The 57671-nt window shown below is 64.1% G+C and carries 39 protein-coding genes (1 of these 39 running past the window's edge); 21 read left to right on the forward strand and 18 right to left on the reverse strand.

Translation table 11 applies throughout. The annotated features are described in order from the left end of the window. Positions 1 to 122: 122 nt before the first annotated feature. The gene (locus tag GNK13_RS11155) at positions 123 to 752 is read right to left on the reverse strand and encodes a class I SAM-dependent methyltransferase (protein WP_164102604.1); all 630 of its coding nucleotides are present in this window, start codon (positions 750 to 752) and stop codon (positions 123 to 125) included. Beyond that, positions 749 to 1318, reverse strand: coding sequence for an HD domain-containing protein (locus GNK13_RS11160; protein ID WP_164102605.1), 570 nt, complete (start codon positions 1316 to 1318; stop codon positions 749 to 751). The genes GNK13_RS11155 and GNK13_RS11160 overlap by 4 nt, the downstream gene beginning before the upstream one ends. 114 nt (positions 1319 to 1432) lie before the next feature. Here GNK13_RS11160 and GNK13_RS11165 point away from each other — a divergent pair, with 114 nt between their 5' ends. After that, positions 1433 to 2218, forward strand: a complete 786-nt coding sequence (locus GNK13_RS11165; protein WP_164102606.1) for an SDR family oxidoreductase — start codon at positions 1433 to 1435, stop codon at positions 2216 to 2218. On the opposite strand, the gene GNK13_RS11170 is transcribed toward GNK13_RS11165, so the two are convergent. From GNK13_RS11170 to GNK13_RS11190, 5 genes are all read right to left on the reverse strand, one after another. Beyond that, positions 2215 to 3636, reverse strand: coding sequence for an aldehyde dehydrogenase family protein (locus GNK13_RS11170; protein WP_164102607.1), 1422 nt, complete (start codon positions 3634 to 3636; stop codon positions 2215 to 2217). The genes GNK13_RS11165 and GNK13_RS11170 overlap by 4 nt on opposite strands. 66 nt (positions 3637 to 3702) lie before the next feature. Continuing rightward, on the reverse strand, positions 3703 to 4824 hold the full coding sequence (locus tag GNK13_RS11175; RefSeq protein WP_164102608.1) for a hypothetical protein: 1122 nt from the start codon (positions 4822 to 4824) through the stop codon (positions 3703 to 3705). 194 nt (positions 4825 to 5018) lie between these two features. Further along, a complete protein-coding gene (locus tag GNK13_RS11180; RefSeq protein WP_164102603.1) occupies positions 5019 to 6188 on the reverse strand; it encodes a carboxypeptidase-like regulatory domain-containing protein in 1170 nt (389 codons plus the stop codon). Positions 6189 to 6318: 130 nt separating this feature from the next. Further along, the gene (locus GNK13_RS11185) at positions 6319 to 7815 is read right to left on the reverse strand and encodes a hypothetical protein (protein WP_164102609.1); all 1497 of its coding nucleotides are present in this window, start codon (positions 7813 to 7815) and stop codon (positions 6319 to 6321) included. A gap of 179 nt (positions 7816 to 7994) precedes the next feature. After that, positions 7995 to 9767: an ATP-binding protein gene (locus tag GNK13_RS11190; RefSeq protein WP_164102610.1), complete on the reverse strand. Its 1773-nt coding sequence runs from the start codon at positions 9765 to 9767 to the stop codon at positions 7995 to 7997. Between the two features lie 281 nt (positions 9768 to 10048). Between GNK13_RS11190 and GNK13_RS11195 the strand changes: the two genes are divergently transcribed. From GNK13_RS11195 to GNK13_RS11215, 5 genes are all read left to right on the forward strand, one after another. Further along, positions 10049 to 12181 carry a M20/M25/M40 family metallo-hydrolase gene (locus GNK13_RS11195; protein WP_164102611.1) on the forward strand — a complete coding sequence of 711 codons (2133 nt, stop codon included), beginning with the start codon at positions 10049 to 10051 and terminating at the stop codon, positions 12179 to 12181. Between the two features lie 162 nt (positions 12182 to 12343). Next, positions 12344 to 12964 (forward strand): OmpH family outer membrane protein, encoded by a 621-nt coding sequence (locus tag GNK13_RS11200; protein ID WP_235935057.1) that lies wholly within the window; start codon positions 12344 to 12346, stop codon positions 12962 to 12964. Between the two features lie 115 nt (positions 12965 to 13079). Next, positions 13080 to 13961 carry a UDP-3-O-acyl-N-acetylglucosamine deacetylase gene (locus GNK13_RS11205; protein WP_235935058.1) on the forward strand — a complete coding sequence of 294 codons (882 nt, stop codon included), beginning with the start codon at positions 13080 to 13082 and terminating at the stop codon, positions 13959 to 13961. 103 nt (positions 13962 to 14064) lie between these two features. Next, complete coding sequence (gene lpxA / locus GNK13_RS11210) at positions 14065 to 14874, forward strand: acyl-ACP--UDP-N-acetylglucosamine O-acyltransferase (RefSeq protein WP_164102614.1); 810 nt, start codon at positions 14065 to 14067, stop codon at positions 14872 to 14874. After that, positions 14871 to 15965 (forward strand): Gfo/Idh/MocA family oxidoreductase, encoded by a 1095-nt coding sequence (locus GNK13_RS11215; protein ID WP_164102615.1) that lies wholly within the window; start codon positions 14871 to 14873, stop codon positions 15963 to 15965. Before lpxA ends, GNK13_RS11215 begins: the two co-directional genes overlap by 4 nt. 263 nt (positions 15966 to 16228) lie before the next feature. Here GNK13_RS11215 and GNK13_RS11220 read toward each other — a convergent pair whose 3' ends face one another. Then, the gene (locus GNK13_RS11220; protein WP_164102616.1) at positions 16229 to 17608 is read right to left on the reverse strand and encodes a hypothetical protein; all 1380 of its coding nucleotides are present in this window, start codon (positions 17606 to 17608) and stop codon (positions 16229 to 16231) included. An 88-nt stretch (positions 17609 to 17696) separates the two neighbouring features. Then, the gene (locus GNK13_RS11225; protein WP_164102617.1) at positions 17697 to 18674 is read right to left on the reverse strand and encodes a uracil-DNA glycosylase; all 978 of its coding nucleotides are present in this window, start codon (positions 18672 to 18674) and stop codon (positions 17697 to 17699) included. 217 nt (positions 18675 to 18891) lie between these two features. On the opposite strand from GNK13_RS11225, the gene der reads away from it, so the two are divergent. Then, positions 18892 to 20259, forward strand: a complete 1368-nt coding sequence (gene der, locus GNK13_RS11230) for a ribosome biogenesis GTPase Der (protein ID WP_164102618.1) — start codon at positions 18892 to 18894, stop codon at positions 20257 to 20259. 244 nt (positions 20260 to 20503) lie between these two features. On the opposite strand, the gene GNK13_RS11235 is transcribed toward der, so the two are convergent. Together GNK13_RS11235 and GNK13_RS11240 are read right to left on the reverse strand one after the other, a co-directional pair. Beyond that, entirely contained in the window at positions 20504 to 21709 is a 1206-nt protein-coding gene (locus GNK13_RS11235) for a glycosyltransferase (protein ID WP_164102619.1), read from the reverse strand. A 106-nt stretch (positions 21710 to 21815) separates the two neighbouring features. Then, complete coding sequence (locus GNK13_RS11240; protein ID WP_390622507.1) at positions 21816 to 23141, reverse strand: amidohydrolase family protein; 1326 nt, start codon at positions 23139 to 23141, stop codon at positions 21816 to 21818. A 217-nt stretch (positions 23142 to 23358) separates the two neighbouring features. Here GNK13_RS11240 and GNK13_RS11245 point away from each other — a divergent pair, with 217 nt between their 5' ends. Further along, positions 23359 to 25569, forward strand: coding sequence for a protein kinase domain-containing protein (locus tag GNK13_RS11245; RefSeq protein WP_164102620.1), 2211 nt, complete (start codon positions 23359 to 23361; stop codon positions 25567 to 25569). 126 nt (positions 25570 to 25695) lie between these two features. On the opposite strand, the gene pheT is transcribed toward GNK13_RS11245, so the two are convergent. The 5 genes from pheT to GNK13_RS11270 form a co-directional block, all read right to left on the reverse strand. Beyond that, complete coding sequence (pheT, locus tag GNK13_RS11250; RefSeq protein ID WP_164102621.1) at positions 25696 to 27774, reverse strand: phenylalanine--tRNA ligase subunit beta; 2079 nt, start codon at positions 27772 to 27774, stop codon at positions 25696 to 25698. A gap of 71 nt (positions 27775 to 27845) precedes the next feature. Continuing rightward, complete coding sequence (pheS, locus tag GNK13_RS11255) at positions 27846 to 28883, reverse strand: phenylalanine--tRNA ligase subunit alpha (protein WP_164102622.1); 1038 nt, start codon at positions 28881 to 28883, stop codon at positions 27846 to 27848. A 67-nt stretch (positions 28884 to 28950) separates the two neighbouring features. Continuing rightward, positions 28951 to 30768, reverse strand: a complete 1818-nt coding sequence (gene typA, locus GNK13_RS11260; RefSeq protein WP_164102623.1) for a translational GTPase TypA — start codon at positions 30766 to 30768, stop codon at positions 28951 to 28953. 247 nt (positions 30769 to 31015) lie between these two features. Beyond that, entirely contained in the window at positions 31016 to 32401 is a 1386-nt protein-coding gene (locus tag GNK13_RS11265; protein ID WP_164102624.1) for an APC family permease, read from the reverse strand. Beyond that, complete coding sequence (locus GNK13_RS11270) at positions 32398 to 33150, reverse strand: PIG-L family deacetylase (RefSeq protein WP_164102625.1); 753 nt, start codon at positions 33148 to 33150, stop codon at positions 32398 to 32400. The genes GNK13_RS11265 and GNK13_RS11270 overlap by 4 nt, the downstream gene beginning before the upstream one ends. Positions 33151 to 33430: 280 nt before the next feature. Between GNK13_RS11270 and GNK13_RS11275 the strand changes: the two genes are divergently transcribed. The 7 genes from GNK13_RS11275 (at position 33431) to GNK13_RS11305 (ending at position 43141) form a co-directional block, all read left to right on the forward strand. Then, the gene (locus GNK13_RS11275; protein WP_164102626.1) at positions 33431 to 34111 is read left to right on the forward strand and encodes a zinc metallopeptidase; all 681 of its coding nucleotides are present in this window, start codon (positions 33431 to 33433) and stop codon (positions 34109 to 34111) included. Positions 34112 to 34200: 89 nt separating this feature from the next. Continuing rightward, positions 34201 to 34791 carry a VTT domain-containing protein gene (locus tag GNK13_RS11280; protein ID WP_164102627.1) on the forward strand — a complete coding sequence of 197 codons (591 nt, stop codon included), beginning with the start codon at positions 34201 to 34203 and terminating at the stop codon, positions 34789 to 34791. Between the two features lie 314 nt (positions 34792 to 35105). Then, entirely contained in the window at positions 35106 to 37136 is a 2031-nt protein-coding gene (locus GNK13_RS11285) for a YjhG/YagF family D-xylonate dehydratase (RefSeq protein WP_164102628.1), read from the forward strand. Between the two features lie 402 nt (positions 37137 to 37538). Further along, entirely contained in the window at positions 37539 to 38285 is a 747-nt protein-coding gene (locus GNK13_RS11290; protein WP_164102629.1) for an MIP/aquaporin family protein, read from the forward strand. A gap of 225 nt (positions 38286 to 38510) precedes the next feature. After that, on the forward strand, positions 38511 to 40226 hold the full coding sequence (locus GNK13_RS11295; protein ID WP_164102630.1) for a glycerol-3-phosphate dehydrogenase/oxidase: 1716 nt from the start codon (positions 38511 to 38513) through the stop codon (positions 40224 to 40226). Next, positions 40223 to 41719, forward strand: coding sequence for a glycerol kinase GlpK (gene glpK, locus GNK13_RS11300; RefSeq protein ID WP_164102631.1), 1497 nt, complete (start codon positions 40223 to 40225; stop codon positions 41717 to 41719). The genes GNK13_RS11295 and glpK overlap by 4 nt, the downstream gene beginning before the upstream one ends. 132 nt (positions 41720 to 41851) lie before the next feature. Further along, positions 41852 to 43141 (forward strand): S1C family serine protease, encoded by a 1290-nt coding sequence (locus tag GNK13_RS11305; RefSeq protein ID WP_164102632.1) that lies wholly within the window; start codon positions 41852 to 41854, stop codon positions 43139 to 43141. 204 nt (positions 43142 to 43345) lie between these two features. Here GNK13_RS11305 and uvrA read toward each other — a convergent pair whose 3' ends face one another. Then, the gene (uvrA, locus tag GNK13_RS11310) at positions 43346 to 46222 is read right to left on the reverse strand and encodes an excinuclease ABC subunit UvrA (protein ID WP_235935060.1); all 2877 of its coding nucleotides are present in this window, start codon (positions 46220 to 46222) and stop codon (positions 43346 to 43348) included. Between the two features lie 142 nt (positions 46223 to 46364). On the opposite strand from uvrA, the gene dgt reads away from it, so the two are divergent. The 6 genes from dgt (at position 46365) to GNK13_RS11340 (ending at position 56493) form a co-directional block, all read left to right on the forward strand. Then, positions 46365 to 47537: a dGTP triphosphohydrolase gene (gene dgt / locus GNK13_RS11315; protein ID WP_164102643.1), complete on the forward strand. Its 1173-nt coding sequence runs from the start codon at positions 46365 to 46367 to the stop codon at positions 47535 to 47537. Positions 47538 to 47689: 152 nt separating this feature from the next. Continuing rightward, complete coding sequence (locus tag GNK13_RS11320; protein WP_164102633.1) at positions 47690 to 48694, forward strand: PIN/TRAM domain-containing protein; 1005 nt, start codon at positions 47690 to 47692, stop codon at positions 48692 to 48694. Positions 48695 to 49124: 430 nt separating this feature from the next. Further along, positions 49125 to 49850, forward strand: a complete 726-nt coding sequence (locus tag GNK13_RS11325; RefSeq protein ID WP_164102644.1) for an ABC transporter ATP-binding protein — start codon at positions 49125 to 49127, stop codon at positions 49848 to 49850. A gap of 176 nt (positions 49851 to 50026) precedes the next feature. After that, the gene (locus tag GNK13_RS11330) at positions 50027 to 52903 is read left to right on the forward strand and encodes a Gldg family protein (RefSeq protein WP_164102634.1); all 2877 of its coding nucleotides are present in this window, start codon (positions 50027 to 50029) and stop codon (positions 52901 to 52903) included. A 91-nt stretch (positions 52904 to 52994) separates the two neighbouring features. Further along, the gene (locus tag GNK13_RS11335; protein WP_164102635.1) at positions 52995 to 55127 is read left to right on the forward strand and encodes a DUF4340 domain-containing protein; all 2133 of its coding nucleotides are present in this window, start codon (positions 52995 to 52997) and stop codon (positions 55125 to 55127) included. Between the two features lie 319 nt (positions 55128 to 55446). Further along, positions 55447 to 56493, forward strand: coding sequence for a glutathione synthetase (locus GNK13_RS11340; RefSeq protein ID WP_164102636.1), 1047 nt, complete (start codon positions 55447 to 55449; stop codon positions 56491 to 56493). 45 nt (positions 56494 to 56538) lie between these two features. On the opposite strand, the gene GNK13_RS11345 is transcribed toward GNK13_RS11340, so the two are convergent. Then, a protein-coding gene (locus GNK13_RS11345; protein WP_164102637.1) for a flavohemoglobin expression-modulating QEGLA motif protein crosses the window boundary here: on the reverse strand, positions 56539 to 57671 show its 3' portion. It continues 790 nt past the right edge of the window; 1133 of the gene's 1923 nt are visible here — the last part of the coding sequence; its start codon lies off the right edge, out of view — the gene reads right to left on this strand; the stop codon is at positions 56539 to 56541.

A 57671-nucleotide genomic window follows, 5' to 3' on the forward strand; every position in this document is an offset into this window, starting at 1 on the left:
CAAAGAGAATCGCGAAAATGTTTGGGGGTGAAGGTCAAGCGATTGCCGCGATTCCCTTCGGGGGAGAGGGGGCTAAAAACTGCACGACCTCCGGAGTGAGAGTGCCGGATCGGTGCTCCCGTTCAGCGTCGGTAGAGGCGGGTTTGGTTCGATTCGTCATAAGTCAGCAGCAGCGCCCCGTCGGCTGCGTACTGCTCGAACAGCTTCAGCGTCAGCGCTTCGTCGTTCGGCCACGGGTAGACGAAAACCAAGTCGAAATCGGCCAGCTCGAGTCCCAACTCGTCGTAAGCGTCATCGGCTGAAGTTTCCAGCGACAGCGAGCCCGCTTCGTCGTGAAACGCCTGGTCGATCAACGCTTCGGCCCCGGGTGGAACGAAACTTCCGTGAATGAATTCGACCTCCAAATCGTGGTCCTCGGCCAGCGCTTCGGCCGCTTCACAGAGCCCGCGGTCGATCTCGATGCCATAGGCCTCGAAGCCGAGCTGTGTGGCCAGCGAGGCGATGACGCCGAACCCGCTGCCCCATTCGCAGAATCGATCACCGCAGCTCAATCGCTGCTCGGAGATTGCTCGTAGCGCGTGATAAATTGCGACATAGTCGCTCGGCACAAATCCGCGGTAACCGGGCGCCGCGCCGCCGCCCGAGGCGCGTCCCCGCATGAAGTCGGCGATCCGGGCGTCGGCCTCGGTGAGGAACCGCGCTACCTCGCGAGGGAGCGGTTGGCGGCGGTGGTCCAGCGTGATCTCGATCATGCCCCATCCCCACGGGATGCGTCGGTCGCGAGTCGCTGGCGGACCTCTTGGACCGTTTGGTCAAACTGCTGCTCGAGCGCGACATTGATGCCTCGGCAGCCTGCGACGACCTGCTCTCCCCAATCGACGTACTGCCGTTTCCGCTCGAGCGACCAGCCCGCCGGCGACGTGCTGCTGAGATCGCGGAGGTTGGAGATCTTATCCGCGATCTTCAACTGCTTGGCACCGGCGGAAAGCTGCGGCGCGTGCTCGACCTGCAGCCTCTTGCGCTGCTGTTTGGGGAGCGATTTGTCATCGGTCACCTCGGCGACCAGATCCCGGACCCGCTCACCGAACCGCTCGGCGATCTCTTCGAGCGAAACCTCGGTGTCCTCGACTGTGTCGTGCAACAAGGCTGCGATAAGCAACTCCAGATCCTGCACTCCGCCGACCTCGGTGAGCAGCTGAGCCACGGCGAGCGGGTGATTGATGTAGGGAGACTGATCGGCGTCCTTGCGACGCTGGCCGCTGTGGGCCTGAGCAGCGAAACTCGCGGCACGGAAGAGCAGGGCGAAGTCGTGTGGCATGGCGGTGGCTCCTGCGGGTGGCGGCGCGATGATTGCTAGTAGACGCGTCGGTGTCAGCGAGCGGACGCTGAGTTGTCGCTTGCGAATCGAGTTCCCTGCGGAGGCGAAACGGCGATGGGTTTACTGGAAGGAAAAGTCGTTTGGGTCACCGGCGCCAGCAGCGGGATCGGCCGCGCGGCGGCCAAAGCGATGGCGACCGAAGGAGCGGCGGTCGTCTGTTCGGCACGTCGTCTCGAAGAGCTCGAGTCGCTGGTCGAGGAGATCCGTACCGCGGGCGGACGGGCGGCGGTCGCCGAAGCGGACATCACCGACAGCGAGCAGCTGAAAGCGGCCGTAGAGGTGGCTCGCCGCGAGTTCGGTCGGCTCGATTCGGTGTTCGCCAATGCGGGGATCAACGGAACCTGGGCAGCCCTCGAGGAGCTCGACGAAGAGGAGTTTCGCAAAACGATCGAAGTCAATTTGACCGGCACGTTTCTGACCTGCAAAGCGGCCCTCGAAAGCCTCAAGGAATCGCACGGCAGCATCCTGATGAACTGCTCGGTCAATGGCACCCGGATCTTTTCCAACCGCGGAGCCACGGCCTACTCGTCGAGCAAAGCCGGCCAGTTGGCAATGATGCAGATGATGGCCGTCGAGCTGGGGGAACATCGCATCCGCGTCAATGCAATCTGCCCCGGGGCGATCGCCACCGAAATCAACGAGAAGACCGAGAAGGAAGCAATCGACGAGGCGGGTCCCGAGGTGCGTTTTCCCGAAGGCCATATCCCGCTGACCGGTGGCAAACCGGCGACCGCCAAGCAGGTCGCCGAGTTAGTCGTCTTTCTCACCAGCGACCGAGCCAGCCACATCAGCGGCACGCCAGTCTGGATCGATGGAGCCCAATCGCTGCTGCAGGGCTAAAATTCGGCCGACTGGAAAGCGCGGCTGTGGTAGAGGAACTCGACGATGCTTCCCTCGTGCGGCTGCAGCCAGTTCAATCGGTTGGTCGGAATCGGGCCGAGGTTGAGGCTGTCGATCTCAGTGCAGTCAACCGCCGCCTCGGCGAACGCATCGTCGCGCGTGAGCACCGTGGCGATCAGGGTCGAACCGATCCGTTTGAGCATCTCTGCCTGCGGGCACTCGACGACGCTGACGAACGGGAACATATATTCCTTCATCGCGACCGCTCGCTCGGCCGAGTCGGCGTGCACGACCATCGGCCGCAGGTACGCACAGCGTTCCTTCTCGACCAGCCGTGGGCCGTAGTCCGCCGTCATGTCGGTGACCCCCGCTTCCCGCAGATCCTGCTCGACCATCGACCAAGTTCCGGTGGCCATCGCAGGAACGGTGAACGCCGCCAGCTGGGACTGTTCGTCGAGCGGCGAGCGGACCTCGACCGGGCCGAGCCGTTCGGCCAGCGCCTGGGCAATTTCGCGGGTGTGCCGGCTGGCCCAAATGCTCGAGCAGTTCACGCAGGAGCGACCCGAATTGCTCAGCACGCTCTCGACCATCATGTCCAGGTGTTGCTCCCAGTCATCGACCACGTCGTCGCCGATCAGGATCTTCGACCACCCCGGCCCGTGGACCTGGACTTTGGGATTGCCGGCGTACTGCTGCACGGTCTGGACGCTGCCGAAGACCATGCTCCGCGGGCTGCTGGCGAGAATCGCATTGCCTGCGTCGTGGCCGCCGGGATAGAGCCCAAACGCTTCACCGGGGAGTCCCGCCGCCATGAAAGCCGCGATCATCCGGTAGGGAGTCCACGGTTCCTGCGAGCCCGGCTTGAGCGCCAGCCCGACTTGCAACGGCACCGCTGGCAGCCAGAGCGTGTGGACGCCGGGCGAATTATTCGGCAGGACCGCCCCGAGGATCGGCGTCCGCGATTGATAGCTGACCGGTGCCCCGCGGCCCTCGTCGCCATACCCCCGGCTGAGGATGCTCGGATCGAGCCCGCGGGTCAGGGCCGCCAGGATCTCGTCGATGTGCGAGAGGACGAAGCTGTTCTTGGCCATGTTCGCCCGGCACATATGTTCGGGCAGCCCCGTGCTGGCCGACTGCTGGTGGACGAATTGGTCGACCGACTGCGTCCCGTCGCCCATCGGCAGATCGCCGCTAGCGAACAGCTCGGCCGCTTGTTTGCACCGCGCGATGAGGTCGTCGATGCTGAACTGGCGAAGCGCCGCCCGGGCCTTGTCGGCGCGGCGCAGATCGCGCTGCACGATTCCTCCGCCGACCTGGCTGACCTCGGCGATCGGTTCACCGGTGTCGAAGTGAACCACCTCTTTCTTTTCGAGCGATTCGTACGGTTTGCCCCAGCGAAGCGCATGTAGATTCAGCATAGAAGTCGTTGTCGACAGAGGAAACGTAGAAGACGGGAGCCCAGTGGCGGCTGATGGACCGCGGCTTTAGTAGACGCCGACGGTCGTACCGCCCTCGAGGCTGCGATAGGGACGGACGCCGCTGACCCCGTCCCAGGGGTAGCGAGCGAAGGGGGCTTCGCGTTCGCCTTCGTCCCGCTCGAGAAAGCCGGGGACGAAGAATTCGCGGGTCAACGTATACAATTTGACTCGCCCGGTCTCTCCGTAGCCGACCAGCTGCGTGTGATCGTCCATGTCGACGACTTCGGTGACCGCCCGCGGCTGCGGCGCATAGTAGCTGATCTTGTAGCCATCGGCCGCCGTGATCGGCTTGCTGCAGGCGAGCCCCATCAGCGTGTTGCCATACGTCGGCGTCATGTACACGCCCCCTTCCTCCGGCGGCCCGCCGAGCAGCTCCTCCACGGCGTACCGCGTCCACTGCGGAGTGAACTCGGTGCCGCCGGAGAAAATCCCGGTGATCCCGATCTCCGCGATGCTCGTCCCCCGCTCCTCGAGCGCCTCGCCGAGGGCTTCGAGCAACTTCGGCGTGGTAAACATGCACTTGATGTCGTGGCCCGAGGTGAGCACCGTGATCGCCTGATCGATGCAGTGCTTCTTGTACTCCTCCAGATGCTCCATCCAGCCTTTCTTGATCAACTTGATCACCCAGCGGGGATCCAAGTCGATGCAGAAGCAGATCCCCCCGCGGTGCTGACAGAGGTGCTCGACCGCCAGCCGCAACCGCCGCGGTCCGCTCGGCCCGAGCATCAACCAGTTGGATCCTTTGGGAAAGTACTGGTCGGGCAGGGTATCGGAGAAGCGTTCGTAGTCGATCCAGTGGTCTTCCATCACGACGCGGGTTTTGGGAACGCCGGTCGTGCCACCCGTTTCAAACACGTACGCCGGTTTGTCGGCCAAGCCTTGGGGAATCCAGCGGCGGACCGGGCCGCCCCGCAACCAGTCGTCTTCGAACAGCGGAAACTTCTTCAAATCGTCGAACGACTTGATCTCGGTCAACGGATCGAAATTCAACTCCGCCTTTTTCTGCAACCAAAACGGACTCCCCGTCGCCTCGCCGAAGTGCCAATGCACCATTTCGACAGTCTGAGCGTCCAGTTGTGCGCGAGCGGTATCGATCGCGGATTGCAGATCCTCCGTTTCGGTGCTCATCAGCCGTTGCTTCGCCAATTGATCGAGGTGCCTGGAAGGTTCATGAACGGAAGCTGAAAAATACCGCAGCAGCAAACGCCAAGCAAGCATCGAGAGGCGGCCGGCGGAAAGCGCAAAAAAACAGCCCGCCTCGAAAATCCGAGGCAGGCTGCCGAATGTTCATCGTTTGGAGCGGATCTAGAAATCCAGCAAGCTCAAGGACTCGCCACCGGGATGGCCAAGTCATCGTCGTCGCTGGCGGCTATCGCGGCCGCGGCAATCGCTCCGCCGATCGCGGCAAAGGCACCAAAGCCACCGCCACCACCAAGACCTCCGCCGCCGGCACCACCGCCGCCGAAGCCACCACCGGGACCGAATCCGCCGCCAGCGAACCCACCCGGAGCAAAGCCCGCATCCATCAAGGGAGGAGCCAATCCTCCGTCTTCAGCCAATCCACCATCCGGCCCCGCCACACCAAACGACTCTTCACCGAGCAGGTTGGTCGACGGAGGTGCAAGCTGCAGCTCAAACGGGAATCCGCCAGCCTGCATTACGGCGCTGGCAGCCCGGAAGGGGTTCTTCGAAGCGGCGAGCGGCTCATCCACGGGGGCTTCGGGCGGAGCAATCAATTCGAAACCGGTTGCGGCAAAGCCCGCCGATCCCGACGCGATAAGGTCGTACACACCGGGCGACAAGTTCGGCACCGCGAACGATCCGTCGACGGCCGTGACCGCTTGCCCCACCACTTCGTCACTGCGAATCACCAGCACGTTCACATTCGCCGCCGGAACCATTCCGCCGGCGAGCCAGCCGGACCGGAAAAGCCGACCGGCCAAACCGCCCTCGGGGCTCTGAACGACTTGGTAGCCATCGGGAACAATCGGCGTACCCTCCGGGAGGGGAAGCTCGCCTTCCCGCGGAACCGCATCCGCATCGATCCGCGCCGGCTGGTAGCGTGCGATCGTACTCAGCGCTCGCTCGGGGCGAAGCGATGAGGCGGTGATACTGGTCGTGCTCGGCAGCTCACGCCCCCCTTGCCCGGGAGCCACAACCGTCAACGAGCGGGCCGAGTACGAACCGGCCGAGCGATAGCTGAGACGATAAACGCCAGGATAGACGTTGCGGACGACAAACAATCCTTCGGCGTTCAGCTCGGCAGGCAGCGGCTGACCCGTAACGTCGAACAGAGCCACTCGTCCAGCATCGACCAGCGAGGGATCGGCCGGTGCGAAGACCTTGATGTAAACGTTACCGTTAGCGTCAGGCTGGACCCATTGGCTGGCGACATGCGAGTCGGGGCTGGGAGCCGCGACGGCTTCATCCGCGGTGGCCAGTGTCGGTGAGAACACCAACGCCCCTAGAATGGCTGCAAGGAAGGCTCTCATGGATCGAGGTCTCGGCAAAATAGGAAACTTGTGAGGTTAATCTCGGTGCTACGGCTACGAGTTTAGGCGGTGTCCAGGGAGCTGACAAGGAATTTGCTCCCCTTTGATCGCAAAAATCGACATAACTTCACTAACCTCCCGCGCGATCAGTTACTCCGGGGGGAGTCCGCTCGTACAGCCCGCTGATGTTGCTCGGCACCCGCCGTCCATCAGCAGCCGGGAGCGGCGGGAAGTCGGCTCCGCGGGCGGCGCCGCCAAGCGGAACGGTCAGGCTGTCGTTCATGCGAGCCAGGAAGTTCAGCAGCTTGTAGGCCGGGATGATCGTGATCCCCAGCTGCCGCGCCTCGTCGATCGTCTTACCCATCTCGGCCAGCCCCTGCTGAATCTGCTGGTTCTGCTCCGGATCGCCTCCCTCCGACACTTCGGGGCGTTCTCCGACGACCAAGAAGCGAATCCCACCGTCGAGCTCGCCCGTCGCGGCCTGGCCTTCGACCGGATTGACGACCGCAGCAACCTCGGCACCGGCCGACTCGATCATGCCGCGGACCAGCGAAGTGTCGTCGCGTCCATCCCCGTTGATATCGATCAGCCCCGCGAGAGCAATCCGCACCTCGCGACCCGGCGACCAGAAGGGAGAGTAGATAACGTCGCCCGGAATGATCGGCTCGGTGACTTTGGGATCCGAAACGATGCGGGCTTCGGCCAAGTGATCGCGGCGGATCGCGACGACTTCGATGGTCGCCTTGGGGGGCGCTTCGGTGACTTTGGTTTGCTCGGAATCAAACACGCCGAACGTAACGCCCGGACGGAGCGCGTCGGCCGAACCCAAGTTGATCAGCACCAGCCGGTCGCCGGGCCGCGTGTAGGTGACTTCGCCCTGGACGACTTCAAACTCGGAGTTTTGCAGGGTGTTGATCCGCTGCCGTTGCTCGTCGACGGTCGCCAGCAACTCTTGGTTCTTCGCCTGGAGCTGGGCAATCTTCTTAGAGCTCTCGTCGCTCTGCGAGCGGAAGGTCGTCGCTTGATTGCTGACCAAGTCCTGCAACTTGGCGTTGGCGACCTTCATTTCCTGGCGGTTTTTCTCGAATTCCTCGATCTTGTTTTGCAGCTCGGTTTGGGCCTGAGCCTGCTGTTCCTGCGCCAGGGCCTGGGCGTCGCGAGCATTTTTGACATCGGCCTGAGCCCGAGCCAAATCTTCCTGCCGCATCTGGCTCATGTTGTTGTACTGCTCGACCCGCTCGCGAATCACGCCCACCAGGTATTCGGGCAGGGCCAGCAAATTCTTGCGGGACTGATCGACGTCGGGAGCAAAGTACGACATCGCCGTCGCGTAATCGGCAGCGATCTTCTGCAGGTCGGCGTCATCGGCGGCACTTTGCGCCAACTGCTCAAATTCCGCCTCGGTGACTTCGCCCACGCCGATCATGGCCTTCAAGTAGGCGAGCTGATCGGTCTGCTTCTGGACCGTCGCATTGACCGTCTGCAGCCGAGTTTTGGCATCCGCCGCCTCGGTCGCCGAGGTATCGCCCCACCGCCACAACAGGAAGTTGAGCACGAGCGAGAGGACGAGGAAGATCACACAGGTGATCAGGCTGCCGCGGATCACCGAATCGTCACGAGCTGGCATATCAGAAAGAACCCCAGAGATGGTTCACGTGCGGGGGGCGATGACAAGTCAACTCCACATCCTATCTCCTGCAACCGGCAATTCCAGTCATTGGAGGCAGTTCGGACGCGAAAGCTGCCCAAGCTGTACGTTTGCAACGGCTTAATGGTTTCCGCCGCCCTCTCAGCCGATCGTTTCGCTCAGCCGATCGTTTCCCCGGCGTCGAACCGAGTCTGATGCGCGTCGGCCGGGGGGAGCGTGATGCGGAAGGTGCAGCCCGGCCCCCCTTCAGTCATCAGATCGATCCGGCCGCCATGTTCGTGGACGATCTTCTGGCTGACCGGCAGCCCCAATCCCGTGCCTCGAGCTCCTTTCTTCGACTCGAACAGCGAAAACACCTTCTCGCGGTCTTCCGGATCGATCCCCGGGCCGTTGTCGCTAACCTCGATCCACCACCCATCGGTGGCAGCAAACCCGGTGCGGACGGCGACTCGTGCCTCCTCGACCCCCGCCACGGCGTCGATCGCGTTGGTCACCAAATTCAGCACCGCGCGGTGCATCGCCTCGGTGTCGAACTCGGCATCCGGCAAGGCTTTACCGGGAGAGAACTCGAGCCGACAGCCCTGCTCCTCCGCCCGCACCTGCATCAGCTCGACCACGTCGGCGACGGTCGCGTTCAGATCGCTGGTCGTCCGTTCTGGCTGCCGATCCTTGCTGTAGGAAAGCATGTCGAGGACGAGATTCGAGATCCGTTCTTGGTTTTTCTCGACGATCTGCCAGCCGCGGCGGATCGCATCGGGGTCCTCGCGTTCGAGCCCCGCGCCGATCAGGTAGCCTCCTCCTCGCATCCCCTGCAGGATGTTTTTCATGTGGTGCGAGAGGATCGCGATCGTCTGGCCGATCGCCGCCAGCCGTTCGCTTTGCAGAAGCGACGAATAATAAAAGGTATCCTCGATCGCCAGCGCCGCTTGGTGGCCGATCGCCGTCATCAGCCGCAGATGTTCGTCGGTGAACCGCCCCACCTGCTGCCGCGCGATCACCCCGCCTGGGGAAGTGAAGGTGTCGACGTAGATCGCTCCGACGCAGCCGTACCGGCCGAGCAGCGGAACGCACAGCGCCTCGCGAATCCCCATTTGCACGATCGAGTGGGCCGCGTCCCAGCGAGCGTCGTCGCGGGCGTCGGTGGTCCGAACCCCTTCCTTCCGCTCCATCACAAAGTCGAGGATCGTGCGGCTGATCGACATCCGGTCGGGGGGTTGGTTGTCGCGATCGCACCGCGCCGCCGGTCGCAGGGAATCGGTCTCGGTGTCGCGAAGCATGATGCAGCCCCGGTCCGCCTCGACCCAGTCGAAGATCAGCCGGAGTATGCGGTCGAGCAACTCGGGGATGTCCATCGTGCGGCCGACCGCGATCGCCGTCTGGTACATGACGTCGAGCGAACGGTTTTCCAAATCGCGGCGAATCCCTTCGTCGGTTTCCACCAGCGGGACTTCCGCCGCGTCGCGGCCGTCGGCCGCACGCTCACCGCTGCCGGCGGCCGCACCGCTCGCCGCGCGGAGGCTGCTCGGAACCCGAAGGCTGCTCGGCGACTGGGGCCACGACGAGACGATTCGCGAAGCCTCGGGGACCTGGCTCTGCATCACAATGTCGACGCTGTGGGCAGCCTGCATCGAACCGGGCGAGCCGCTGCCGGTGAAAATCATCAGCGTCTGGCCGATCTGCACCCGATCGCCGCTCCTCAGCTCGCACCGCTCGATCTTCTCCCCATTGACCATCGTCCCGTTGCTGCTGTCGAGATCGACCAGCTCCAAGCGACCATCACTCCGCGGTCGCAGCTCGGCGTGCGAGCGGGAGACCTCGCTGTCGATCAACTGAATCGCGCTGGCCGGATCGCGGCCGATCCGCGTCGGTTTGGGCTCGAGGGCAAAGTATCTCCCTTGGTCACGGCCGCGAATCACAAACAAGGATGGCATGGGCGGAAACGGATTCGATTCAGGGCGGGAGAGAGCACGAAGCTGAAATCCAGGAGCCAAAGCCCCACAGCAAGATCATCGTGAGCAGGCCGGAGCCACCGCCCACGCGCCGCCCATCATACCGCCGGAGAACCGACGCCGGGGCACAGCGTAAGAAAGGAGACCAGCCAGCTCGCGTTGACCGCCCGCGCCCCCGGCGGCGACAATCGACGCCTCCGATAAACGCCGCTCCCCAAAGACCGGCCACGCCTCCTCCCACTTCTCTTTCCCCTCCATTCTCCATGCCCGCTTTCGATAGCTCGTCCCTCAGCCGCACTCCAACGATCCCCCTGATTCCACAGAGGCCACTCCGGCGGATTGCGACGGCGACGCTCGTTGCCGCCAGCCTGCTGTGGGTCGGGAACGCACCGCGCGTGGGGCTGACGGCTGAGGCAACTCCCGAGACGGCAGCCGGCAGCAGCGCCACGCCGACGCCCGTATCCTCTGCTTCGCGGGAGCGGATTGCGGACGATCTGCGGTATCTGTCCGACGACCGCTTGGCGGGCCGCGACACCGGCTCGGAGGGGATCGACTTGGCAGCGGAGTACATTGCCGAACGATTCCGCAGCCTCGGCCTGAACACGACACTCTTCAACGAGACTCCCTTCCAGCAGTTCACGGCGCTTCGCGAGAGCGTCGCGGGACCGGCCGAAGAGAACCAGCTGACGCTTCGCCGCGGCGACGAGGAGCCACGGACGCTGGAGTTCGAGCGGGCGATCCGGCCCTTAGCCCTCGGCGGCAGCGGACGTGCCGCCGGTCCCCTGGTCTTCGCCGGTTATGGGATCACGGCACCGGAAGCGGGCTACGACGACTATGCGGGAATCGACGCGGCGGGAAAGCTCGTCGTCGTGATTCGCGGTGAGCCTCGGGCCGGGCGCGACGACAACCCGCTCGGCGGCCCCGAGACGAGCCGCCACGCCTACTTTGCAACGAAAGCCCAGAACGCGATCGATCACGGAGCCGTGGGGCTACTGATCGTCAATCGCCCCGACGCGGTCGCCGAGGAAGCGGAGCTCGCTAACGCACAACTGCAGCGCCAGCTCGAAAAACTTGCGGAAGTCGATGCCGCTTTGAAGGAGCTCCCCGAGCAAGCAAAGAACTCGCGAGCCCGGCTGGAAGCCTCGCGAAAGGTCATCCGCGATCAGCTCGAAGCGCTGCGGCGAACGGTCGAATCGGCTCCCGAGGGGCTGCTGGGCGTCTCCCAAGCGGGCCGCCACTCAGACCCAGATCGGATTCCAGTCGCGTCGCTCGGTCGCCGCACCTTCGCCGAATGGTTCGTCGAGGAGGCCCCCGAGGGAATTGCCGAGACGCTTGAAGCCTGGGAAGCGGAAGTTGCCGAAACGATGCAGCCGCGGAGTTTCGCCTTCGAGCGGCTCACCGCAACGCTCCACACGTCGGTCGAGAGCCGCAACGTGATGGCGAAGAATGTCATCGCCGAGCTTCCGGGCCGTGGTCCGTTGGCTGCCGAAACGGTCGTCATCGGAGCCCACTACGACCACGTCGGCATGGGAGGCATGGGCTCGTTGGCGCCCGGAACGGTCGCCGTGCACAACGGCGCGGACGACAACGGCAGCGGGACGGCGATCTTGCTGGAGACCGCGCGGCGGTTGGCCGAGGATCGGCCGGAAGCTTCGCGGCGGATCGTGTTCATCGCTTTTACCGCCGAAGAAAAGGGGCTGCTCGGCAGCAAGCACTACGTCCGCAATCCCCGTTTTCCGCTCGAGGAGACGGTGGCCATGATCAATCTCGATATGGTCGGTCGCCTCGACGAGGAAGCGGGCCTCACGGTCTTCGGCACCGGGACGGCGAAAGAATTCGACTCGCTCGTCGACCGGCTCAACGCCGAAGCCGGCTTGCCGATCCGCAAAGACCCGAGCGGACTAGGGCCGAGCGACCATGCCAGCTTCTACGAAAAACAGATCCCGGTGCTGTTCTTCTTCACCGGCCTGCACCCGGATTACCACCGTCCCAGCGACGATTTCGAAAAAATCAATTTAGATGGCATGGTCCGCATAACCGATATGGTTACACAGACAGCCCGTCACCTCGCCACGGTGGCGGAACGTCCCAGCTACCAAGAGGCAGGTCCGGGAGGCGGAATCCACCAAGCCGGACACCGGGCTTACCTGGGAGTCCAGCTTGCGGCAACCGGCGGATCGGTCGAGCTGTCGGAGGTCCTCGCAGGGGGGCCGGCCGACGAAGCGGGGCTGCGAACCGGAGACCGCATCGTCCACATCGACGGCTTGGCGATCCAGTCGCTCGGGGCCGTCCAACGGGCGGTTGCGAGCCAGAAACCGGGCGACGTGATGGAGATCGTAGTCCGCCGCGGCGGGCAACAAATTCGCGTTATCGCGACCTTGGGGAAACGCCCCTAAGACGGGCGAGAAATCAGTATTTACTCTCCTGGCGGGGGACGGCAAAATGGCCGCAACCCGTCAGACCGATCCCCTGGAGCATGAGGATCGGTACCGCGGCCGACGGATCGGCTTGCCGCGGTGACTCCAACGACACGCACCCGTCACGCAAGGAGAGCGAAAGTGCGAACTACCCGCAGCACGGCCATTGTCTTCGGTCTGTTGGCCGCTTCGGTTCTGACCCCCAACGCCGCCCCGGCCCAGGAAGGCTCGGCTGCCCCGCACAAGATCGCGGTCGTCGACGTGGCGCGGATTCTTAAAGATCACCCCGGCATCAAAGCCCAGGTTCAGAAGGTCGAGACCGATCTGAAGAACTACGACCAGCAGCTGACGGCTCAGCGGGAAGAGCTCAAGCAAGCGGTCGAGCTGCTCAAGACGTTCAACGTCGACTCCCCGGAGTATCGTCAGCAGGAAGAAAAGATCGCCCAGTCCGAGTCGCAACTGCGGTTGGAGATGAACCGCAAGCGGAAAGAGCTGGTCGACGCCGAAGCTCGCATCTACTTCGACAACTACCGCCTGATCTCCGAGACCGTTCGCCAGATCGCCGAGTACAACCACATCGACTTGGTGCTCCGGTACAACGGCGAAGAAATGGAACTGGAGAAGCAGGAGTCGGTGATCCGCGGCGTGATGAAGAACATCGTCTACCGCAGCGATCGGTTGGACATGACCGACGCGGTGATCAACGTGCTGAACCAGAAGCTCGGCGTTGCCAACGCTCCGGCAGCGCAGACCCGCCGGTAAGCCCCCCAGCGCCGCGGATTCAAGGGGTCGCGTCGAGTCGCAGGAAGCCGCTCGACGCGTTCCGCAACGGATGGAAAGTATCGGTGAAGCAGGTCGCTCCAAGGAGGGTGCGCCAGTGTTAGGTCGCCAACGCAACGAGCATACGATTGCCGAACGAGTCCGCGTGACCGGACGGGGCTACTGGAGTGGCCGCGGCGTGAACGTGCACTTCATCCCGGCCAGCGTCGGCACCGGAATCCGCTTCGTCCGCAGCGATCTCGCCGGACGCCCCGAGATCCCCGTCGACCTCTCCACTCGAACCGATCAATCGCTGCGGACCAACTTGGCCGTGGGCGAAGCGAAGGTCGAGATGATCGAACACGCGATGGCCGCGCTGTACGCGCTGGAGATCGACAACTGCGTCGTCGCGATCGACGGCGAGGAGCTGCCGGGCCTCGATGGTTCGAGCGCCGCTTACGTCGACGCGCTTCGCACCGCGGGGCTGGTCATGCAGGCCGCTCCACGCCGGCAATTAATCGTCGACCGCACGATCCGGATCGGGACCGCCGCGAGCTGGATCGAGGCGTCGCCGTCTCCCGACGGTCGGATGCACGTCGAATACCGGCTCGACTACGGACCCGAGTCGCCGATTCGCCCCCAGACGTTCGCCGCCCCGGTCTCCCCCGAATCCTTTGCCCGCGAGTTCGCTCCGGCCCGCACGTTCGTCACGGCTGAGCAAGCCGAGAGCCTACGGCGGTCCGGGGTGGCTTCGCACGTCACCAACCGCGACCTGCTGGTGTTCGACCACCGCGGGCCGGTCGGCAACCTGCTCCGCTACCCCAACGAGTGCGCTCGCCACAAGGCGCTCGACCTCGTCGGCGACTTGGCCCTGGTCGGTGCCGAGCTCGTCGGCCGCATCGTCTCCCACCGCGGTGGACACCAGCTCAACGGCTCGATGGCCGAACAACTTTGCAAGATCGCAGACCTCGTTCCCCTGGGTTGCCGGAGAGCGGCATGAGTCGCTTCGGCACGTCCCAGTTTTTTTCCGGCTCCCCCCAACTTTCCGGCTCACGCCTGCCCGCTGGCCGCGCCCGCAGTCATTACGAGAAGGACCTACGCTGATGAGCGTCAACATCGCCCCGACCGCCGTCGTTGATCCGCGGGCGAATATCGAAGCGGACGTTCAGATCGGCCACTTTTGTGTGATCGGCCCCGACGTCACGATCCAGCGCGGAACGCGGCTCGAGAACAATGTCTCGATCATGGGACACGTCTCGATCGGCGAGGACAATCACTTCTTCCCGAACTGCGTGATCGGCGGTCACCCGCAGGACCTGAGCTACCAGGGAACCGACACCCGCGTCGAGATTGGGCATGGGAGCACCTTCCGCGAAGGGGTCACGGTCAACCGGGCGAGCGAGAAGGAAGACGGCATCACCCGGATCGGCAACCAGTGCTACTTAATGGCCTACAGCCACGTCGCCCACGACTGCAAGATCGGGGACCGCGTGATCATGGCCAACAATGTGATGCTCGGCGGGCACGTCCACGTCCACAACGATGCGACGATCAGCGGCGGCGTCGGCGTCCATCACTATGGTTCGATCGGCAGCTTCGCCTTCGTGGGAGCGGTCTCGCGCGTTTTGCATGACGTCCCTCCATTCATGATCAGCGAAGGCGTTCCGGCCAAGCCGCGGTGCGTCAACGTGGTCGCGCTCAAACGCAATAGCTTTCCGGCCGACGACATTCGGCTGATCTCCGACGCCTTCAAGTTGCTCTACCGCTCCAAGGTAGGCGTGGCCCCGGCGCGGGAACTCCTGCTCTCCCGGGGGCCGATGCGACCGGTCCTCAAGACTCTCTTTGACTTCCTCGATCACCAGGGTGGTGGCCGCCACGGACGCGGTCGCGACCGAAGGAAAAAAGCGGCGTGAACAAGGTGCGTTTCGCAGTCGTCGGTGCCGGACACCTCGGCAAGATCCATGCTCGGTTGCTCCAGTCGGTCGAGGGCGCCGAAGTGGTCGCGATCACCGACCCGAGCGACGCGGCGCGGGCCGCAGCGGCCGAGCAACTCGGGCTGCCGACCTACGCCGATCACTCGCAAGTCCTCGACCGGGTGGATGCCGCGATCGTCGCTTCGCCGACCGATCTGCACGCGAGAATCGCGGCGGACTTCTTGCAGGCCGGTAAACACGTCTTGGTCGAGAAACCGATCACGACCACGCTCCGCGACGCGGAAATGCTCGTCGATCTGGCCCGCCGCAAGCGATTGACGCTGCAGGTCGGACACGTCGAACGCTTCAATCCCGCCTGGACCGCGGCCAGCGAAGCTCTCCAGCGTCCCAAGTACATCGAAGCGACTCGGGCCAGCTCCTTTCCCGGCCGCTGTCTCGACGTCGGCGTCGTGATGGACCTGATGATCCACGACCTCGATCTGGTTCTCTCGCTGACCTCCGCCGAGGTGGTCGACGTTCAGGCCAGCGGCATGGCGATCGTCTCGGATCACGAAGACATCGCTGAAGCCCGAGTCACGTTCGGATGCGGCCTCGTCGCCCAGTTCAAAGCTTCGCGGATCAGCCCCACGGCGACTCGCCAAATGCAAATCTTCGGCGAGCGTGGTTTTGTCGAGCTCGATTTCTCGGGTCCCACAGCCAGCTGGGTCCGTCCCTCGCAAGCGATTCTCGACCGCACCTTCGACCTCGACTCGCTCGGCGATCCCCGCGGAGCTCGCGAGGCGCTGTTCGCCGAGCACCTGGTCCTCGAGTCGCCAGCGCTTGAACCGCGGAATGCGATCCTCGACGAACTGCATGACTTCATGATCAGCATCCAGTCGGGACAGACGCCCACGGTCAGTGGTGCCGATGGTGCGCGAGCCGTCGCGGTGGCCAATCAGATCCTCTCAGCCATCGCTGCCCACCAGTGGCACGGAGCGGCCGACGCGAGCGTCCGCGGACCGCACGCCCGCCCCTGCGAAGCGATCGAAGTCGCCAGCGAGCGGATCCACCGCACCCGCCGCGCGGCGTAGGACGCGCCAGCCTGAGATTCGTTCGCGAGCACTACGGCTCGCGGAGAAATTGTTTAACGGCAAGCCGCAGGCGACTGTGTTTTAAAAAGCAGTCGCCTGCGGCTTGCCGTTAAACGACTGTGTCACGAACCTGCGGTGCACTTTCGCCATCAGCCGCCACGCTTCTTGCGTCCGGTTTTATACATCAGCCACCAGACGCTGGCCCCGGTTCTCGAAAACGCCGGCCGGAAGCTAGAAGCGTGGCGGCTGATCTGACCGGCTCCCTAATATCCGATTCCGGCTCGGATGATGAAGGTGCTGTGGGGGTCAAAGTTGTCTTGCGGGTTCCGCTCGTATTTGACCTCGCGGGCAAACACCCAACCCGCCTCGAGAAAGCCGGTGCGACGACCGGCGCGGATCAAATCACTGCGGCCCCACTCGAGCCCCAGCAATAGGCGGATGTCGTTGATGTCGACCGAGTCCTCTTCCCCGTCGGCACGCTTGATCGACCACGCCCCGCCGCCGAACTCGCCAGCCACATAGCCCCACGTGTCTTTGGTCCCCACGGTGCTCAGGTAGCGAGAAATCTTAGGGTTCGGAAAGAACAGATCCCAGCGGGAGTAGGGCGTTGGCTGCCAGAGCAGCCCGCCAGCGGGAATGATTTTGATGTCGTTGCGGTCGACGTACATCGCCCCCGCTTTGAGCGTCGCTCGCGGGGTGACGCGGAATTTGCCGAGCAGCTGCCCGCGAATCCGAAAACTATCGCTGTTGAATGTGTCGAAGTCGGTGAACACGCCCGTTCGCAGCCCCGCCTCGAGCCCCAGGATTTGGTTCGGATCCGACTGCCAGCCGAAATCGACGAAGGCGTCGTAGGCTTGCCCGGGTAGATCGGCCGCGATGCCCGACGGCCCATCCCAGAGATGCAGCGAGAACGAAGGGAGTACGTACAGCGGCTGGCCGCTGTACAGAAAATTGGGAAAGGCAAAGGCGAGCGAGGCGTCGGTGGTGTTGATCCCCAGATCGCGGGCCTCATCGCCGCCGCCGAGCCAAGCATGCTGCAGCCGCGGCCCCTGGAAAAACTTGAGCGGCGCGAACTCGCCCGCGGAGTACGGCGCTCCATACGCCCCCGCTCCCATGCCGCCACCCATCAATCCGCCGGGGAACAGCACCGGCGGACCTTCACTGGGATAAATCGAAGGCGGATAGACCGGTGGATTGACCATCGGCGCCGTCGGCGGCGGGGCAAACGCGGTCGGTGGCGGAGCTCCGCCGTAACCCGTGGGGCCTCCGGGCAGGGCACCGAAAATCGAACCGGCGGTCGCTCCGCCCGGCACGGTCGCGACCGGCGGGATTGCCGGCTGCTGGGGCAGGGCGGGCTGATAAACGCCCGGCGTCCCCCCGCTGTGATACGGATCGTAGGTGGGGTTGCCGAGTGAGACCGACGGTGGCGTGGGGCTGGAGATGCTCGACCGCGAAGGAACCGGCGCCAGCTGCGTCATTGGCTGGCTGAGCGTCGACGGCGCACCGGGCTGCAGAGCGGGAGCCGAATTGACCGGCATCGGGCCGCTCGGCGAAGTGCCGTACTGCCCGGCCGCAAGCTGGGGGGCGACCGCCAAAGCGGTGACGCAGGCAGCTCGCAGCGCAATCTGTTTACTTCGGCACACCGAGACGATTCTCCCCAGCAAAACTCGAACGAATAAACGGGTTCGTACGAACCGGCCCGCTCGCCCGTCAAGATCAGCGGCGGGGGGACTACCGTTTCCGAGGAGCCTTGGGGTCGATCCCCATGTCGCGGAGCATCAGCTGCAGATCCTCCCAGGCGGCCCGCTTCGCTTCAGGGTTTCGCAGCAGATAGGCCGGGTGGTAGGTGACCAGGACTTTGCTGCTGCGATAGCGATGGAAGACGCCTCGCAGCCGCCCGACCGAAGCCGTGGTGTGCAGGAGCGCCCGGGCCGAGATCAGTCCCAGGCAGACGATGTACTCGGGCTGCAGAATCTCGAATTGCTGCTCAAAGTAGCCGCGGCAGTGCTCCACTTCGTCGAGCTGCGGATTGCGGTTCCCCGGCGGCCGGCACTTGATCGTGTTGAGGATGTAGACCTCTTCCCGCTGGAACGTGCAGGCTTCGATCATCTTGGTCAGCAGCTCTCCGGCGCGGCCGACGAACGGTCGCCCGCTGCGGTCTTCGTCCGCCCCCGGTGCCTCGCCGAAAAAGCAGACTCGCGGAGCCGGATTGCCTTCGCCGAACACGGTCTGCCGCCGCGACTGGACCAGCGCCGGACAGCGGGTGCAGAAGCTCACTTCGCTCGACAGCGCCGCGAGCTCCGCCTGGGCGTTGACCACTGGCAGGCGAGGCCGCGCGTAATTCTCCGGCCCATCGAGGACCGCCGCCGCCGGAGCCAGCCGTCCGCGGGGGGCCGCGGCGGTCGGCTCGCGGACATTCACCGGCCGAGCCACTTGGGGGGCGGCCGGTGAGGGACGCGTGGAGGGTGCTGCGTCGGGCCGTGCTGCGTCGGGCCGTGCTGCGTCGACCGTCGATGTGGGGGCCGGCGGTGTGGGGGCCGTTTCGAGCAGCAGGGGCAGCCCTGCGTTGGCGACCGCGGCGGCTGAGGGAAGATGGGTCAAGCCGATCCGCCCCAAGTGGGCCAGTAACCCCGCGGTGGCCGCCTGCAGTTCAGCAGCGTCCTCAAACCCAAACTCCGAGGGATCGACCGTTTCGGGAGCAGAACTCATAAGCCTCAGGGAATCGAAATCGGGACCGGAACGCCGCCAGCAATGAGCGGGCGGGACGTGAGGCAACCGCGCTCAAAATTTCTCGCCGCGGTTTAATATACCGGGTGAGCGAACCCTGTCGTCGGGGCCGCCTCGGGCATACACTTAAAAACACGCGTTTCTCGCGTGCTCCCCCGTTTTCCCTTCTCTGACCGTTTGCTTCCCGCATCCACCCATCATGGCCGTCCCTCAAGTCGTCGTCGTCGGACGTCCCAACGTCGGTAAAAGCAGTCTCTTCAATTGGCTGGCTCGCCGCCGCCTGGCGATCGTCGACGATTATGCGGGCGTCACCCGCGACCGTCTCACGACCTTGATCGAGCATGACGAGCGGTACTTCGAGCTGGTCGATACCGGAGGGATGGGGGTCGAGGATGCCGATAATCTGACGGCCGACATCCGCTCGCAGATCGACGCGGCGATCGATTCGGCCGACGTGATCCTGTTCGTCGTCGACATCCGCTCCGGCCTGGTTCCGCTCGACGAGGAAGCGGCCGAGCGACTCCGCGGGATCGACCGTCCGGTGATTCTGGTCGTCAACAAAGCCGACCATGAAAAGCTCGATAGCGAAGCGGACGAGTTCTACAAGCTCGGACGCGGCCACATGATCTGCGTCAGCACCAAGCAGAACCGGGGCCGCGAGGAGCTGCTGGAGCTGATCAAGGAGCGGCTGCCCGAGGAATCGGGAGCCGAGGCGGAAGAAGAACCGCGGATGAAAGTGGCGATCGTCGGTCGCCGCAACGTGGGCAAGAGCACGTTCATCAATACGCTGGTCAAAGCCGAGCGGATGATCGTCAGCGAAGTCGCCGGGACGACCCGCGACAGCGTCGACGTGCACTTCGAACTCGATGGCCAGCGATTTACGGCGATCGACACGCCGGGGCTGCGGCGGCGGCGAAGCGTCCGCACCGATTTGGAGTTCTACAGCACGCACCGCGCCCAGCGGTCGGTCCGCCGGGCCGACGTCGTGCTGATGTTCTTCGACGCCGCGGAAAAAACGAGCAAGGTCGACAAGCAACTGATCCAGTACATCACCGACAACCACAAGCCGGTGATTTTCGTGATCAACAAGTGGGACAAGCTGCAGGGTCAGATTCCGACCGAACGGTGGGTCCATTACCTGCACGCCCAGTTCCCGACGCTGCAGTACGCCCCGATCGCCTTCATCACCGGCCAGACAGGAAAGAACGTCAAGGCGCTGCTAAACCACGCGCAAATGCTGTTCAAGCAGTCGCGAACCCGCGTCGGCACCGGCCAGCTGAACCGCCTGATCCACGCGGCCCTCGAACGCAACCCGCCGCCGATGTACCAGAATCGCCGCCCCAAGATCTACTACGGGACGCAGGTCGGTACCGAGCCGCCGATGATCGTGCTGATGTGCAACGAGCCCGAGGGGTTCGCTAACAATTACCGCCGCTACCTGCTCGGCGTGCTCCGCGACCATCTGCCGTTCGGCGAAGTGCCGATCAAGCTGTACCTGCAGAAACGGCCCCACAACGAAGGGGACGAACCGAATCGTCCACCCAAGCAAGCCCGCGCGGAAACCTAACGCACCGCCAAGCACCCTCCCCCCGGGCATTCGTCTCTACACAAGTCCAAGGGCTAGAAAAGGCACAGCCAATACCCTCCCCCCGGGAGGGTCGCGAGGAACGAGCGGGGAGGGTTTCTGCAACGGTGAGTTTCATTTCGGGCTATCGTCAGGGATTGCTCTCCCTCCCCTCGCTGACGCTCGACCCTCCCGGGGGGAGGGTATTGTCGAGGTATTCTGACCAAGCCCGGCAAGCCTAACGTACTTACACCACCCGCCGGTAGACGCCGGCGGTGTGGTGGGCCATCGCCCGATCGGAGAACTGCTCGGCGTGTCTTCGCACAGCCGACTCGCTCAGCGCCTGCCAGTCGTACTCGCCCTCGACGAGCAACCGCAGCTGTTCGGCCAGGCTTTGCGGCGAGTTCGGTTCGGCCAGCAAGCCGTCGCGGCCATGGCGGATCGCTTCGGGAGTCCCTTCGACCCGCGTCGCTACGACCGGCAGTCCCGCGGCCATCGCTTCGAGCACGACCATCGGCATCCCTTCGCCGTAGAGGCTCGGCAGAACCATCGCGTCGAGCTCGGCGAGGGCGGCAGGCACGTCGCTGGCAAAGCCGCTCAGCTCGACCGCGTCCTCCAGGCCCAGCTCGCTGATCAACCGGCGAATCGACGCTTCGTATTCAGCCGTCTCAAACGGGCCGATGCAGCGCAGGCGAACGTCGAGCTCCCGCTTCCGCAGCTCGACCAGAGCCCGCAGGGCTACCTCCAATCCTTTCCGCGGCCGCATCAGAGCCACCATGCCCAGCACCCAGCGGCCGCCGGGAGTGGGGATCTGCTGCCGCGGCGGACGGATTGCCGGAACACCATTGGCAACGACACTGACGCGATCGGCCGCCCAGCCCTCGGCAATCATCTGCTTGCGGAGACTGTTCGAGACGGTGATGAGATGGGCGGCAGAGCGCAGCGACCACCGCTCAACCCAGTAGTTCAGCTGGTTTTGCAGCCAGCGGGATGAATCGTTCGCCGTGGGGCTGTGGACGTGGTAGATCCAGGGAACGTCCAGCCGCTTGGCGATTCGCGCGGCGACCATCGCGGACCGCGGTGTGTGGGCGTGCAGCAGCTGATAGCGTCGGGAGCCGACCGCAGCGAGGATCCGCCCCGCCACGCCGAGATCGTAGCGGCTCCGCATCGGCACGGCGAACACCTCGCTCTCGTCCCGCGGGCATTGCTCGAGAAACCGGCCCGGCGTCAAACAAGCAAAGTCCGCCCGAAATCCCTCGCTCGGCAAACACCGCCCCAGATGCACCTGCACCCGCTCGGCTCCGGCAAAATGCTGGCCGTTGATGATGTGCAGGACCGAGACCGTCCCCTGCCGCACCGCTCCTTCACGCCCCCCCGGTACCGCTTCGGCAAAGTAGCTGTCCGCTGGAGACGGCGACGACGAAGCCAGGGAGGTGGGGATCGTTTGCGACATGAATAAGAACCGGGCAGGGGAGGATTGCGGCAGCGGGGTAGCAGCAACACTGCTCCCGCACTCCTTCCAACCCTAGCTCACTCGGATCGACGCTTCGGCAAATCCGCTACTCCTTCGCCTCCCGCCACGCGGCCAACCGCTCGGCCACCCCGGGAATCAATTTCGCGGCGTTCTCGTGATAGATCTTCCGCAGCACGTCGTCGGGCAGATGCACGCCGTAAATCCGCCAAAAACCCTGCGGCGGGAACTCGTTCTCGGCGTACGGAAAGTACTCGTCGCGAGTTTCAAAGAACCGCCAGTACAACCGGACGCGGGTTTCCGGCCACGGCCCATCGGTCCCGAACAGCACGCGGTCGGCATTGCGAATCAAAAAATCGCGAGCCGTGTAGGGCTGACGCCCGAGCTCCGATATGCGCGACGCCGGCTCGACCCACAGATTCGGATAATCGTCGAGCCACTTTTGGACGAGCCGCAGGTCTTCGGCCGAATTGGCCATGTGAGCTCCGATGAACTGCGTCTTCGGATGCCGAGCGATGACGCGGTTGCGGGCTTCGAGCAACTCCATCCGGGACGGAAAATCGCCGCCGTGGAAGTGCCAATCGGGATGCCGGCTGAGCTCTTCCCAGCGTTCGTTCTCCGGGCCGAGCGGCTCGAAGAAAGCGCTCGGGTCGGCCGTGTGGATCAACACCGGCAGCCCAGTTCGCCCGCACGCTTCCCAAATCGGATCCCAACGGGGGTCGTCGATGCGAAGCAATTTCCCTTCGGCGTCGCGGTACTCGAGCCCAAATCGCTTGAAGATTTTCAGCCCGCTGACGCCTCGCTCCGCCGCTTCGACCAGCCGCTCGGCGCTCCGCTCGGCCCACCCCGGGCGGTTACAGGCCCAAGTCGCCGGCTTGTCCGGATCGCCATCCCCCATCCAGTCGAGATTGGCGAACACGATGAACCGGTTGCGGTAGTCCTCCCAGAGGAAATCGAGGTGCTCCTCCAACTGCGAACCGAGCTGTCCATCGAGGCTGGCGCAGACCGCGATCCGGTTGCGATCCATCAGCGCCACGAAATCTTCCAGCGCCTGCTCGTTGTGCCGCTGGCGATAGAACATGTGCGTGTGCACATCGACGACCGGAAAGCGAGCGATCGCGACCTGGGTCTCGGCCACCCGCAGTTGCGGCTGCGGGCGGAAATTCCGCAGCAACAGTTCGCGTCCCGCGCGCCCATCGAGCGGTTCAGCGGGCGGTTCAGCCTCTTTCGCCGCTACTGGTTCACCGGTCGCTGCAGCGATATCGTCGGCGGCCGGAGGCGCTGCGGCTCGGGCGGCCGAGCAGTCCGCGAGGACTCCCCAGCTGCTGCCAAGCAGGAGCAGCAGCGAGAGGAACAGCCGCAGCGGCGGCTTGGACGCGGCGACAGAAAGCGGGCGGGCCGTTAGAATATGCACAGCGAAATACACCTAGCCTATAGGTAATCGAGTCATCAGAGCCCTAAAAGCTAGGCTCTGTCAGAAAACCCAGTGATTTCAGTCTTGTGAGCCGTAGGCGCTAGCCTCGGGCCTCGCAGCCCCGGAATTTTCGCTGCAGCACCCGCGGCTAGCGCCGTCGGCTCAGGGTTTTCTGACAGAGCCTATCTTTGGGCCTACGCGTTGACCTTGGGACCGAATGTCGGGCGATTATACCCAGCAACAGACGCTCGGAGAGCAACTCGAAGCCGAGCGGCTGAGCCTGCAGGCCACGGCCCCACCAGCCGAGCTGCCCGGCTACCGCATGGAGCGTTTTTTGGGGGCCGGGGCGTTTGGCCAAGTCTGGGTCGGTCGCGACCTGAACACCGGGCGGCGGGTTGCCATCAAGTTCTACCTGCACCGCGGCGGCGTCAATTGGTCGCTGCTGGCCCGCGAAGTCAAGCACTTGGTCCAGCTCTCGGCTGACCGCCACATCGTGCAGGTCTTGGAAGTTGGCTGGGAAGCCGATCCGCCATTCTACGTGATGGAATATCTCGAGTCGGGGTCGCTCGAGGATTTGTTGGCGACCCGAGGCCGGCTCCCGATCGGGCAAGCGATTGAGCTGTTCTATGGGATCTGCATCGGGCTGAACCACTCGCACGGCAAAGGGGTGCTGCACTGCGACCTGAAGCCAGCGAACATTCTGCTCGACGAGGACTATCGGCCGCGGCTGGCCGACTTTGGCCAGAGCCGGATGTCGCACGAGCAGACCCCGGCACTCGGGACGCTGTTCTACATGGCTCCCGAGCAAGCCGATTTGGAAGCGACTCCCGATGCCCGCTGGGACGTGTACGGCTTGGGGGCGATCCTATACCGGATCCTGACCGGCAACGCGCCGCACCGCACGGGTGAGCTGCTGCAGCGGATCGACACCGCGGGGAGCCTGCCGCGCCGCTTGGACCAGTACCGCGAGGCGATCCTCCGCGACGGGCCTCCGCGCGACCACCATCGGCGACGCGGCGTCGATCGCGCGCTGGCTCAGATCATCGACGGCTGTTTGGCGGTCGATCCCGAGAAGCGTTTTGCCAACGTTCAGCAAGTCATCGAGGCGCTCGACCACCGAGCGGCGGCGCGGCAGCGTCGTCCGCTGCTGTTGCTGGGGATCGTCGGCCCGCTGCTGCTGTTGCTGATGACCGGGATCTTGATGACCCGGACCGTGCTCGAGACCCGGACCTCGGTCGCTTCGGCGCTCCGCGAGAGAGCGAACGAGTCGAACCGTTTGGCGGCCATGTTCGCCTCCCGCACGCTGGAGCTGGAACTCCGCAAATATTTTGAAGTCGTCCAGCGGGAGGCGAGTCGTCCAGAGTTCGAAACGCTCCTCCGCGAGCTGCTCCAAGATCCGGAGTTCAGCGAGCTGCGGGAGCGGATCGCCAGCGGCCAAGACGCCGAGCAAGCCCGCCAGACGCTGCTCGACTCGCCAGCCCGCAAGCCGCTGCAGGAGTATCTCGACAGCCGGCTCGCGCTTTATGACGGCGCCGATTCCTACGGCAATAGTATCGACTTGGCGACGATGTTCCTGACCGACGACCTCGGCACGATGCTCGCCATCTCCTACGAATCGCCGGTCCGCCGCGAAGAGGACAGCGCGGGGCGGAACTTTGCTTTCCGTCCCTATTTCCATGGCGGCCACGAAGGGCTTCCGCCGGACACCGACCCGCACTCGGTCGAGCCGCTCCGCCGGACCTACCTCAGCCAACCCTTCTTCAGCACCGCCACCCAGCTCTGGAAGGTCGCCGTCAGCACCCCGATCTACCTCGATCCCGATCCGGCTCCCGGCCAGCCTCCCGACGGCGTGTTCGTCGCGACGACCAACCTCGGCGGCTTCGATTTGATGCGGACCCGCGGCCCAGCCCAGCTGAATCAGATCGCCACGCTCGTCGACGCCCGCCCCGGAGCCCTGCGGGGAACGATCCTCCAACACCCGCTGATCAACGACGCCCCGCAAGCGGCTGAGGCTTCGATGGACCAGCGATACCAGTTGGCCCCCGAAGTGCTCGACGGACTGCTCTCGGGCGAGCGAGTGGATTACACCGATCCGCTCGTCGCGGCGCCGGGAGGAGAAGCTTATCGCGGCGCCTGGATCGCAGCGGTCCAGCCGGTCTCGCTGCCGCATGTCGATCCCACCGACCCGCAAGAATCGACCGACCTGCTGGTGCTGGTCCAATACCGCTGGAGCGAGATCATCGCCCCGGTCGGGGCGTTGGTGAACACGCTGCTCTGGTATGGGGTCGCCGCAGTGAGCGGGATCCTGCTGGTGATCTTCGTGCTCTGGCTCGTGGTCCGCCGCGTCGGCGACCAAAGCCGTCCGGCAGGTCCCGCGGAGGGCGAACACGCCCCACCGACCGACACCAAAACCCTCGCGGTGAAATAGAATCGCCTTTCGCTCATCAGCCGCCACGCGCTAGCGTCCGCTTTCTGCGGAATTCGTGAGAACCGGACGCTAGCGCGTGGCGGCTGATGGATAAACAGGGGATTCGCGGCTGATGATTACCCGGGCTCACGCCAACAACTTCGCTCCGTGATCCTGCTCGCACTGCTGGAGGATCGCTTGCACCATGGCGTCGGCTTCTTCGCCAGTCAACGTGCCGTCTTGCCGCTGCAGCTCGACGCTGAACAGGATCCGCTTGGTCTGCGGGCCGTCCTTTTCCGGAGCCCGATAGGTCTCGCGGTAGTCGACCCCGGCGAGCTCGATGCCGACCGCCGTGCGAGTGCTCGACTCCAACTGGTCCCACCGCACCGCTTCGCCGACGATCAGGTTCAAATCACGAGAGATCGACGGGTAGGGGCTGACCGTGCGGAACTGGGGAACGAGCGCCGCGCCGGCGAACAAGGCGGGCAAGGAGAGTTCCGCGACACAGGTCGCCGCAGGCAATTTCAAGCGGCGAGTGAGCTCCGAGTCGAGCATCCCCAAGCAGCCGATCGCGTGCTCACCGACCCGCAGCCGCACCGCCAAGTTCGGATCGAGCCCCGCGATCGGTTCCTCCGTCACCGCGAGCGGCTCGCGAATGCCGAGCCGCGCGGCCAACGTCGCGATGATCCCTTTGACGGCGTAGAAGTCCTTGCCGCTGACCAGTCCCACGCAGTACTGCTCCACCGCCGGAGTGGCAGCACTCTCGCCAGGCAGATAAACGTGGGCCACTTCGAACAGCTCCGCATGCAGGCTCGCCGCCGACCAATTTTCGGCTCGACTCTGCAGCAAGCTCGGCAACAGCGAACGCCGTAGTCGATCCGCTCCTTTGAGCAGCGGCGTCTGAGTCCGCAGAGCCGGGCGATCGGTCCAAGGCGTCAGTTGGGCGTCGAGTGCCTCGGTCACGATGCTCGGCGTCATCGCTTCGCTGATCCCCGCGGCCGTGAGCACCTGGCGGACGCGGTCCATCGCGTGGTCGAACTCGCGACGAGCACTGGGAGCCACCGCGATCGGCGAGTCCTCGGGGATCTTGTCGTAGCCGTGGATCCGCGCTACCTCTTCGATCAAATCCGCTTCCCGCGTCAGGTCGTGCCGCCACGACGGTGGCACCACCGTCATCGCCGGACTCGCTTCCTCGCCCGCTTCTTCCACGCGGCAGCCGAGCGCCGTCAGGATCCGCAGGACCTCGTCGCGAGGAACCGAGATCCCCAGAATCCGCTCGATCTGCGAGAGCCGCAGCGTGACCGGTGCCGTCGCGGGAATCTCCGGCGCGGTATCGACCACTCCGCTGCAGAGCTCGCCGCCAGCGATTTCGAGAATCAGTTCGCACACTCGGCGGCTAGCCCAATCGACTCCCAGCGGATCGACGCGGCGTTCGAAGCGGAACGACGAGGGGCTGTGCAGCTTCAGCCTGCGGGCGGTGCGGCGGACCGAGAGAGGTGTGAAAATCGCCGCTTCGATCAGCAGGTCGGTCGTCGACTCGCTGACTTCCGAGCCGGCTCCTCCCATCACGCCCGCCACGGCCAGCGCCCGCTCGGTGTCGGCGATCACGCACATCGAAGGATCGAGCTCGTAGGTCTTATGGTCGATCGCTTCGATCCGCTCCCCCTTGGCCGCTGGGCGAACGATGATCTTGGCGGCTCCCTCGTTCGCACCGGCAACCGCGGACAAATCGAAAGCGTGCAGCGGCTGACCGCACTCGAACATTACGTAGTTGGTGATGTCGACGATGTTGTTGACCGGCGTAATCCCGACGGCGGTCAGCGCATCGGCCAACCACGCCGGGCTCGGGGCGACGCGAACGCCGCGAACCACGCGAGCCGTATAGCGGGGACAGGCTTCAACGAACTGGTTCTCGACCGCCACGAGCTGCTCCACCGGCGGCGCACTTTCGGCTGGCCGCGGATCGGGAACTCGCAGCTCTCGGTCGAACAGCACGCTGATCTCGCGAGCCACGCCGATGTGCCCCAGGCAATCGCCGCGGTTGCTGGTCACCTCCAGATCGATGACGACTTCCGAACCGCGGGTGAAGGTCTCTTCATGGTTCAGCCCCGAGAGGCTCAGCGCGTCGGCCAGTTCGTCCGGCCCGAGCTTCTGTGGGTTGCCCGGATTCGATGGGGTATCGGCGAGATCGATGTAGCGCGAGAGCCAAGTCCAGGAGACAAGCATGGTCGGAGGTCAGGCGAGAGGTGAGCGGAGCTGGAGGATGAGCGGCGGAAGAGGCGGAGCGGGCGGAGGTCCTAGAACTGGGCGAGGAACCGCATGTCGCCGCTGTACAGGTCGCGGATATCGGTGATCCCGTGGCGACGCATGCAGAGCCGCTCGACTCCCAAACCGAACGCAAACCCAGTCACTTGCTCGGGATCGTAACCGACCGACTCGAGCACTGCCGGGTCGACCATCCCCGCTCCACCGAATTCGATCCACGCGTCGTTCCACCAGAAGTCGACTTCGACGCTCGGCTCGGTGAAGGGGAAGAACGAAGGGCGAAAGCGGATTCGCACGTCTTCGCCGAGGTAGTTGTTGGCGAACACCCGCAACACGGTTTTGAGGTTCGCCATCGTGATCCCGCGGTCGACCAGCAACCCTTCCATCTGATGGAACATCGGGTAATGCGTCGCGTCGGGAGCATCGGGGCGATAGACGCGGCCGAGCGAGATCACGCGCACCGGCGGCTGGCGAGCTTCCATCACGCGAATCTGCACGGTGCTCGTCTGGCTGCGAAGGAGCAAGCCTCCCTCCTCGCCCGCAGACTGCGCGGCGGCAGTGGCCAGATAGAAATTGTCCAGCGGGTCGCGCGCCGGATGGTCCTCGGGAATATTCAAGGCGACAAAGTTGTGCCACGGATCTTCAACTTCGGGTCCCTCGGCCGCCTCAAACCCCATCCGTCCCATGATCTCCTTGAGATGCTCGATCGTCTGGGTGATCGGGTGGATGTGGCCGAGCTCGAGCGGCGTCCCGGGAAGGGTCGGATCGGGCACCGGACCAGTGGCCACCGCCTCGCCCGACTTGAGGGCCGCGGCGGCGGCGTCAAAGCCTGCCTGCAGCAGCTGCTTGACTTCGTTCAGCCGTTTGCCGGCAGCCGGTTTGTCCGCCTTGTCGATCCCGCCCAAGTGTTTCTGGACGTCCCGCAGCGCTCCACTCTTGGCTCCGAGAAACTCCACGCGAGCCGCCTCCAACGTCTCAGCGTCGCGGACCTCCGCGAACGCTGCGGCACCTCGCTCGGCGAGCCCGTCGAGGGCTGCGAGAAAATCGTTCAGACTGGTCGTGGCTGGCATCGCAGGGGTCAGCAGCGGAAGGAAACACCGGGAGATTCGAGAGCCGGATCGTAACCGATCGAGGCCCTCAGACGAACGCGGGCTTGCGGCCTTGGCGGCGACGGTCCGCCTCTTTGAGCAATGCCTTCCGCAGACGGATGCTCGTCGGGGTGATCTCCACCAGCTCGTCGTCCTCGATGAACTCGAGGGCCGCTTCGAGCGAGAGGTCCTTCGGCGGCTTGAGGATCACGTTTTCGTCGCTCCCCGAAGCCCGCATGTTGGTCAGCTTCTTCTCCCGGCAGGGATTCACGACCATGTCGTTGTCCCGCGCGTTCTCGCCAACGATCTGGCCTTCGTAGATCTCCGAGCCTGGCGGGACCATCAACTCGCCGCGATCCTGCAGACTGTACAGGGCGAATGGCACGGCACGGCCGGAGGCCATCGAGACCATCACGCCGTTGGCCCGTTTGGGAACTTCCCCTTCGACCGGGCGGTAGCCGGAGAAGCGGTTGTGAATGATCGCGGTTCCCTTGGTCGCGTTCAGCAGCCGAGTCCGCAGTCCGATCAAGCCGCGAGCCGGAATGCTGAAGCGGAGCAGACTGTAATCGCTTCGCTGCTGCATCTCTTCGAGCTGTCCGCGGCGAAGTCCGACCAGCTCCATCACCGGCCCCATATTGTCGGTCGGGACTTCGACGGTGAGGACTTCGTAGGGCTCTTGCCGACGGCCGTCGATCTCTTTGAAGATCACTCGCGGTTTGCCGATGTTCAGCTCAAAACCTTCCCGCCGCATCGTCTCGATCAGCACGGCCAAGTGCAACACGCCGCGACCGCGAACCGCGTAAGCTTCGGTCCCTTCGATCGTTTCGACCCGCAGGGCCACGTTCCGCTCGAGCTCCTTCATCAACCGAGCTTTGAGCTGACGCGTCGTGACGTACTTGCCTTCGCGACCGACGAACGGCGAGGTGTTGACGCCGAACACCATTTCCAGCGTCGGCTCGTCGACCTTCAGCCGCGGCAGCGGCCGTGGCTTGCCGACTTCGCAGATCGTGTCGCCGATTTCGACGTTCTCGAGCCCCACCAGCGCGACGACTTCGCCGGCTGCCGCCTCCTGGGTCTCGGTCCTTCCCATATTGTCGAACACGAACAGCCCGCCGATCTTGGCCGTCGAAACGCCCTTGGCCTGGTGCAGCTCGACCGCCTGACCGCTGGAAATCTTACCCGCCAGAATTCGCCCCACGGCGATCCGTCCGACGTACTCCGACCAATCGAGCGTGGTGACCAGCATCTGCAGCGGCTCGTCGGGATCGACCTCCGGGCCGGGCAAACGATCGACCATCATGTCCAGCAGCGGCCGCATATCGGTTCCGCGGACTTTCGGATCGGTCGTCGCAAAGCCTTCCTTGGCCGAGGTATAGACGTACGCGGCGTCGTCGAGCAACTCTTCGCCACCGAGATCGGCGAGCAGCTCCAGAGCTTCATCGAGCGCCTCGTGCGGCCGCCCGTCGGGTCGATCGACTTTGTTGACGATCACGATCGGACGGACCCCCGCCTCGAGCGCCTTTTCCAGCACGAACCGCGTTTGCGGCATCGGTCCCTCGGCCGCGTCGACCAGCACCAGACAGCCGTCGGCCATCCGCACCACCCGCTCGACCTCGCCACCGAAGTCGGCGTGGCCCGGGGTGTCGATCAAATTGATTTTTACACCGCGGTAGGGAATCGCGATGTTCTTGGCGAGAATCGTGATCCCCCGTTCCTTCTCCAAATCATTGGAGTCGAGGATCCGTTCCCCCTGCAGTTGCGAGTCGCGGTACTGGCCGCTCTGGCGTAACAAGCAGTCGACGAGCGTGGTTTTGCCGTGGTCGACGTGGGCAATGATGACAACGTTTCGGATATCAGCGCGACGCATTGAAAAAGCCGCTCGTCAACTGCGGCTGCCTTGAAGATCGAGTATTTGAAGGGGTTGCCCCTGATTGTTGGGTGTCGAGCCAAATTAAAAAAGGGGCACCGCCGCGCATTTCACCCGCGCAATCGTTTAACGGCAAGCCGCAGGCGACTGTGTTCTCCCCCGCACCACTCCCGGATGCCAGGGTGCGGCGCAGCAGACGTTAAAAAGCAGTCGCCTTCGGCTTGCCGTTAAACGATCAATGCCCTGGTCACGTCTCCCCCTGGCGCGAGAAGAGCGGATACAGCACGAACCCCAGCGGCAGCACGAGCACCGCCAGCACCAGTCCACGTGGATCACTCTGCAAGCGGTAGCTGAAGGCCAATGCGGCGATCCCGAGCGAGGCAACCACGAATACGACCGGAGTGAGCGGCCACGCGATCACTGGCCGCGATCCCGGCCGTCCCGAAAATCGCGGCAACAGCAAACACAACACGCTGCCGGCCGAACTGAGCAACAACAGAAAGGCCAGGTAGTCGAGCAATTGCTGGAGATTCGTCGCCAGTGCCAGCCCAATCGCCAGCACGCACTGCAGCACGATCGCCCCTCGCGGCACCGCGTCCGGAGGGGCGGCCAAAAAGCGGGGCAGCATCCCGTCGCGAGCCATCTGGGCATACATGTGCGGACCGGCCAGGACCATCGCCGAGACCGAGGTCGCCAGCGACAGCAAAATCACGCCCGTCACGAATCGCCGCAGCCCCACTCCTCCGAGACTCTCGGCAGCAATCTTGAAGACGTCTTTCTGGCCCGCCAGCGCGTCGATTGACGTGCTCCAGAGGATCACCCCGTTGAGCGCCAAGTAAAGAATCGTGACCCCGATGGTCGCGAGCCACATCGCACGAGCAACGGTGGCCCCGCCGCTGGACGTCCCCGCGACATAGACCGCCGCGTTGTACCCGGCGTAGCTGAACGAGAACCACATCACGCTCGTCGCTAGCGCCGCCAGAGAAATCGGTACCGCGACGACCGACGCCGACGCCCCGGGTCCGCCAACCACTTCCACCGCCCCCTTTCCCACCGGCTCGCTTCCCGCCGCTCCGAACTCTCGCACCCCCTCAACCCCGAGGCTGAACAGCCCAATCCCGACGAACACGACCAGCAGCACGAGCTTGACCAGCACCAACAGGTTCTGGGTTCTCGCTCCGGCCGACAGACGAGCGAAATGCAGAGCTCCGAACACGACGATCAGCACGCAAGGGACGACCCGCGGCGGCAGCTCGCCGATCCAGCTTCCGGCGGGCAGATAGGCTTCGAAAGTCACCGCGGCGTAGGCAATCGCGCCACTGAAACCGGCGGTCAGCGAAATCCAGCCCGCTAAAAAGCCCGCCAACGGATGGACGCCGCGGGCGAGAAACAAATACTCGCCTCCCGACTCGCTGAGCTGCCGAGCCAGCCCGCCGTAACAAGCGGCGCCGAGCAGTGCGACCGCTCCGGCGAGTCCCCACGCGAGCAAGACCGAGCTGCGACTGCCGAGGTCCGCCAGGGCAAACCCGCTGCTGGTGTAGACCCCCGCGCCGATCATGTTGGCGATCACCAAACTGACGAGCGAGGTCAGCCCGAACCGCGGCGCCCGGTTCGGTGGCGTGGAGGAGCTCACGTTTGCACTTCGCCGTGGGGCAAAACGGTCGCCACGAGGTCGGTCACCGCGACAGGCCGCGAAGCGACGAACACTTCGCCAGCCGAAACTCCCGCCGCTTGCCCCGAAACGACGGCCGCCGCCCGCACGCGGTCGTAGACGTAAGCCTTGTGAGCAAACTGGGTTTCGTAACAGCGGATCGAATCGATCTTCGCCTCGAGCGTGGCGGCGATGTCAACGGTCAGATGATTCGGAAATCCACCGAGCGTGTCGGGCTCAAACGCCAGCCGGAAATACAGCTGCCGCGAGACCGCGTGTACCGGCAGCCCCTCGAAATGCTCGTCCCACTTGGTCAAGCGGCTGTAAAACACCGCCGCGTCGGTGATCTGCATCGCCTGCCAATGATCGGGAGACGCCATCGGCGTTTTGTCGCCGAACCCGATCACCAGCCGCGGGCGATAGCGGCGGAATTCCTTGGCCAGAGCGACGCGGGTCTCGAAGCAATCGAACAACCGGCGGTTGGGCAAATCGAGCGTCCGCCGCACCGCCACGCCAAGCACTTCGGCAGCCCGCTGCGCCTCTTTCAAACGCACTTCCGGGCCCTGCGAATGGGGCGTCGGCTCGCCGTCGGTCAGGTCGATAATCCCCACCCGATAGCCCTGTTGGGCGAGCAGCGCCAAGGTTCCCCCGCAGGCGATTTCCACGTCGTCCGGGTGAGCCCCGACCGCGATCACATCCAACCGCTCCGGAAGATCCGCCAAATCAATCATCAACAGCCTAAGATTCTGTAGGAGAGAAGCCCGAAAGGAGAAAAGCCGAGAGCCCGGGGAGCGATCTGCAGGTTACAAACCTACCGCACGAGCGGTCAGCTAGGTAGGTTTCGCATGCGGCGAAGCTCGGCTCCCACTCGGCCTTGCTTGAAGGCCATTTGGTGCGAGGGCTCTCGCCCGCTGGCACGCCGCTTGCCTAAAATAAGACGTCAACTGCGGAGCGTGCCAATCTGGCAGTGATTTCCGCCGACCCCACCTCTAAGAATTGTGAGCACAAACCGTGTTCTTCGATCCGGTCTATTTTCTTTTCATTCTGCCTCCTTTCCTGCTTGGCCTGTACGCCCAGTGGAAAGTGAAGTCGTCGTTCGCCTCGATGTCGCAGGTTCCCGCGCGAATGGCCGGCGCCGAAGCGGCGAGGCGAATGTTGGATTCGGCCGGGCTCCGTGATGTGGGCATCGAGCAGGTCCCCGGTCACTTGTCGGACCACTACGACCCGCGGCACAAGGTGCTTCGGCTGAGCCCCGACGTTTATCGGGGTCGCTCGATGGCAGCGGTGGGCGTTGCTTGCCACGAAGCGGGACACGCGATGCAGGATGCCGATGGGTACGCTCCGCTGGTGATCCGCAACATGGCGGTCCCGGCGGCCAACTTTGGCTCAAACATCGGAATCTGGTTGTTGATCGGCGGGGCGATCGCCAGTATCGAGCCGCTGATCTGGCTGGGAATCGTCGCGTTCGGAGCGACGGTCTTCTTCCAGCTGGTGAATTTGCCGGTGGAGTTCAACGCCAGCTCGCGAGCGAAGCTGGAACTGGTCGACCAGGGGATCATCTCCCGGGAAGAGGCACCGTATGTTGCCAAAGTGCTCAACGCCGCGGCGTTGACGTACGTGGCAGCGACGCTGCAAGCGGTCATGACGCTGCTGTACCTGATTATGCGATTCGCGGGCGGCAGCCGCGAATAGCGGTTGACCGGGTTCGCAAAGTTTCTTCCTCCGACTGAGTGGTTCGAGTGGCGTTAGCGAGTCGGATGTGGTGGCTGGTGGGAATTGCGTTGGCAGTTCCCATCCTGCCATTCCTGATCGCTGGTCCTTGGATCGAAAACTGGATTTCTGCCGCCCTCGCCGCGCTTGGGGGCCGTCCGCTGGCGACGGCGTTGGCCGTGGTCGCGGCACTCGGGGCTGACATCTTATTGCCGGTCCCTGGCAGCGCCGTCGCGACGCTTGCCGGCCAGACGCTCGGCCCCTCACTGGCGATCAGCTGCGTGTGGTCCGGGCTGATGCTCTCCGCCGCGATGGGGTTCGAAGCGACGCGACGCTTTGGCAGACCGATGGCCGAGCGTCTCTGTTCGCCCGAAGAATTAGCCGCCCATGAGAGCCGTTTCCGCGAGTGGGGGGCCGCCGGATTGGTGATCACGCGGCCGATTCCGATCCTGGCCGATGCCTGCATCCTGTGGGCGGGCCTGCAAGGCTTCCCGCGCCGCCGCTTTTACGCGGTCATGGCGGTAGCGAACACGGCGGTTGCGGTCGTCTTCGTGATGCTCGGCTGGGTCTCCTCCCGCGGCGAATTTACCGGCCTCGGGTTGCTGATCAGCGTGCTCGTACCGCTCCTGCTAGCCGTGCTGCTCACCCGGCGGAGACGTTGAGCCCCGACACCTTCCCCTCCAAACCGCCGGCACCCTCCCCCCGGGAGGGTCGAGCTCTCAGGCCCGGGGAGGCTGACTCGAGGCTCTGCCAGGAAACCCGATGATTTCAGTCTCTTGAGCCGTAGCCTCGGGTGAGCCGTGGGCGCTAGCCTCGGGCCTCGCAGCCCCGGAATTTTCGCTGCAGCACCCGCGGCTAGCGCCGTCGGCTCAGGGTTTTCTGACAGCGCCTCGCGGGATGTCAGGCTGGGAAGGCTGACGTACGTTAGGCTGGAGCGCGTGCTGTTCCTTCCACCTCCTGCTCCCCCGGTTCGCCGATGACCGACTCGCTGTTTGAACTGCCCACGACGCCGGTTCCCACGAGTGCCGCGGGGCCTGCCGGTCGCTTGCCGCTGACCGACGAGATGCTGAAGACCTGGAGCAGCGGCGATCTGTTTGGGCTGACACAAGCGGCCGGGATGGGGTGGGAGCCGCGTGATTTGCTCGGCGCCCAGTTCCTGATCCTCAGCACGCAAGGCGGGATGCGTGGCGAGGACGGGCGGCCAATCGCTCTCGGCTATCACACCGGCCACTGGGAAGTCGGGCTGCTCGTGCGGGCCGCCGCTGAGACTTTAACGCAGCTCGGCGCGGTCCCCTTCGCCGCCCACTGCAGCGATCCCTGCGACGGGCGAACGCAGGGGACCGACGGGATGTTCGACAGCCTTCCCTACCGCAACGATGCGGCAGTCGTCCTCCGCCGCTTGATCCGCTCGCTCCCGCGTCGCCGCGGCGTGCTGGGGGTGGCGACCTGCGACAAGGGCTTGCCGGCGATGCTGATGGCGCTTGCCGGGATGCCGCACTTGCCTGCGGTCATCATGCCTGGGGGCGTGACCCTGCCACCGACCGTGGGCGAGGACGCGGGGAAAGTGCAGACGATCGGCGCTCGGTACACGCAAGGCGAAATCACGCTCGAGCAAGCCTCGCTCGAAGGCTGTCGGGCTTGCGGAACGCCGGGCGGCGGCTGCCAATTTCTCGGCACCGCAGCGACCGCCCAGGTTGTCGCCGAAGCACTCGGGCTGACCGTCCCGCATGCGGCGCTCGCCCCAAGCGGGACCGCCATCTGGACCGATCTCGCCCGCAGCAGCGCCCGCGCGCTGCACGCGATGGACGCCGCGGGAATGACGACCGCGGACGTGGTAACCGACGATGCGATGTACAACGCGATGCTGGTCCACGCCGCGGTCGGAGGCTCGACAAATTTGCTGCTGCACCTGCCGGCGATCGCCCACGCGGCGGGCATCCGGCGGCCCTCGGTCGAAGATTTCCGCGCGATCAATGCCTCGGTGACCCGCTTCGTCGATGTTTTGCCCAACGGCCCAGTCGGGCACCCCACCGTGCGAATGTTCCTTGCCGGCGGCGTCCCCGAAGTCGCTTGGCATTTGCGAGAGCTGGGACTGTTGCGTTCCCAGGCTCGTACCGTGACCGGGCTCAGCTGGGACGAGATTCTCGACCGCTGGCGGGCCAGTGAGCGGCGGCAAGCGCTTCGCCAGCGGCTTCGCGAAGCCGACGGTGTCGATCCGGACGATGTGATCATCCCTCCTGCCGAAGCGACTCGTCGGGGGCTGACCAGCACCGTCTGTTTCCCCGCCGGCAACCTCTGCCCGGAAGGTTCGGTGATTAAAGCGACCGCAATCGATCCCAGCGTCGTCGACGCCGATGGGGTGTATCGCAAACGGGGGCCGGCCCGCGTCTTCACCTCCGAGCGGGAAGCGATCGCGGCGGTCAAGGAGCGGCAGGTCCAGCCGGGGGACGTGATGGTTCTGATCGGCCGCGGACCGCTCGGCTGCGGAATGGAGGAGACGTATCAGATCACTTCGGCGCTCAAGTACCTGCCGTGGGGCAAGGAAGTCGCGCTGGTAACCGATGCCCGGTTCTCGGGCGTCAGCACCGGAGCGTGCATCGGACACGTCGGCCCCGAAGCGCTCGCCGGGGGCCCGATCGCCAAAGTCCGTGACGGCGATACGATCGAAATCGTCGTCGATCGCGTCCGCCTGGTCGGCCATGTGGAGCTGGTGGCAACGGCTGCCGAAGGCCGCTTGGACGCCGCGGCTGCCGCCGCCGTGCTGGCCGCCCGCGAGCCCCATCCGCGACTGGCGCCCGATCCCAAAATCCCCGCCGACACTCGGCTGTGGGCCGCCTTGCAACAAGTCGGCGGCGGCACCTGGGGAGGCTGTGTTTACGACGTCGAAGCGATCCTCAAAACCCTCGAAGCCGGCCGCAAAGCGTTGGGAGCCGGGAGCCGGGAGCCGGTAGCCGGTAGCCGGGAGTTGGGAGTTGGGAGCCGGGAGCCGGGAGCCGGGAGCCGGTAGCCGGGAGTTGGGAGTTGGGAGTTGGGAGTTGGGAGTTGGGAGTTGGGAGTTGGGAGTTGGGAGTTGGGAGTTGGGAGTTGGGAGTTGGGAGTTGGGAACCACGGAGAGCACGAAGGAAAAGTGGGGAGTTGAACCACGGATAGCGCGGACACCACACATTTCTGGGTTTCGGATTTTCTTTCTATCTGCGTTCTCCGTGCTATCCGCGGTCCCTCTCCTTTCCGTGCATTTCCGTGTCCTTCCGTGGCCAACCTTCGTGCTCTTCGTGTCCTTCGTGGTTCCCGACCTTCTCGGCTACCGGCTACCTTCTCCCTCCCCATGGTGCTTTGCTAGCACGGATCGCGCACAATGCCGCGGTTTGCTTTTCTGCTGGAGCCCCTCGGATCGGAGACGCGCCGGACGATGACTTCGTTTGCTGCTGAATTAGTCGGGACTGCTATCCTCATCCTGCTCGGCAATGGAGTGGTCGCCAACGTGCTGCTCCGCGAAACCAAGGGGCACGCCGGAGGCTGGATCGTGATCACCTTTGGGTGGGGGATGGCGGTGTTTGTGGCGGTCTTCGCCGTGGCCCTGTACAGCGGAGCGCACATCAATCCGGCGGTGACGATTGGGTTGGCCGCCAGCGGCCAGTTCGAGTGGGCGGAAGTTCCCTGGTATCTAGTCGCTCAGTTCCTGGGCGGGGCGCTCGGAGCGGCCTTGGTCTGGCTGCACTACCGGCCCCACTTTGCCGCGACCGCGGATCCCGATGCAAAACTGGCTTGTTTTTGCACCGGCCCGGCGATTCGCAGCCCGATCGACAACTTCATCTCCGAGACGCTCGCCACGTTTCTGCTCGTGTTCGCCGTCCTGTTCCTAGCGAAACCGGAGGTGGGGCTCGGCGCGCTCGATGCGTTGCCGGTCGGCCTGCTGGTGTTGGTGCTCGGGTTGTCGCTCGGCGGGACGACCGGGTACGCGATCAACCCGGCTCGCGATTTCGCGCCGCGGCTGATGCACATGCTGCTGCCGATCGGAGGCGGCAAGCGCGACAGCGATTGGGGTTATGCCTGGATCCCGGTCGTCGGTCCAATCGTCGGCGCGCTGTTAGCGGCGATGGCTTTCCACGCCTTGGGCTGGGGTCTGCCGGTCGAATCCACCCTCTCCGTAAAGTAGGCGGTGTCAGCAAAACACATCACCCTCCCTCGGGGAGGGTCGCGAGGGACGAGCGGGGAGGGCCGTGCGCACCGTCGAGCACGAAGCGTGGGCGGACTCGGCTAGCCCTCCCCGGGCCTAAGAGTCCGACCCTCCCGGGGGGAGGGTAACGGCCGAGGCGCCCGGCGGCTGATTAGGCACACCGTTTCGTGACGCTCAAAAACGGCGAATCTCGTAGGAGTCTGCATGACGGCACCGATTCTGATTCTTGGCGCGGGGATCAACGGCGCGGCGCTGGCCCGCGAGCTGTTGCTCAACGGAGTTCCAGTGACGGTGGTCGATCGCGCCGACATCGCCTCGGGAGCCACCGCCTACTCGTCGCGTCTGATCCATGGCGGGCTGCGGTATCTGGAGTATGGGGAACTGGATCTGGTTCGCGAGTCGCTCGAGGAGCGGACGCGGCTGCTGCAACTCGCTCCCCAGTTCGTCAAGCCGCTCGAGCTGTTCATTCCGGTCTCGAACCGATTTGGCGGCGTCCGCCAATCGGCCGCCAAGTTCCTTCGCTTTCCGCAGTGGGGCGGGGCGGCAAAATCGCGGGGACTGTGGTTGGTGCGGACCGGATTGTGGATGTACGACACCTACGCTCGCGATCCGTCGCTGCCCAAGCACCGGGTGTACCGGAACGGCGACCGCCGCGCGATCAGTGTCGACGCTCGGCACTATCCGTGGCTGGCGGCTTACCACGACGCTCAGATCGCCGCGCCGGAGCGGTTCACCGTCGCTTTGCTTGAGGATGCGCGGCGGATCGCCGCAGAGCAGGGGATCGAATTCGACGTGCTGACCTACCACGAGGCCCGGCGGGAGGGAGAAGTGGTTCAGTTAACGCCGCTGGTGCCGTCCCCCGCGAGCGGCACGGCGCCCCGCACGATCCGCCCCGCGACGATCATCAACGCCACCGGCGCGTGGGTCGACCGGACGCTCGAGCGGCTGCACGTTCCCAGCGAGCGGCTGATGGGAGGCACGCAAGGGAGCCACTTCTTCACGCGCCACCCGAAGCTGATCGAGCGGCTCGCCGGGCGCGGCTTGTATGGCGAAGCCGAGGACGGGCGGCCGGTGTTCGTGCTGCCTTTGGCCGGCGGCGTGCTGGTGGGCACGACCGATCTGCCGTACGAGGGAGACCCGGCCGACGCGGTCGCTTCGGAGGAGGAGCTCCAGTATTTGCTGCGGCTGGTCAACCAGATGTTTCCCGAGATCGCCCTCGAGCGGTCGGACATCCAGTGGCACTACAGCGGAGTTCGACCGTTGCCGTACAGCGGCCAGGGGACTCCCGCCTCGGTGACCCGCCGCCACTGGGTCCGCAAGCAACAATCCGACGGCCTCACCATCCACTCGGTCATCGGCGGCAAGCTGACCACTTGCCGCGCACTGGCCGAAGAGGCGACGGCCGAGATTTTGGACGAGCTTCAGATTCCCGTAGTCAGGAACAGCCGGGAGCGAGGGATTCCGGGCAGCGAAAACTTTCCTCGCGACGCGGCCGCACAAGCAAAGCAAATGGACGCGTTGGCCGAGCAACTGGGGTGGTCGCTCGAGAGCGTCGCGGCAGTCTGGTCGCTGTGCGGCAGTCAGCTTCGGACGATCGTCGGGGAGTTGCAAGCGGCCCCATCGGGAGGCGAAGTGGGCGAGTCGGGAGAAACCGACAGCGGCGACACGATCCGCGGGACTTCGATTCCTCGCGTCTATGCCCGCTGGGTGATCGAACACGAGTGGGCTTGGCGGCTGGACGATCTTATTGAGCGACGACTGATGCTGCTGTACGATCCCGGGCTGACGGAGGCGTCGCTCCGCGAGCTCGCTCTTCTGTTGGTGGATGCCGGTCGGCTGGAAGCCGCGGAAGTGGAGTCCGAGATTGCCCGGGTGCGACTTCGATTAGCGGAACATTTCGGCAAACGAGTCGCACCATGAGCTCTTGTATCCTCGCCCTCGATCAAGGCACCACTTCCAGCCGCGCGATGCTGTTCTCCCGCGAAGGTCGAGTGATCGCTTCGGCCCAGCAAGAGTTCGAGCAGATCTATCCGGTGCCCGGGCACGTCGAACACGATCCCGAAGCGATTTGGTCGAGCGTCGTCGAAGTCGCCCGCGAGGCGCTGCGGAAGGGTGAGCTGTCGGCCGCCGACGTGGCCGCCATCGGCGTCACCAACCAGCGAGAAACGGTCGTTCTCTGGGAGCGTGCGACCGGCCGCCCGGTTGGCAATGCGATCGTCTGGCAAAGCCGCGTCAGCGCGCCGATCTGCGACAAGCTGAAGGCCGAGGGGCTCGAGCCACTGTTTCGCGATAAGACCGGGCTGGTCATCGACGCCTACTTCTCCGGCACCAAGATCAAACACGTGCTCGATTCGGTCGCCGGGCTGCGGGAGCGAGCCGAGCGGGGCGAGATCCTGGTCGGCACCGTCGACAGCTATCTGGTCTGGCGACTGACCGGCGGGCGACTCCACCTGACCGACGTCACCAACGCCTGCCGAACGCTGCTGTTCAACATCCATACGCTCGACTGGGATGATGAACTGTTGCGGGTTCTGGACGTTCCTCGAGCGATGCTGCCCGAGGTCCGCTCCTCGAGCGAGGTCTACGGCGAGACCGACCCCGAATGGTTCGGCGGCCCAATCCCGATCGCGGGAATTGCCGGCGACCAGCAAGCGGCGACGTTTGGCCAAGCCTGCTTTGAACGCGGCTCGGCGAAAAACACCTACGGCACCGGCTGCTTCGTGCTGATGAACACCGGGGAGCAACCGATCGTTTCCGAAGCCAACCTGCTGACCACGATCCTCTGGAGCCGCGAGGGGCAGGTCACCTATGGCCTCGAAGGGGCAATCTTTATCGCCGGGGCGATCGTCCAGTGGCTGCGGGATGGACTGAAAGTCATCGAGTCTTCTGAGCAAGTCGAAGCGTTGGCCGCTTCGGTTCCCGATTCGGGTGGCGTGTATCTCGTTCCGGCGCTGGTCGGTCTCGGCGCCCCCCACTGGGATCCCTACGCCCGCGGATCGCTGTTCGGATTGACACGGGGGACCGAAGTCGGGCATATCGCTCGCGCAGCGGTCGAGTCGATGGCGTTCCAGACGCGGGACGTGCTCGAAGCGATGCAGCAGGACTCGGGTTTGCCGTTAGCGGAGCTGAAAGTCGATGGCGGAGCTTCCTTAAACAACGCCCTGATGCAATTCCAAGCGGATCTGCTCGATGTCCCCGTCCGCCGGCCGGTCGTCTCCGAAACCACCGCCCTCGGGGCCGCGTATCTAGCAGGATTGGCCGTCGGCTACTGGAACGATCTGGAAGACGTGCGCCGCAACTGGACGCTCGACCGCGAGTTCCGCTCGGCGATCGCTGCCGACCACCGCGACCAAATTTGCCGCCACTGGAAGAAAGCCGTTTCCCGCTCGCTCGACTGGCTCGACCACGCCTAGGCCGGATCATGCACTGGTAAAATCAGCCGCCACGCGCTAGCGTCCGGTTGTTACTGCGTATGAGGGAACCGGGGGCTAGCGCCCGGCGGCTGATGCAGTACCCAGCCCAGCGCTGAGAGGACGGAAAAACCAATGCAGACGCGAAACTACGTTCCTGAGAACCATCGCCCGCTCTCCGCGACACCGCCCAGGGTCGCGGGGTGGCTGCTGGGCATCCTGCTCGCCCCGCTAACGCTCACCACACTCCCGGCCCCGACCGCGTGGGGACAGGCCGCGAGCGGATTCGCCCCAGCTCCCAAAATCCTGCTCCCCAACCAGCCGGTGCCGGGCGGTCAAGCGCCGCCTGCCGCCGAGCTTCCCGCTCCAGTCGAAGGGCCCGGCTCGCGACTCGCCCCCGCGCAGCCGGCGGCCTATGTGGATGAGGAACTGGCCGAGCTGACTCCCGAGGAACGGATCAATATCGCGGTCTACGAGAAAGCTCACCTCTCGGTGGTGCACATCGAGACGCGGACGGTCCAGAGCAACGGATTTTTTGGCGCCGCCGAGAACGAAGGGAGCGGCAGCGGATCGGTCTGGGATGCTCGCGGCCATATCCTGACCAACTACCACGTCGTCGCCGGCGCCCAGCAGTTGCTCGTGACGCTGCACGACGGCCAACAGTTCGAAGCGACCCTCGTCGGCGCCGACCCGCCCAACGACATCGCAGTCTTACGGATCGAAGCCCCCCCGGAAGCGCTCTCGCCAGTCGAACCCGGGCGGAGCGAGCGACTTCGCGTCGGCCAGCGGGTCTTCGCCCTCGGCAGCCCGCTCGGCCTGGAACAAACGATGACCGTTGGGATCGTCAGCAGCCTCAACCGGACGCTGCCCAGCCAGGGACACCGCTTGATGAAATCGATCATCCAAATCGATGCCCCGCTGAACCGTGGCAATTCGGGCGGGCCGCTGCTCGACAGCCGCGGACGGTTGATCGGCATGAATACGGCGATCGCCAGCCGGGTTGGCGAGAGCAGCGGGATCGGGTTCGCGATCCCCTCGGCGACCATTTCCCGAATCGTGCCCCAGCTGATTCGCTTCGGCCGCATCAACCGTCCCTCGATCGGCATCGAAGCGGTGGCGGAAGTCGAGCAGGGGCTGCTGATCGTCGAGACCGTTCCCGAGGGACCGGCCGAGAAGGCAGGCCTGCAAGGCGTCCGCGTCGTCCGCCGCCGCACGGTGTTTGGCGATATCCTCCGCCGCGACTACTCCACTGCCGACATCATGACGCACGTCGACGGAGTCCCAGTCAACACGGTCGACGATCTGCTCTCGGCGGTCGAAAGCAAACAAGCCGGTGACGTGGTCCGCGTGACGGTCGAGCGAAGCGATCAAACATCCGCCATCATCCCGGTCCGCCTGACCAGCGACCGCCGCAGCGGAGAGTGAGCTCCCCCCCTCGTACTCGTACTCAGCGCAGCGGTACTCGTACTCAGCGCAGCGGTACTCGTACTCAGCGCAGCGGTACTCGTACTCAGCGCAGCGGTACTCGTACTCAGCGCAGCGGTACTCGATCGAGGGCGGCTATCTGCGCGGCGAGCCGGAATCGAGTACGAGTACGAGTACCGCTTCGCTGAGTACGATTATTAGTACTCACCCCCCCAGCATCTCCTGCAAATACTTTCCCGTCGGGCTTTCGGGCACCGCGGCGACCGCTTCGGGCGTTCCCTCGGCCAGGATCCTGCCTCCACCGGTTCCCCCTTCGGGGCCCAGGTCGACCAACCAATCGCAGGCTTTGGCGATGTCCAGATTGTGCTCGATCACGATCACCGTGTTGCCGCGGTCGACCAGCGCTTGCAGCACGCCGAGCAACCGCCCCACATCCTCGAAGTGCAGCCCGGTGGTCGGTTCGTCGAGCAAATACAGCGTGTTGCCGGTCTCGGCTCGAGCCAGTTCCGTGGCCAGTTTCAAGCGCTGCGCCTCGCCGCCACTGAGCGTCGTCGAGGATTGGCCGAGGTGCAGGTAGCCGAGTCCCACCGCTCGCATCGAGTCGAGAAAGCGGTCGATCTTGGAAAAGTTCTCAAAGAATTCAGCCGCTTCGTCGACCGTCATGTTCAGCACGTCGGCGATCGTCGCATGCTTGTAACGGACCGTCAGCGTCTGGCGATTGAAGCGGCGTCCTCCGCAGGCGGTGCAGGTCACGTAGAGATCGCTGAGGAAGTTCATCTCGATCTTTTCTTGCCCTTGTCCCTGGCATTGCGGGCACCGTCCTTGGGCTGAATTGAAGCTGAACCGGCTGGCCGTGTATCCACGTTGCTTGGCTTCGCGGGTCGCGGCAAAGACTTTGCGAATCTCGTCCCACACCCCGGTGAACGTGGCTGGGCACGATCGGGGGCTGCGGCCGATCGGCGCTTGGTCGATGCGGATCAGCTTGTCGACGCCCTCCGCCCCCAACAGCTCGCGATGCGGTCCCGGCTTAGCGGCCACGAGGCCCAACCGCCGAGCCACCGCCGGGTAGAGGGTTTCATTGATCAGCGAGCTCTTCCCACTGCCGCTGACTCCGGTGACACCGACCAACAAACCGAGTGGAATTCGCAGCTCGACGTCCTTCAAGTTGTGTGTGGCCGCGCCGCGGAGGACCAGCATTCGAGCCGGGTCGGCGGGCCGCCGCTCCTGGGGAACCGGGACGACGGCGGAGCCGGTGAGGTAGCGCCCGGTGATCGACTGCGGATCGTGAGCGACTTGCTCGGGCGTCCCCTGCGAGATCACCGTGCCTCCCCGGTGCCCAGCTCCCGGTCCCATATCGACGAGCCAGTCCGCCGCACGCATCACCGCCTCGTCATGCTCGACGACCAGCACCGTGTTGCCCGCTTGCTGCAGGTCCCGCATCGCCGAGATCAAGCGGTCGTTGTCGCGGTGGTGCAAACCGATCGACGGCTCGTCCAGGACGTAGCAGACGCCCACCAGCCCCGAGCCGATGCTCGTCGCCAATCGGACGCGCTGCAGCTCGCCGCCGCTGAGCGTATCGGCGGGGCGATCGAGGCTGAGGTAGCCGACGCCGACGTGCTCGAGGAATCGCAACCGCCGCAAGATCTCGCCGCGGATCGGTTTCGCAACTTCCGCAGCGGCTCCCTCGAGCTGCATCGCCTCGAAGTGCTCGAGCGAGTCGACGATCGGGAGCGCAGTCGTTTCGTGAATCGCCCGCCCCGCCACGGTGACCGACAACGCTTCGCGGCGGAGCCGGCCTCCACCACACGCTTCGCAGGTCAAGTCGGCCCGCAGCCCGCTCAACTGCTCGCGACGCTTCTCGCTCCGCCCCGCCTCCCACTCTTCCTCGAGCATCGCGATCAGCCCCAGGAACTTGCCGTCGCCTTCGAACAGCTTGCGATACGCAGCCGGCTTCAGCGCCGTGAGCGGCTTCTCCCATCCGGCTCCATGCTTCTCCAGGAACGGTTCGACCGCTTTGCGGACCCGCCCGCGAACCGCCGCGGTGGTCCCCTTCCAGGCCACCAGAGCTCCGTCGGCGGGCGATTTCTCCGGGTCCGGCACGATGCCCTCGGGATCGAACCGCTCCCGACGCCCCATCCCGCCACACGCTTCGCACGCGCCGTAGGGGCTGTTGAAGGAAAACGTCCGCGGCTCGAGCTCTTCGTAGCTGACGTCACAGTCGGGACAGGCGTAGCGCGTGCTGAACAATCGCTCTTCCCACTCATTCGCACTGGCCCCACTCGCACTGGCCCCACTCGCAGTGGGCTGCTGGTAGACGGCCGTCAGCACTCCGTCGCCAAACCGCAGCGCCAACCGGACCGAGTCGCCCATCCGTCCCTGCACTCCCTCGCGAACCACGACCCGGTCGACGACCGCTTCGATGGTGTGGTTCTTCCGCGGGGCGAGTGCCGGGACTTCTTCGAGCGGATAGAGTTCTCCGTCGACCCGCGCCCGCACGAGCCCCGCCTTGCGAATCTCGGCGAAGACCTCGGCGTGAGCCCCGCGGCGGCCGCGAATCATCGGGCTGAGCAGCATCAGCTTCGTCCCCTCGGGCAACTCGGCCAAGGCATCGACGATCTGTTCGGCGCTTTGCTGCAGGATCGCTCGGCCACAGCTGTAACAGTGGGGGGTTCCGGCGCGAGCGTAGAGCAGCCGCAAGTAGTCGTAGATTTCGGTCACCGTCGCGACCGTGCTGCGAGGATTGTTGGTCCCCGGCTTTTGATCGATGCACAGCGTCGGCTCGAGTCCGTCGACCAAGTCGACGTCGGGCCGTTCGAGTTGGTCGAGAAACTGCCGCGCGTAGGCCGAGAGGCTTTCGATATACTGCCGCTGCCCCTCGGCGTAGATCGTGTCGAAGGCGAGCGACGATTTGCCGCTCCCCGAGACGCCGGTGATCACGGTCAGCGAGTCGCGGGGCAGGTCGACATCGACCGAGCGGAGGTTGTGCACTCGGGCCCCCCGCACGCGGATCACGTTCTCCGGTCGCGAAGACCCGCTCTTCGAAGCTCCGTTGCCGCTAGCCATGTCCGCTGTTTTGATCATGTCCTACAATACCTGAGTGGGATGCTCCTGAGCTGATCCTATGCGGATTGCCGGAGCCGAGGTAGGCACCTCGGGTGTCGCGGCGGTGCTCCGCCGATCCCCCGCTGCTTGGTCGCTCGTCGCCTCGGAAACACAGTCACGCATGACCGCTCCTTCGGTCTCCGCCGCCCCACACCCGCCGCCGCTGTTCGGCCAGGATCGCGAACCGTGGATGCTGGCCCAGTACGCGATGCACAGCCGCGATACGGCCGGTCGCCGCTATCCGGAAGCGGTGCATCCCTACCGGGGGCCGTTCCAGCGAGACCGCGACCGGATCCTGCACTCGAGCGCGTTTCGTCGCCTGTCGGGAAAAATGCAGGTCTTCACCGGCGACATGGGGGAATACCACCGGACGCGGTTGACACACACGTTCGAGGTCGCCTCGGTTGCCCGCACGATCGCGCGGGTGTTGCGGCTGAACGAAGACTTGGTCGAAGCGCTAGCCTTGATGCACGATATCGGGCACCCGCCCTACGGACACTGTGGCGAGGATACGTTGGCCGCCTGCCTCCGCGACCACGGCGGGTTTTCGCATAATCAGTTCGCGCTGGTGATCGTCGAGGAGCTGGAGCACCGCTTCACCGGCCGACCGGGGCTGAACCTTTCGGCCGAACTGCTGGCCGGCCAAGACATCCGAGCCCACAAGGAAGAAGCGGCCGTCGGCGCTTCGCCGATGCTCGAAGTGCAAATCGTCGATGCGGCCGATTCGATGGCCTACGACGCTCACGATGTCGACGACGCGGTGCAGATGGGTTTGCTCGGAATCGATGAACTCAGCCGCTTGCGGATCGTCCGCCGGGCGCTTGAGCAAGTCCGCAGCCGCTACGGTGCGCTCCCCCCGGCGCGGCTGCGGCAGGCGTTGGTGCACGAGCTGATCGATTTGCAGATCAGCGATTTTCTGCACGCGAGCCTCGAGCGGCTGGTTCCCTGCATGGCCATGCGCAGCGAAGAACTTTCGGCGGCCGGAGTTCGGCTCCTCCACTCCCCGACGATCGGCGAAGAGCGGCGCGAGCTCGAACGGTTCCTGTTCGAGCGGGTCTATCGCCACCCCCGCCTGCTCGCCGTGCGGCATGCCGCCGAATCGCGGCTCGAGCAGCTGTTCGAGACGCTGGTGGCCGATCCGCAGCGGTTGCCGCTGCGATTCCGCTTGCGAGGCGAGCAGATCGGCTGGGAACGAGCGACCGGCGAATACCTCGCGGGGATGACTGACCGCTTCTGCGACGCCCAGTACCTCCACCTTCGCAACGGCTCGGGCCCCCTCGCCGACTGGTCTTAGTCCCTCGGCCGATGGATTACCCGGCCCTCCATGGTCGCCGTGGGCCGGTTGACCTACACTCGGGGCGACAGTTCCTGGCACACTCGGTCCCCCACGGCGACTGGGAACGCCTCCCCCTCTTCCACGTTACGCTCAGGCGGTCTTGCCGTTCGATGGCTCTGATCATTCTTCGTTGCGTGTTCCTGCTGGTCGCTGGCGGGATCTCGGCGCTCGTCAACTCCCAGCTCGGTTCGCAGGAAGCCGCTTGGCTCCCCTGGACCGTGTTCATTGGAATCGTGGGGCTAGCGATCGCGATGATCCTGACGGACATCTACGTCCGCCGCAAACAGATCGGCACGATCAGCGCGGTCTATTTTGGACTGCTCGTTGGGGTGCTGCTAACCTACGTGCTGTCGATCGCCACGATCCCGCTGCTCGAGCGGTTCCAGCATGCCTACGCCGTCCAGCTCGTGCTCGGGATGGTGCTCTGCTACATCTGCATCAGCGTCCTGCTGCAGACCAAGGACGATTTCCGCTTTCTCATCCCGTACGTGGAATTCGTGCGGGAAGTGAAGGGTTTTAAGCCGCTGATCCTGGACACCAGCGTAGCGATCGATGGCCGCATCGAGGACTTGGTGGCGACCGGAGTGTTCGACAACCAGTTGATCGTCCCGCGGTTCGCCCTGAACGAGCTGCAGGGAATCGCCGACAGCAGCGACAAATTGAGGCGTGCCCGTGGACGCCGCGGACTGGACGTGTTGAATCGGTTGCGGGCGGACGAAAAGGTCGATCTGCAGATTTTTGACCGCGACCTCCCGGAGCTCGGCGACCACCCGGTCGACCTCAAGCTGGTCTTGCTCGCCAAACATCTCGATGGCAAGGTCGTGACCGGCGACTACAACCTCAACAAAGTCGCCAAACTGCACAACGTTCCGGTGATCAACCTCAACGAGATCGCCAATTCGCTCCGCCCCGCGTTCCTCCCCGGCGAGACTTTCCAGCTGAAGGTCATCAAGGCGGGCGAAGGCCCCGATCAAGGCGTGGGCTACCTCGATGACGGAACGATGGTGGTCATCGAAGGGGGGCGTTCGGCAATCAATCGCGAGGTTCCGGTGACGGTCACCAGCACCCTCCAAACCAACGCCGGGCGAATGATCTTCGCCCGCCACGAGCACTGAGGCCGGCCTATTCAGGCGTCTAAGTGTGTTAAATCAGCCGCCACGCGCTAGCGTCCGGTTTTCCCGGTCCGTTCGAGAACCGGGGGCTAGCGCCCCGCGGCTGATGAATAATCCGTGTTAGCGTCTGCGGCTCAAGAAGGTCCTCGCCCTCGCATGACGCCCGAACCGCTACCGCAACGGCTGCGTAGAGGGCGTTGAGTCCCCATAGGGGCGAGCTATATAAACTGTTGACGCTTGCGACGTCCAGCATCGATCCCGTACCTGTGACACAGCCCTTCCGGCACTGACGCCCATGAGTTCACCGAGCGAACCGAGTCATTCGTCTGCAACGAGCCCGACGACCGGGACAAGCCCGTCGGCAGAAACGAGCCCGCTGGCCAGCCCCAGCCCGCTGGCCAGCCCCAGCTCCCAGGGCGACGCCCGGCGACCGATGATCGAAGCGGTCGGCTTGAGCAAGTTTTATGGTCCGTTCGCGGCGACCCGCGATGTCACCTTCACCGTCAACGAAGGTGAGCTGGTCGCGTTCCTCGGCCCCAACGGCGCCGGGAAGAGCACGACCATGAAGATGCTCACCGGCTACATCGCCCCCTCGGAGGGAGTGGCCCGGATCGCCGGTCACGACATGCTCCGCGACCGGATTGCCGGCAGCCAGCGGCTCGGTTACTTGCCGGAGAATGGACCGCTGTACCCCGAGATGACGCCGCTCGGAATGCTCAACTTCTTCGCCGACGCCCGCGGGCTCTCGGCCGCTTATAAGAAAGAGCGGATCGAAGCGGTGATCGAGATCTGCGACCTCTCAACCGTGGTTCACAAAGCGACCAGCAAACTCTCCAAGGGCTTTAAGCAACGCGTCGGGATGGCCCAGGCCCTTCTCCACGAGCCGGACGTGCTGATCATGGACGAGCCGACCGCGGGGCTCGATCCGAATCAGATTCGCGAAGTCCGGCGGACGATGCGGCGGCTGAGCGAAACCAAAACGATCTTGCTCAGCACCCACATCTTGCAAGAAGTCGAAGCGATGGCCGACCGCGTGGTGATGATCAACGAAGGCCGCGTCGTCTTCAACGGCACGGTCTCGGGGCTGCAAGAGGCTGGCACCGATCTGGATGACGCTTTCCATAATCTGACGCGCACCGAAGCGACTTCGGTCGCGTAGTGCGTTTCGGGAGCGTGCAGTCAAATCAGCCGCCACGCGCTAGCGTCCGGTTATGACGCACTTTCGGGAACCGGGGGCTACCGCCCGGCGGCTGATGCGATAGCTCCGCTAGCCCCGGATTCTGGAACCGACGCACACAAATCCTTCCTCGCAACCATTTCCTCAAAGTCCCACCCATGAACTTTTCGGTCCTGTTGGCACTGGCAAAGCTATTGGTTGTCGATGTCATCTTCCTGCTGATCCTCGCCCTGATCGTGGGTTTGCTCGCCAGTACCAAGCGGGCGGCGTTCGCCGTCATGCGACGAAACTTTGTCGGCTACTTCAGCAATCCGACCGGCTATGTGTTCCTCTGCATCTTCGTCTTTCTGACCTCGCTGGCAGCCTTCTGGCCGTATGAGTTTTTCAATCAGAACTTGGCGGTCCTCGACCAGCTGAACTACTGGTTCCCGCTGATCATGCTGGTCTTCATCCCGGCGATCACGATGAGCATCTGGGCCGAGGAAAAGCGGCAGGGGACCGACGAATTGCTGCTGACCCTGCCGGCCGACGACTTTGACATTGTGATCGGCAAATACATGTCGGCCGCGGCCATTTTCACCGCGTCGTTGCTATTCTCCCAGCTCTCGACGTTCATCACGCTCGCCATCCTGACCCGCGGCGACGTCGACACTGGGCTGATCTTCACGACCTATCTCGGCTACTGGTTCGTCGGGCTGACGATGATCGCGATCGGGATGGTTGCGTCGTTCTTGACCGGCAACCTGACCGTGGGTTTCATCCTCGGTGCCCTGTTCAACGCTCCGCTCGCCTTCGCCTCGCTGGCCGATGCGATCATTCCCCAGCAGATCGCCGCGCGGGTGCTCGAAGCGGCCGGGCTGAGCCGCTCGTTTGACGATTTCGGCCGGGGCGTCGTCAGCCTCTCCTCGGTCGCCTACTTCCTGCTCGTCGCCGGTGTCGCACTCTACGTGTGCATGGTTCTGATTGGCCGCCGCCACTGGACCGGGGGCAAGGATGGAAGCTCGATGGCGTGGCACTACATCGGCCGCGCTTTGGCCCTGGTGGTGATCACCGGTGGCGCCGTGATCCTGTTCCGAAACTGGGAGATCGTCCGCTACGACGCCACCGAAGGCCAAGTCAGCTCGCTGGCTCCGGCCACCAAGCGTCTGATTCGCGATCTCGACCCCGAGCGTCCGATCATCATCGACGCGTTCATCAGCGATGATATTCCCGAACAGTACGCGACGACGCGCTACGAACTGGTCAACCTACTCAAAGAATTCGAGAGCGAAGCCAACAAACGGGGACGGTCGATCGACGTCAATCTGCACGACGACATCGAGTTGTTCAGCGAAGAAGCAACGCTCGCCGAAGAGCGGTTTGGAATTCGCCCGGTGGAACGGTTGGTCCGTGAGAAAGGGACCTTCCAGCAAAAACGTCTGATCCTCGGAGCCGCCCTCCGCAGCGGATTGGAAAAAGTCACGGTTCCGATTTTTGAATATGGGATTCCAGTCGAATACGAACTGGTCCGCTCGATCGACACCGTCGCCCAAGGAACCCGCAAGCGGATCGGGATCGTCGAGACCGATGCGCAGTTGATGGGCGGGATCACGTTCGCCGGAATGCAGCCGCAGCAGACCGAGAAGCACCCGATCGTCACCGAACTGGAAAAACAGTACGAAGTCGAAGCGGTGGATCTGACCGCACCGCTCTCGCCCGGTCAGTACGCGGCGCTCGTCGTCGTCCAGCCTTCGACCCTGCCTCCCGATCGTTTTGATCGCTTGGTCGATGCGGTCAACGCGGGGATCCCCACCGCGATTTTTGAAGATCCCTTCCCCTTCGTCCAGCAAAACCTAACTCCCACGGGCGATCCCAAGCAAGCTCCCGGGGGAATGTTCGGGGGCGGCGGAATGCAGCCGAAAGGTGAGATCCGCAAACTCTGGGAAGCGCTCGATCTGCGGATTCCGGGCGAGCCCGGTCAGCAGGGCTTGTATTCGCCGGAGCTGGTCTGGCAACAATTCAATCCCTATCCCAACTTGGCCCTCGGCCCCAACGACCTCTGGGCGTTCATCGACGAACAGGCAACGGGCGCCGTGGACGCATTGAGCGAAGAAAACCCGATCACTTCCGGGCTGCGGCAAGTCCTGCTGCTCTACGGGGGTGCGGTCCAAGCAGCCGAGGGAAGCGAACTGCAACACACGCCGTTGCTGACCACCGGCACCGCCAGCGGGCGCATCGATTACAGCGATCTCCGCCAAAACCTCAACGACCCAATGGGCCTCATGCGTGCCCAAGGTCCCGAAACCGGCCCGTCGACGATGGCCATGGCCATCGAAGGGAAAGCAGCCCCCACGAAAGCCGAGCAAGCGGCGGAAGGTGAAGACGCCGCGGTCGCAGCGACCAAAAAGGCGGTCTACGTCGCCGACACCGATCTGATGCTCCCGGTCTTCTTGCAACTGCGCGCCGACCCGAACCAAGCGCAGGAGATCCGGTTCCAATTCCAAAACGTCACCTTCCTGCTCAACACCGTCGATTGGTTGACTGGCGAAATCGACTTCCTCGAAGTCCGCAAACACGAGCCGATCTTCAGCTCGTTGACGCTGGTCGAGGAGGTGCGAGAAGCCGCCAATAGCAGTGAACGTGAAGCGGTCACTCGGTTCCAGAACGAATTCGACGACGCGATCCGCGAATTGGACGAGCAGAGCGACCGTGAGCTGGCGAAACTCCGCGAGAAGATCGAAGAGCTGCAAAGCCAAAGCGCCGACGGCCAGATCGACCGCGCGGAATTGCAGCGGCGATTGCAAGAGTTTGAGATCAAGCAAGGGGCGCTCGAGCGCGTCAAACAAGTTCAGCGCGAAAAATTCGAACGCGAGATGAACAGCCGCACGCAGGCGATTCGCCGCGAAGCGGATATGGACGTTGTCCGGATCCAAAATCTGGTCAAAGCGTTGGCGGTGACCGTCCCCTGTATTCCGCCGCTGCTGGTCGGAATCGTCGTCTTCGCCTCCCGTCGGCTCCGCGAGCGCGACAACATCACCAAGGCGCGGCTCAAATAATACCGCGGCCACAGTCCCGCTTTCTTACTGGTTCCATCCGGGTCCCCACCTCCCACAATCCCCCATCTCCACGAATTTCTGAACGCAAGCGATGAACGAAGGCACAAAAACAGGCATCTTCTGGGCCGTCGCCGTGGTCATGGCCGGGTTCGCGACGTTCGTCGCTTGGCCTACCCAGACCGACAATTCGGTCGGTGATCGTATCGCCCAGCCGTTGTTCGAGGATTTTCAGGATCCGCTGGCGGCGGCCAATCTGAAGATCGTCACCTTCGATGAGACCCTCGGCCAGCTCGACTCATTCGAGGTTGCCAAGGATCGTCAAAGCGGCGTCTGGAGCATCCCCTCGCGGCAAGGCTATCCGGCCGATGCGACCGAACAGATGCAACAGGCGGCGACCGCGCTGCTGGGTCTGAAAATCCTCGACGTCAAAACCGACAAGGCCGAAGAGCACGAAGAGTACGGCGTGCTCGAGCCCAATGTCGACCAGCTCCGCGTAGGCGACGAAGGTGTCGGACGACTGGTTTCGATCAAGGACGAGAAAGGCAACACCCTGGCCTCGCTGATCGTTGGCGACGAGGTCAAAGGGAATGAATCGCATCGCTACGTGCGGATTCCCAACCAAGATCCGGTCTACGAAGTCGAGCTGGATGACTCGCCGCTGACGACCGAGTTCCGGCAGTGGATCGAAGACGATCTTTTAAAACTCTCCAGCTTCGATATCACCGGCGCCAAGATTCGCAACTATACGGTCGCCGTCGGCGGCAACGCGGGAGGCGGATTGGCTGTCAACCAAAAGCGGCGCTATGATGCGAACTTGGTGGTTGACGAATCGAATGAGTGGAACCTGGAAAACCTCGTCGTCTTTAACGGCCAAAATTCCGGCCAGGTAAGGTCGCTCGAGGGCGAAGAATCGCTCAACACCGAAAAGCTTAATGCCTTCAAGAACGCGTTGGACGACCTCAAAATCGTCGACGTCGTCCGCAAACCCGAAGGGATGAGCGCCGATCTGAAAGCCGACAAGACGCTGTACGAAAACGAAGAATCGCTTCGCTCTCTCGCCAGTCGTGGTTTCTACCCGGTGCAGGGAAGTGGCGAAGGGGGTGTCGATATCCTGGCTGCGAACGGAGAGCTGATCGTCGAACTGAAAGACGGAATCGAATACGTCTTGCGATTCGGCGGCATCGCCGGGATCGAAGATGCCAACGGCGAGAGCGAGGAGGGCGAGGAGGCCGAAGGGGGCGCCAATCGCTACCTCCTGGTTACCACCCGCGTCAACCAGTCGAAGATCCCCGCTCCGGAGCTGAAAGTGGTTCCGGAAACGCTCGAGGACCTCGAGGTAATGCTCAATCCGCTAGCCGAACAACCAGCGGCCGAAGCTCCTGCCGACGCTAAACCGGCCGACGCTAAACCGGCCGACGCTAAACCGGCCGACGCTGAACCGGCCGACGCTGAACCGGCCGACGATGCTAAACCGGCGGACGATGCTAAACCGGCTGACGAAGCGATGCCGGCCGATGGAGCCGAGTCGGCGAGCGACGCTCCCACCAATGAAGACGTGACCGAAGTCGAAGCTCCCGCGTCGGACGAGCCTTCCAGCGAAGAACCGGCCAGCGAAGAACCGGCCAGCGACGCCGACGCTGCTTCGCCCGCTGAGGACGACGCGGCTTCGCTCGACGGCAAGGCGGGCACGACGCTGGTCGCGTACCGGCAGGATGAGGAGCAGGCGAGCGAAGCTGAAACCACGGAGTCGGCTCCCCAAGAACCGGCTGACGAAGAGCCCGCTGACAAAGAGCCCGCTGACGAACAGCCCGCCCAGGGTGAGGACCGCTCGGAAGAGCCGGGCAAGGAAGAGTCGGCGGCGAATGAGCCGAACATCGAGGCACCGGAAAACGCTCCGGCGCCGCAAGCCGATACTGAGCTGACCGAAGAGGAGAAGCTCGAGCGGCTCGAGGCCGAGCAGGAGAAGATCCGCAAGGAAAACCAGCGGCTCGTGGATGCTTGGAAGGAAAAGATCAACCAGGCGAACAGCCGCGTGCGGGAGCTGAACAGTCGCTTTGCCGATTGGTACTACATCATTCCCGAGTCGACTTACGGCGATCTGCAGATTCAGCTCGACGAATTGATCGTCAGCGGGGAGGAAGCTGAGGCGGCCGCCCCCGGTGCGAACCCGGCCGCCGGTCCCAGCGGAGCAGGTTTCCCGCCACTCAACTTCGGCGGCAACTGAGTTTTACAGCCACCGCACGTTGGCCGCGAAACAAATAGTCGCCTTTCGCTCCGCGAAAGTAGCGCGAGCATAGTCGCCTTTCGCTCCGCAAAAGTAGCGCAAGCATAGTCGCCTTTCGCTCCGCGAAAGTAGCGCAAGCATAGTCGCCTTTCGCTCCGCGAAAGTAGCGTAAGGGCGCTGCTTTCGCGGAGCGAAAGGCGACTATGGGCGGAGCGAAAGGCGACCATTCTGCTGGTATATCGATTGCTCTCAGAGTGAAAGCGAGCGGCGCCAGCAGTTGTCGCGCCGACGTCTTTCGAATTGGGTGGGGGCTCATCGCATGCGCATTGGGTTTGTGGTCAATGAACCGGAGACGGAACATCCTCGATACACGACCACCGAATTGGCCATTACGGCGGGTCACCTGGGGCACGAGCCTTGGATCCTCGGCGTCGCCGATTTCATCTACGCCAGCGACGGAAAAGTCTACGGTTTAGCGAGGAAGATCCCCCGCGAGGCCTGCGAGTCGGGTGACGCGCTAGTGGAGGTTCTGCGAGACCCGAATCTGCAGCCAACGAAGATCGCGATCTCCGACCTCGACGTGTTGATGCTTCGCAACGATCCTTCGCCTGACAAAAAAGAGCGTCCTTGGGCGCAGACGCCAGGCATCATGTTTGGGCATCTCGCCGTTCAACAGGGAGTCCTGGTTCTGAATGACCCGACGCATCTCGCGACGGCCCTCAACAAGACATACTTCCAACACTTCCCCGAGCAGGTGCGTCCCGAAACGTGCATCAGTCGCGATGCCGGAGAAATCAAACGGTTTGCCGACTCCCATGGCGGCAAGATTGTGATCAAACCACTCGATGGCAGTGGCGGCGAGAGCGTGTTCTTGTTGCGCAGCGATGATCCGGCGAACAGCAATCAAATGATCGAAGCGGTCATCCGCGATGGCTACTGCATCGCCCAGGCCTATCTGCCCGCGGCCAAAGATGGCGACGTGCGGCTATTCGTGATGAATGGGCAACCGCTGCAGCACGACGGAATCTACGCCGCTTTTCGCAGGGTCAACAAGTCGGGTGACATGCGGAGCAACATGCACACCGGAGGCGTTAGTGAACCGGTGGAGGTCGATGAAACAATGCTTCGCCTGGTGGAATTGGTGCGTCCCAAGCTTGTCGCCGACGGAATGTTCCTTGCCGGACTCGACATCGTCGACGACAAATTGATGGAGATCAACGTTTTCAGCCCTGGAGGCTTTTGGAGCCTCCGCGATCTCACCGGAGTGAACTTCGCCGAAGTGGTGATGCAAGACATCGCCAGAAAGCTGCGCTACAAGCAGCACTACGGGTCGGCAATCTCTAATGCTCAGCTCGCTACGATGTAGGCCTCTCACGCCTACTCCTCGACGAGTTCTACTCCTCAACGAGTTCTACTCCTCGACAAGTTCACGGGCCGACATCGTGTGGCATCGTTCGAGCTTGTTGCGGTAACTGGCGTCGTTGAAATGGCGAGGCAGCAAGGCGGCTGGCACCACGATCTCCCGTCGCCTTAGTTCACGGATCGAGGGCAGATCTTCCAGAGCGATCTTGCCGACCCACATCAAGGCGAATTCGGCTGCGTTATTGAGTCGGGGCAGCAGATCGATCACCCCCTGCAGATAGACCAGATCTTTGGGGAACCCACCGCCCCGAAACGTCCTCACCGTGATCGAGAATGCCTTTTCGGGATCGATCGAATGCTCTTGATGCAGCAACCGGAAAACGTCCACGAAGCTTGCTCGATCCAACATCGCATCGGCGGCGATCACGCGGAGGGCCAACGTCCGCATCCTTTCAGAGCTCAGACCGCCGACCAAGAATTCCGACAGAACCGCCAACCCTTCCTGCAAGACCTCATACCCGGCTAGGCCCGTTGCCATCTGTCGAAACGGTTGCTGCCGGCCGTTAAAGTGGGTCAGCAGATGCGTACCGATCTCGTGCTGCAGCAGCGCGCGGACGCGAGACTCGGGAATTCGCAGTTGGATTGGAACCAAGAGTCGATTGCGAGAGACCATCAGCCCTTCGCCGATGTCATCGCGCAGCTCGACCGTCGCATCGAAGCGGGGATTCTGCTGGCGGTAGTATTCGATTTCGGCCAAAGCGATTTTGCGGAACTCCGGCCCGCTGATCATCACCGGCGACTTGCGTGTCGCGGGATCCCGTTTCGCATCTCGCTCGGCGAGCGCCGCCAGGATTTCCTTGGCCGACTGGAGCAGCTCTGGAGAAACTTCCCCAAAGAGTTGCATCGCCGGGTATCGGAATCCAGGCAGGCCGCGTTTCTGCAGCGTCGTCAACTCCAGATCCATCTCGTCCCGCTTCGCCCGCAGCAACGATTGCAGTGTCGGGTCCGATACCTCTTCGAGCCGAATGTTGAATAGCCGCCGCTTTTGAAGATCAACATCAAAGGGCAGGGGACGATAAAAAAGCGTCGGGGCTCGCTCGAAGTGGCTGCTGCGAAATCTGCTCCAGGCGTCTTCGGTGTTTGTCGGCGTCAGCAGCAACAGGAAGTCGTAGGCTTCGGCAA

The organism is Candidatus Laterigemmans baculatus (assembly GCF_010367455.1).
GTDB classification, from domain to species: Bacteria; Planctomycetota; Planctomycetia; order Pirellulales; family Pirellulaceae; genus Laterigemmans; species Laterigemmans baculatus.

Excerpts from the sequence above, each read along its gene's own strand:
- pheS (WP_164102622.1), bottom strand. The coding sequence starts at position 28,883 with ATGCCAGCCACGACCAGTCTGAACGATTTTCTCGCAGCCCTCGACGGG.
- typA (WP_164102623.1), bottom strand. The coding sequence starts at position 30,768 with ATGCGTCGCGCTGATATCCGAAACGTTGTCATCATTGCCCACGTCGAC.
- GNK13_RS11245 (WP_164102620.1), top strand. The coding sequence starts at position 23,359 with ATGTCGGGCGATTATACCCAGCAACAGACGCTCGGAGAGCAACTCGAA.
- GNK13_RS11155 (WP_164102604.1), bottom strand. The coding sequence starts at position 752 with ATGATCGAGATCACGCTGGACCACCGCCGCCAACCGCTCCCTCGCGAG.
- der (WP_164102618.1), top strand. The coding sequence starts at position 18,892 with ATGGCCGTCCCTCAAGTCGTCGTCGTCGGACGTCCCAACGTCGGTAAA.
- GNK13_RS11195 (WP_164102611.1), top strand. The coding sequence starts at position 10,049 with ATGCCCGCTTTCGATAGCTCGTCCCTCAGCCGCACTCCAACGATCCCC.
- GNK13_RS11170 (WP_164102607.1), bottom strand. The coding sequence starts at position 3,636 with ATGCTGAATCTACATGCGCTTCGCTGGGGCAAACCGTACGAATCGCTC.
- GNK13_RS11165 (WP_164102606.1), top strand. The coding sequence starts at position 1,433 with ATGGGTTTACTGGAAGGAAAAGTCGTTTGGGTCACCGGCGCCAGCAGC.
- GNK13_RS11270 (WP_164102625.1), bottom strand. The coding sequence starts at position 33,150 with ATGATTGATTTGGCGGATCTTCCGGAGCGGTTGGATGTGATCGCGGTC.
- uvrA (WP_235935060.1), bottom strand. The coding sequence starts at position 46,222 with ATGATCAAAACAGCGGACATGGCTAGCGGCAACGGAGCTTCGAAGAGC.
- GNK13_RS11180 (WP_164102603.1), bottom strand. The coding sequence starts at position 6,188 with ATGAGAGCCTTCCTTGCAGCCATTCTAGGGGCGTTGGTGTTCTCACCG.
- pheT (WP_164102621.1), bottom strand. The coding sequence starts at position 27,774 with ATGCTTGTCTCCTGGACTTGGCTCTCGCGCTACATCGATCTCGCCGAT.
- GNK13_RS11185 (WP_164102609.1), bottom strand. The coding sequence starts at position 7,815 with ATGCCAGCTCGTGACGATTCGGTGATCCGCGGCAGCCTGATCACCTGT.
- dgt (WP_164102643.1), top strand. The coding sequence starts at position 46,365 with ATGACCGCTCCTTCGGTCTCCGCCGCCCCACACCCGCCGCCGCTGTTC.
- GNK13_RS11175 (WP_164102608.1), bottom strand. The coding sequence starts at position 4,824 with ATGAGCACCGAAACGGAGGATCTGCAATCCGCGATCGATACCGCTCGC.
- GNK13_RS11330 (WP_164102634.1), top strand. The coding sequence starts at position 50,027 with ATGAACTTTTCGGTCCTGTTGGCACTGGCAAAGCTATTGGTTGTCGAT.
- GNK13_RS11190 (WP_164102610.1), bottom strand. The coding sequence starts at position 9,767 with ATGCCATCCTTGTTTGTGATTCGCGGCCGTGACCAAGGGAGATACTTT.
- GNK13_RS11235 (WP_164102619.1), bottom strand. The coding sequence starts at position 21,709 with ATGTCGCAAACGATCCCCACCTCCCTGGCTTCGTCGTCGCCGTCTCCA.
- GNK13_RS11305 (WP_164102632.1), top strand. The coding sequence starts at position 41,852 with ATGCAGACGCGAAACTACGTTCCTGAGAACCATCGCCCGCTCTCCGCG.
- GNK13_RS11285 (WP_164102628.1), top strand. The coding sequence starts at position 35,106 with ATGACCGACTCGCTGTTTGAACTGCCCACGACGCCGGTTCCCACGAGT.
- glpK (WP_164102631.1), top strand. The coding sequence starts at position 40,223 with ATGAGCTCTTGTATCCTCGCCCTCGATCAAGGCACCACTTCCAGCCGC.
- GNK13_RS11160 (WP_164102605.1), bottom strand. The coding sequence starts at position 1,318 with ATGCCACACGACTTCGCCCTGCTCTTCCGTGCCGCGAGTTTCGCTGCT.
- GNK13_RS11340 (WP_164102636.1), top strand. The coding sequence starts at position 55,447 with ATGCGCATTGGGTTTGTGGTCAATGAACCGGAGACGGAACATCCTCGA.
- GNK13_RS11320 (WP_164102633.1), top strand. The coding sequence starts at position 47,690 with ATGGCTCTGATCATTCTTCGTTGCGTGTTCCTGCTGGTCGCTGGCGGG.
- GNK13_RS11335 (WP_164102635.1), top strand. The coding sequence starts at position 52,995 with ATGAACGAAGGCACAAAAACAGGCATCTTCTGGGCCGTCGCCGTGGTC.
- GNK13_RS11325 (WP_164102644.1), top strand. The coding sequence starts at position 49,125 with ATGATCGAAGCGGTCGGCTTGAGCAAGTTTTATGGTCCGTTCGCGGCG.
- lpxA (WP_164102614.1), top strand. The coding sequence starts at position 14,065 with ATGAGCGTCAACATCGCCCCGACCGCCGTCGTTGATCCGCGGGCGAAT.
- GNK13_RS11295 (WP_164102630.1), top strand. The coding sequence starts at position 38,511 with ATGACGGCACCGATTCTGATTCTTGGCGCGGGGATCAACGGCGCGGCG.
- GNK13_RS11225 (WP_164102617.1), bottom strand. The coding sequence starts at position 18,674 with ATGAGTTCTGCTCCCGAAACGGTCGATCCCTCGGAGTTTGGGTTTGAG.
- GNK13_RS11290 (WP_164102629.1), top strand. The coding sequence starts at position 37,539 with ATGACTTCGTTTGCTGCTGAATTAGTCGGGACTGCTATCCTCATCCTG.